This window comes from Candidatus Anaeroferrophillus wilburensis (genome assembly GCA_016934315.1).
GTDB classification, from domain to species: Bacteria; Desulfobacterota; Anaeroferrophillalia; order Anaeroferrophillales; family Anaeroferrophillaceae; genus Anaeroferrophillus; species Anaeroferrophillus wilburensis.
The window spans coordinates 1-49,028 of record JAFGSY010000033.1 but is presented as its reverse complement, the minus strand read 5'-3'; the positions used below and the strand labels follow the sequence as shown (position 1 = coordinate 49,028).

Annotated in this window: 41 protein-coding genes, 1 tRNA gene and 1 rRNA gene; 26 read left to right on the top strand and 17 right to left on the bottom strand. The window is 55.4% G+C overall.

Annotated features, from left to right (window positions below; genetic code table 11):
* Positions 1-1,288: AMP-binding protein (locus tag JXO50_08775; protein ID MBN2333184.1), on the bottom strand; the 1,288-nt coding region annotated here is incomplete at its 3' end.
* 228 nt (positions 1,289-1,516) lie between these two features.
* On the opposite strand from JXO50_08775, the gene JXO50_08770 reads away from it, so the two are divergent.
* The 10 genes from JXO50_08770 (at position 1,517) to JXO50_08725 (ending at position 18,502) form a co-directional block, all read left to right on the top strand.
* Complete coding sequence (locus JXO50_08770; GenBank protein MBN2333183.1) at positions 1,517-2,347, top strand: DUF2797 domain-containing protein; 831 nt, start codon at positions 1,517-1,519, stop codon at positions 2,345-2,347.
* Positions 2,348-2,433: 86 nt separating this feature from the next.
* Entirely contained in the window at positions 2,434-3,582 is a 1,149-nt protein-coding gene (locus tag JXO50_08765) for an MFS transporter (protein ID MBN2333182.1), read from the top strand.
* Between the two features lie 39 nt (positions 3,583-3,621).
* On the top strand, positions 3,622-6,270 hold the full coding sequence (pepN, locus tag JXO50_08760; protein ID MBN2333181.1) for an aminopeptidase N: 2,649 nt from the start codon (positions 3,622-3,624) through the stop codon (positions 6,268-6,270).
* Between the two features lie 273 nt (positions 6,271-6,543).
* Positions 6,544-9,162: an ATP-grasp domain-containing protein gene (locus JXO50_08755; GenBank protein MBN2333180.1), complete on the top strand. Its 2,619-nt coding sequence runs from the start codon at positions 6,544-6,546 to the stop codon at positions 9,160-9,162.
* A gap of 162 nt (positions 9,163-9,324) precedes the next feature.
* Positions 9,325-10,245, top strand: a complete 921-nt coding sequence (locus tag JXO50_08750; protein ID MBN2333179.1) for a glycosyltransferase — start codon at positions 9,325-9,327, stop codon at positions 10,243-10,245.
* Positions 10,246-10,383: 138 nt separating this feature from the next.
* Complete coding sequence (locus JXO50_08745; GenBank protein MBN2333178.1) at positions 10,384-11,700, top strand: phenylacetate--CoA ligase family protein; 1,317 nt, start codon at positions 10,384-10,386, stop codon at positions 11,698-11,700.
* Between the two features lie 408 nt (positions 11,701-12,108).
* Positions 12,109-12,756 (top strand): CerR family C-terminal domain-containing protein, encoded by a 648-nt coding sequence (locus JXO50_08740; protein ID MBN2333177.1) that lies wholly within the window; start codon positions 12,109-12,111, stop codon positions 12,754-12,756.
* A complete protein-coding gene (locus JXO50_08735) occupies positions 12,753-14,135 on the top strand; it encodes an efflux transporter outer membrane subunit (GenBank protein MBN2333176.1) in 1,383 nt (460 codons plus the stop codon). The genes JXO50_08740 and JXO50_08735 overlap by 4 nt, the downstream gene beginning before the upstream one ends.
* 9 nt (positions 14,136-14,144) lie before the next feature.
* Complete coding sequence (locus tag JXO50_08730; GenBank protein MBN2333175.1) at positions 14,145-15,413, top strand: efflux RND transporter periplasmic adaptor subunit; 1,269 nt, start codon at positions 14,145-14,147, stop codon at positions 15,411-15,413.
* Positions 15,410-18,502, top strand: a complete 3,093-nt coding sequence (locus tag JXO50_08725; protein MBN2333174.1) for an efflux RND transporter permease subunit — start codon at positions 15,410-15,412, stop codon at positions 18,500-18,502. The genes JXO50_08730 and JXO50_08725 overlap by 4 nt, the downstream gene beginning before the upstream one ends.
* A gap of 133 nt (positions 18,503-18,635) precedes the next feature.
* Here the strand turns inward: JXO50_08725 and JXO50_08720 are convergent, their stop codons facing one another.
* From JXO50_08720 to JXO50_08705, 4 genes are all read right to left on the bottom strand, one after another.
* A complete protein-coding gene (locus tag JXO50_08720) occupies positions 18,636-21,071 on the bottom strand; it encodes a bifunctional acetate--CoA ligase family protein/GNAT family N-acetyltransferase (protein ID MBN2333173.1) in 2,436 nt (811 codons plus the stop codon).
* A 64-nt stretch (positions 21,072-21,135) separates the two neighbouring features.
* Entirely contained in the window at positions 21,136-22,896 is a 1,761-nt protein-coding gene (locus JXO50_08715; protein ID MBN2333172.1) for a TIGR04190 family B12-binding domain/radical SAM domain protein, read from the bottom strand.
* 141 nt (positions 22,897-23,037) lie between these two features.
* Positions 23,038-24,228 carry a threonine ammonia-lyase gene (locus JXO50_08710; GenBank protein ID MBN2333171.1) on the bottom strand — a complete coding sequence of 397 codons (1,191 nt, stop codon included), beginning with the start codon at positions 24,226-24,228 and terminating at the stop codon, positions 23,038-23,040.
* Positions 24,229-24,564: 336 nt separating this feature from the next.
* The gene (locus JXO50_08705; protein MBN2333170.1) at positions 24,565-25,011 is read right to left on the bottom strand and encodes a hypothetical protein; all 447 of its coding nucleotides are present in this window, start codon (positions 25,009-25,011) and stop codon (positions 24,565-24,567) included.
* Positions 25,012-25,290: 279 nt separating this feature from the next.
* Between JXO50_08705 and JXO50_08700 the strand changes: the two genes are divergently transcribed.
* The 4 genes from JXO50_08700 to JXO50_08685 are packed head-to-tail and all read left to right on the top strand — an operon-like array spanning position 25,291 to position 29,248.
* Positions 25,291-26,265: an ATP-binding cassette domain-containing protein gene (locus JXO50_08700; GenBank protein MBN2333169.1), complete on the top strand. Its 975-nt coding sequence runs from the start codon at positions 25,291-25,293 to the stop codon at positions 26,263-26,265.
* Positions 26,262-26,975, top strand: coding sequence for an ABC transporter permease (locus tag JXO50_08695; GenBank protein MBN2333168.1), 714 nt, complete (start codon positions 26,262-26,264; stop codon positions 26,973-26,975). Before JXO50_08700 ends, JXO50_08695 begins: the two co-directional genes overlap by 4 nt.
* Before the next feature lie 2 nt (positions 26,976-26,977).
* Entirely contained in the window at positions 26,978-28,636 is a 1,659-nt protein-coding gene (locus JXO50_08690; protein ID MBN2333167.1) for a GldG family protein, read from the top strand.
* Between the two features lie 36 nt (positions 28,637-28,672).
* Positions 28,673-29,248 carry a DUF4340 domain-containing protein gene (locus JXO50_08685; protein ID MBN2333166.1) on the top strand — a complete coding sequence of 192 codons (576 nt, stop codon included), beginning with the start codon at positions 28,673-28,675 and terminating at the stop codon, positions 29,246-29,248.
* 49 nt (positions 29,249-29,297) lie between these two features.
* Here the strand turns inward: JXO50_08685 and JXO50_08680 are convergent, their stop codons facing one another.
* The 5 genes from JXO50_08680 to JXO50_08660 all read right to left on the bottom strand — a co-directional run bounded on the left by JXO50_08680 (position 29,298) and on the right by JXO50_08660 (position 32,481).
* Positions 29,298-29,996: a sulfite exporter TauE/SafE family protein gene (locus JXO50_08680; protein ID MBN2333165.1), complete on the bottom strand. Its 699-nt coding sequence runs from the start codon at positions 29,994-29,996 to the stop codon at positions 29,298-29,300.
* Positions 29,993-30,478 carry a hypothetical protein gene (locus tag JXO50_08675; protein ID MBN2333164.1) on the bottom strand — a complete coding sequence of 162 codons (486 nt, stop codon included), beginning with the start codon at positions 30,476-30,478 and terminating at the stop codon, positions 29,993-29,995. The genes JXO50_08680 and JXO50_08675 overlap by 4 nt, the downstream gene beginning before the upstream one ends.
* Positions 30,479-30,536: 58 nt before the next feature.
* On the bottom strand, positions 30,537-30,770 hold the full coding sequence (locus tag JXO50_08670; GenBank protein ID MBN2333163.1) for a TM0996/MTH895 family glutaredoxin-like protein: 234 nt from the start codon (positions 30,768-30,770) through the stop codon (positions 30,537-30,539).
* 13 nt (positions 30,771-30,783) lie between these two features.
* Positions 30,784-32,082 carry a permease gene (locus JXO50_08665; GenBank protein ID MBN2333162.1) on the bottom strand — a complete coding sequence of 433 codons (1,299 nt, stop codon included), beginning with the start codon at positions 32,080-32,082 and terminating at the stop codon, positions 30,784-30,786.
* 84 nt (positions 32,083-32,166) lie between these two features.
* Positions 32,167-32,481, bottom strand: a complete 315-nt coding sequence (locus JXO50_08660) for a helix-turn-helix transcriptional regulator (GenBank protein ID MBN2333161.1) — start codon at positions 32,479-32,481, stop codon at positions 32,167-32,169.
* A gap of 237 nt (positions 32,482-32,718) precedes the next feature.
* On the opposite strand from JXO50_08660, the gene arfB reads away from it, so the two are divergent.
* The 3 genes from arfB to JXO50_08645 all read left to right on the top strand — a co-directional run bounded on the left by arfB (position 32,719) and on the right by JXO50_08645 (position 34,089).
* The gene (gene arfB / locus JXO50_08655) at positions 32,719-33,132 is read left to right on the top strand and encodes an aminoacyl-tRNA hydrolase (protein MBN2333160.1); all 414 of its coding nucleotides are present in this window, start codon (positions 32,719-32,721) and stop codon (positions 33,130-33,132) included.
* Positions 33,133-33,532: 400 nt separating this feature from the next.
* On the top strand, positions 33,533-33,868 hold the full coding sequence (locus JXO50_08650; protein ID MBN2333159.1) for a hypothetical protein: 336 nt from the start codon (positions 33,533-33,535) through the stop codon (positions 33,866-33,868).
* A gap of 77 nt (positions 33,869-33,945) precedes the next feature.
* Positions 33,946-34,089 carry a hypothetical protein gene (locus JXO50_08645; GenBank protein ID MBN2333158.1) on the top strand — a complete coding sequence of 48 codons (144 nt, stop codon included), beginning with the start codon at positions 33,946-33,948 and terminating at the stop codon, positions 34,087-34,089.
* A 105-nt stretch (positions 34,090-34,194) separates the two neighbouring features.
* Here the strand turns inward: JXO50_08645 and JXO50_08640 are convergent, their stop codons facing one another.
* The 5 genes from JXO50_08640 to JXO50_08620 all read right to left on the bottom strand — a co-directional run bounded on the left by JXO50_08640 (position 34,195) and on the right by JXO50_08620 (position 36,826).
* Positions 34,195-34,404 (bottom strand): TOBE domain-containing protein, encoded by a 210-nt coding sequence (locus JXO50_08640; protein MBN2333157.1) that lies wholly within the window; start codon positions 34,402-34,404, stop codon positions 34,195-34,197.
* Positions 34,405-35,013: 609 nt separating this feature from the next.
* The gene (locus JXO50_08635) at positions 35,014-35,319 is read right to left on the bottom strand and encodes an antibiotic biosynthesis monooxygenase (protein ID MBN2333156.1); all 306 of its coding nucleotides are present in this window, start codon (positions 35,317-35,319) and stop codon (positions 35,014-35,016) included.
* Positions 35,320-35,699: 380 nt separating this feature from the next.
* A tRNA-Leu gene (locus JXO50_08630) sits at positions 35,700-35,786 on the bottom strand.
* 103 nt (positions 35,787-35,889) lie between these two features.
* The gene (locus JXO50_08625) at positions 35,890-36,300 is read right to left on the bottom strand and encodes a hypothetical protein (protein ID MBN2333155.1); all 411 of its coding nucleotides are present in this window, start codon (positions 36,298-36,300) and stop codon (positions 35,890-35,892) included.
* On the bottom strand, positions 36,293-36,826 hold the full coding sequence (locus tag JXO50_08620; GenBank protein MBN2333154.1) for a nitroreductase family protein: 534 nt from the start codon (positions 36,824-36,826) through the stop codon (positions 36,293-36,295). Before JXO50_08620 ends, JXO50_08625 begins: the two co-directional genes overlap by 8 nt.
* A 210-nt stretch (positions 36,827-37,036) precedes the next feature.
* On the opposite strand from JXO50_08620, the gene JXO50_08615 reads away from it, so the two are divergent.
* From JXO50_08615 to rfbD, 3 genes are all read left to right on the top strand, one after another.
* The gene (locus tag JXO50_08615; protein ID MBN2333153.1) at positions 37,037-38,347 is read left to right on the top strand and encodes a replication-associated recombination protein A; all 1,311 of its coding nucleotides are present in this window, start codon (positions 37,037-37,039) and stop codon (positions 38,345-38,347) included.
* A gap of 1 nt (position 38,348) precedes the next feature.
* Positions 38,349-40,166, top strand: coding sequence for an excinuclease ABC subunit UvrC (gene uvrC / locus JXO50_08610; GenBank protein ID MBN2333152.1), 1,818 nt, complete (start codon positions 38,349-38,351; stop codon positions 40,164-40,166).
* Between the two features lie 103 nt (positions 40,167-40,269).
* On the top strand, positions 40,270-41,133 hold the full coding sequence (rfbD, locus tag JXO50_08605; GenBank protein ID MBN2333151.1) for a dTDP-4-dehydrorhamnose reductase: 864 nt from the start codon (positions 40,270-40,272) through the stop codon (positions 41,131-41,133).
* 193 nt (positions 41,134-41,326) lie between these two features.
* Here rfbD and JXO50_08600 read toward each other — a convergent pair whose 3' ends face one another.
* Positions 41,327-42,154, bottom strand: coding sequence for a carbon-nitrogen family hydrolase (locus JXO50_08600; protein MBN2333150.1), 828 nt, complete (start codon positions 42,152-42,154; stop codon positions 41,327-41,329).
* Complete coding sequence (locus tag JXO50_08595) at positions 42,142-42,444, bottom strand: MTH1187 family thiamine-binding protein (protein ID MBN2333149.1); 303 nt, start codon at positions 42,442-42,444, stop codon at positions 42,142-42,144. Before JXO50_08595 ends, JXO50_08600 begins: the two co-directional genes overlap by 13 nt.
* A 202-nt stretch (positions 42,445-42,646) precedes the next feature.
* On the opposite strand from JXO50_08595, the gene JXO50_08590 reads away from it, so the two are divergent.
* The 6 genes from JXO50_08590 to JXO50_08565 form a co-directional block, all read left to right on the top strand.
* Positions 42,647-43,207 carry a GNAT family N-acetyltransferase gene (locus JXO50_08590; GenBank protein ID MBN2333148.1) on the top strand — a complete coding sequence of 187 codons (561 nt, stop codon included), beginning with the start codon at positions 42,647-42,649 and terminating at the stop codon, positions 43,205-43,207.
* A 94-nt stretch (positions 43,208-43,301) separates the two neighbouring features.
* Positions 43,302-44,861, top strand: coding sequence for a PAS domain S-box protein (locus tag JXO50_08585; protein MBN2333147.1), 1,560 nt, complete (start codon positions 43,302-43,304; stop codon positions 44,859-44,861).
* A gap of 272 nt (positions 44,862-45,133) precedes the next feature.
* Positions 45,134-47,239: an anaerobic ribonucleoside-triphosphate reductase gene (gene nrdD, locus JXO50_08580; protein ID MBN2333146.1), complete on the top strand. Its 2,106-nt coding sequence runs from the start codon at positions 45,134-45,136 to the stop codon at positions 47,237-47,239.
* Positions 47,240-47,272: 33 nt separating this feature from the next.
* Positions 47,273-47,527, top strand: coding sequence for a thioredoxin family protein (locus JXO50_08575; protein ID MBN2333145.1), 255 nt, complete (start codon positions 47,273-47,275; stop codon positions 47,525-47,527).
* A gap of 34 nt (positions 47,528-47,561) precedes the next feature.
* Positions 47,562-48,269 carry an anaerobic ribonucleoside-triphosphate reductase activating protein gene (locus JXO50_08570; protein ID MBN2333144.1) on the top strand — a complete coding sequence of 236 codons (708 nt, stop codon included), beginning with the start codon at positions 47,562-47,564 and terminating at the stop codon, positions 48,267-48,269.
* A gap of 367 nt (positions 48,270-48,636) precedes the next feature.
* Positions 48,637-49,028 (top strand): 16S ribosomal RNA (locus JXO50_08565); the annotation flags it as partial.

Here is a 49,028-nt window from a genome sequence, read left to right as displayed (position 1 = left end):
TATTGAAGCCGCCACGGATAATCATATCCTTGACCCGGTCGACAATGTAAAAAAAGCCGTCCTCATCCATGGTTCCCAGGTCGCCGGTATGCAGCCAGGAAGTTCCTTTAAAGGCGGCTTCGGTGGCTTCCGGTTTATTGTAATAGCCCTTCATGACGTTGTGGCCCCGAATGACAATCTCTCCCACCTCGCCAACCGGCACCTCCTGATTCTGTTCGTTGAATACCTTGACCTCAACTCCCCAGAGCGGAAAGCCCACCGACCCGGGTTTGCAGGGTTTATGCATCTGGTTGAACGTTGCCACCGGTGACGACTCTGACAGACCGTAGCCTTCAAGGATGGGAATATCATACTTCTTTTGAATTCCCTGGAGGATTTCCAGAGGCAGGGAGGCGCCGCCGGAAACCCCGATCCGCAGGTTCTTGCTGATCTGGTCGAAATCAAACTGGTTGTCTTTGTCATCATAATGGAGGAGGGCCCAGTACATGGTGGGTACACCGGCGAAAACGGTGGCTTTATCATGTTGGATGGCACTGAAGACCGCTTCGGGGGTAAAGCGGGGGATGAGGACCATGGTGTTGCCCATGGTGAAGCCGCCGTTCATGAGAACCGTCTGGCCGAAGGAATGGAAGAGGGGCAGCACCAGAACATGGGTGTCATCATGGTTGAGTTTCAGGATGTCCCGGCAGCAAAGGGCGTTCATGGTTACGTTGGAATGGGAGAGCTCCGCCCCTTTGGGGAAGCCGGTGGTCCCGGAGGTGTAGAGGATTACCGCCGTGTCGTCAGGGTCGGTGGCCACCGTGTCGAATTCAGCTCCCTGGGATCCCATCATCATACCCATGGTTTCGGCGCCGGCAATCGGCGAGGGTGCCGCCGGATCGGCGGTCATCAGCCAGAAATGCTCACAGCTGTCGGTGATCTGAAAGGCTTTGAAGCCTTCTTCGCCCATGGGAAGTTCGGGCGATCCCTGGAAGCAGAAAAAGGCCTTGGCATCACTGTCTTCAAGATGGTAGGCGATTTCCCGGCTTTTCAGCAGGACGTTCAGGGGGACGACGGCGGCACCGGTCTTAAGAATGGCATAGTAGACCATGGGGAAGTAGGGCAGGTTTGGGCAGCTGAGGGCGACCTTGTCACCCCTGCCAACGCCGGCTTTGATCAAGCCGTTGGCAATCTTGTTGCAGAATGCATTGAGCTGGCTGAAAGAAAGCTTCTGCTTACCGAAGATAACGGCAGTTTTGTCCGGATATTCCTGCACACTGTAGTCAAAGATGGTGGCCAGATTGAGCATGGTTTCCTCCTTTAAAGATATCTGGATTGCGAGCCTTTTTCGAAAGTCAACGAAATTGAGACAGTGTTTTAATCCATACGATGATCAAGGTTGATTGTCAAGTGGGAAATGAATTCCTAATGCTCTTCGTAATTTATTCATAATGTACTTGGATGCTTGACTTTCAGAGGGAAAAGGCAGAAAGTAGCCGCTGGTGTCCAGCGAATCATGATAGAAAGAGAGGGAGCGATGGCGGTTGTTGCCGGAAATTTGCGCAAAATGTCGGCTCGCCTGGAGCGGCCGGTGGTTTACCAACTGCCGGTGGGGGCGGCGATGGTGGAACTTAATCCGCATATCGGCCGGGAACTTGCCATCCGCCATACTGGCCGGATCAACTGTATTGCCTGCGGCCGGGAGATCAAAAAAACATTTCAGCAAGGCTACTGTTTTCCCTGCGTGCGAAGCCTGGCCGCCTGTGATTCCTGCCAGGTCAAACCGGAGCTTTGCCATTATGCTGCCGGTACCTGCAGAGAACCGGAATGGGGGCTGGCCCACTGTATGCAGGACCACTATGTCTATCTGGCCAACACTTCCGGACTCAAAGTGGGGATCACCCGCTTTTCCCAGGTGCCGACCCGCTGGATTGACCAGGGGGCCCGCCAGGCATTGCCGATGTATAGCGTTAAGAGCAGACTACAGTCGGGGTTGGTTGAGGTGGTGCTCAAGGAGCAGGTGAGCGACCGGACTGATTGGCGGCGGATGCTGCAGGGTGACCCGGAGCCGGTTGATCTGCCGGCTGCGGCCCTGCGGCTGCATGAGCAGTGTGCCGGTGAAATCAAAATCCTCCAGGAGCAACTGGGAGGGTCGGCAATCACGTTGCTGACCGACCGGCAGCCGGTGGATATTATCTATCCGGTGGAACGTTATCCGGAAAAGGTTAGAACCTATAATCTGGATAAGAAACCGAATATCAGTGATCTGCTGCTGGGTATCAAGGGTCAGTATCTGATTTTTGCCGGCGGGGTGCTGAATGTGCGCAAGTACGCCGGCTATTTCGTCGAAGTGGGCCCGGCTGACTGAGCGGCAACGTCCATCCATGGTAATTTCAGTCAGCTACAGCCAATCAACATGAGGGTGAGAGCGTTGGGTAAGGAAATGGAATCCTGATGAAAACCATTGCGGCTAATCCCATGTACCGCTATCTGATAGTCCTGACCATTGCTTCAACCGTTGGACTGCAGGCGTGGCGGACGCTGTTTAACAATTTTGCCGTTGAAGTGGCCGGCCTCAACGGAGCCCAGGTGGGTGTCATCCAGTCGGTCAGGGAAATTCCCGGTTTTCTGGCCCTGCTGACGGTGTATTTCATTCTCCTGATCAAGGAACACCATTTGTCGGCCCTGTCGGTGTTATGCCTGGGGCTGGGGGTGGCGGCGACCGGCTGTCTGCCCACTTATGGCGGACTGGTTTTTACCACCCTGATCATGAGTTCCGGTTTTCACTATTATGAAACGACCAACCAGTCGCTGACCCTGCAGTATTTCGATCGCTACAAATCTCCGCTGGTTTTCGGCAGCCAGCGGCGCTGTGCCGCAGCGTCCAATATTGCCGTCGGCATTTTTATCTACTTCAGCCAGCCGTTTTTCAGCTACCGGCAGCTGTATCTGCTGATCGGCGGTCTCATCGGCCTGCTGGCGCTCTGGGGGTTTTTCCAGCAGCCGGTGGATGAAACCCTGCCACCCCAGCGGAAGAAAATGGTGTTCAGGAAGCGCTACTGGCTTTTCTACTTTTTAACCTTCATGGCTGGCGCCCGGCGGCAGATTTTCATCGCTTTTGCTGTGTTCCTGATGGTGAATAATTTTCACTTTTCGGTGCGGGAAGTGGCCGTACTCTTTCTGGTCAACAACCTGATCAATTTTTATCTGAGTCCGATGATCGGCAGAGCCATTGTCCGTTTTGGCGAACGAAAAGTCCTGTCACTGGAATATGGCAGCCTGATCCTGATTTTTATAGGCTACGCCCTGCTGCAGAACCGGATGGCCATTGCCGTCCTTTATATCCTCGATCATATTTTCTTCAACTTTGCCATCGCTATCCGGACCTATTTCCAGAAAATCGGTGCCCCCAGGGATATCGCCCCGACCATGGCCGTCGGCTTTACCATCAATCATATCTCCGCCGTGGTCCTGCCGGCGGTCGGCGGCTTGATCTGGATGATCGACTATCGGCTGGTTTTTCTCGCCGGGGCTCTCATGAGCCTGGTATCCCTGCTGGCCAGTCAGATGATCCGTACCGCCGCGCCCGAGTCGACGCCATAATCCGTAACCACACAAACATCCAGGACGTACAAGCCAATGATGAACAGCAACGAGCCGAAAACCATCCATCGCCATGACTACCAGCCGCCGCCCTTCCTTATCGACCAGGTGGAGCTGCTTTTTGACCTCAATGAGGAGAGGACCGTGGTCACCTCCCGGCTGGCAATCCGCCGCAATCACACCGTTGGTTCGCCGGCCACCAAACCGTTGGTGCTGGCCGGCCGCCAGTTGATTCTGCGCTCCCTTTCACTGGATGGCCGCCAGTTGTTTGAAACAGACTACCAGGTGGATGGTGAATCGCTGACCATCACTGAGGTGCCTGCGGCCTTCCGGTTGGAGATTATTACCGAGATCAATCCCAAGGCCAATACGGCGTTGGAGGGCCTCTACCTTTCCAGCGGCAATTTCTGCACCCAGTGCGAAGCCCAGGGATTTCGCAAAATCACCTACTTCCTTGACCGGCCCGACGTTCTGGCTCGCTACCGGACTACCATTATTGCCGACCGGCAGCGCTATCCGGTGCTGCTGGCCAACGGTAATCTGGTAGCGCAGGACAACCGGCCCAATGACCGGCACGAGGCAACCTGGGAGGACCCATTTCCCAAGCCGTGCTATCTCTTCGCCCTGGTGGCTGGCAATCTGGTGCAGATCGCCGACCGTTTTACCACCGCTTCCGGCCGTCAGGTTGCCCTCCATATCTATGTGGAGCAACAGAACCGCGACAAGTGCGACCATGCCATGAGTGCCCTCAAAAAAGCCATGCGCTGGGACGAGGAAACCTATGGCCTCGAATATGATCTCGACTGCTACATGATCGTCGCCGTCGATGATTTCAACATGGGGGCGATGGAGAACAAAGGGTTGAATATTTTCAATTCCCGCTATGTTCTCGCCCGGCCGGATACCGCCACTGACGCAGATTTCCAGGGAGTGGAGGGGGTCATTGCCCATGAGTATTTTCACAACTGGACTGGCAACCGGGTCACCTGCCGCGACTGGTTTCAGCTGAGTCTCAAGGAGGGGCTGACCGTTTTTCGCGACCAGGAGTTCTCGGCTGCCACGATGGGGCGGGCGGTCAAAAGGATCGAGGATGTGCGGCTGCTGCGCAGCAGCCAGTTTCCCGAGGATCGCGGCCCCCTGGCTCATCCGGTGCGTCCCGATTCCTATGTGGAGATCAACAATTTTTATACCACCACCGTCTACAACAAAGGGGCTGAAGTGATCCGCATGCTGCAGACCCTGATCGGTGCCGGCGCTTTTCGCCGGGGACTGAACCTCTACTTGGAACGGCATGACGGCCAGGCGGCAACCATCGAAGACTTTATCGAGGCCATGGCGGAGGTGAGCGGCCGGGATTTTTCCCAATTCTGCCGTTGGTATAGCCAGGCGGGGACGCCGCTGCTGGCCGTGGAAACATGCCATGACCCCCGGCAGCAAACCTTTACTTTGACCCTGCGGCAGTCCTGTCCTTCCACCCCTGGTCAGGAGCAGAAACTGCCTTTTCATCTGCCGGTGGTTGTTGGTTTGCTGGATGCCGAAGGACGAGAAATTTCCCTGCAGCTGGCCGGGGAAGCGATGCCGGCCGGCGGTTCCCGGGTTCTGGAGCTGCGGGAGGCGGAAGAAACCTTCCAGTTTATGGGCGTGGCCGAGCTGCCGGTTCTCTCCTGCCTGCGGGGGTTTTCGGCGCCGGTCATCCTGAAGATCGACTATGCCGATGAGAATCTGGCCTTTCTTCTGGCCCATGACGGTGATGATTTCAACCGCTGGGAGGCGGGCCAGCAGCTGGCGGTTCGCATCATGCTGGGCCTGCTGGCCGAGCGCCGTGCCGGTCATCAGTTGAGCATCCCTTCGGTGTTCAGCGAAGCGCTGCGGCAGGTGCTGGTGCAGCGCGAGATTGATCCGGCCCTGCGGGCCCTGGCTTTGACGCTCCCCACCGAAACGTATGTGGGCGAGCAACTTGAGGTTATCGATCCGCTGGCCATCCATGAGGTGCGGGAGTTCATGGCCCATTCCTTAGCAACGGTGCTGCGCGATGATCTGCTGGTAGTGTATGAGCACAACACCGACCCGGGCCCCTACAGCCCGGAACCGGAGGCCATCGGCCGACGCAGCCTGAAAAATGTCTGCCTCGGCTACCTGATGAAGCTGGCCGATCCCACAAGCCAAGATCTGGGGCTGCGGCAGTTTCACCTAGGGGCCAATATGACCGATGTGCTGGCAGCCCTCAACGGGCTGGCCAACAGCGACCATCCCCAGCGGCAGGCGACCCTTGATGCTTTTTACCGTCAATGGTCGGCGGAGCCTCTGGTGCTGGATAAATGGTTTGCCGTGCAGGCGGCCGCCGGTCGGCCCGATACCCTGACTACTGTTGAACAGCTGCTGGAGCATCCCGCTTTTACTTGGCAGAACCCCAACCGGGTGCGGGCGCTGATCGGCACTTTCTGTCATGGCAACCCGGCGTCCTTCCACGAAGCCGGTGGCGCCGGCTATGGTTTTCTCGCCGATCAGGTGTTGATGCTCAACGGCAGCAACCCCCAGATTGCCGCCCGCCTGCTGACCGCCATGACCCGGTGGCGCCGCTACGACGAGGCCCGGCAGGAATTGATGTGCGGCCAGCTGGAGAGGATTGCAGCTGCTGACGGTCTTTCCCGGGATGTCTATGAAATTGCGGCCAAAAGCCTGGCCTAGGCATAGTCATTACGGGTGATGCCATATTCCATCCTTTGTTAGATTTTCTCGGTGGCACTATTGCCCTTGTGCGGGATGATCTCAACACTTGGGGAAAGGTGTTTCTAGTGGGGGGCAGCATTGCTTCCTTGAAAAACAATTTTCTGTCAGCCCTTGGTGAAATATGTGTAGAGACACGCTGTGCCCATAAAGCTTGTCCTTAGACGATCTTACCGCGGAGGTAACTGCTTTACCGACTGGCCTGCCGTCCATTGTCGGATTCAGCTTGAGCCTGTGAAAACCGCGTCGAGCGGCTTTCACAGGCGGTTGGCGGAGCTGGTTGCGGAGATGTTGCCCCCTGGTTTCCGTGATGCCGATGCAATCAATTGTTGGTTTCGTGCCGTTTCCGAGGTGCGAGAACAGGACGAGTTCGCCGCGATGCGCCTCCTGCCGGCGCTGGCGCTCACCCTGCAGAATGTCGCAGGAGCCCGGTTGGAGCCAACATGCTGCCATGCTGCCAGCGCCGGTCCTTACTGGGATCTGTTGTGCACCTACGAGACATCGTCGGTCGCAGAAGCTGCCATGAACCTGAGTTTGCGCATGGCGGACGCGGTGCTATCGGGAGCCGGTGTGGGGCAGGGTGCGAAACGGCAATTTCAAGGTGCGTTCGACAGATTTATCGGGATTGCCCGGAGCCTGTCCATGGACCTTTCTACCATGGCTGTTGTCCGTGCGGCCCGCGCCCGAGGGATTCCCGCCCACCGAATCAGCGACAATGCCCGCTTCGTCCGCCTGGGCCAGGGGCGCCACCAGCGCAAGGTCTTCGAGACCCTGTCCAGCAGCACCACCGCCGTGGGTTCCAAGCTTTCCAACAATAAGGCCGTCACCGCCGAGCTGCTTGCCTCTGTCGGGATCCCCGTGCCCAGACAATATGGGCTCCTGAATGATCAACAGCTGATGGCCGCAGTGGAGGTGATAGGCTTTCCTCTGGTGGTCAAGCCCGTATTCGGGGCAAAGGGCAAAGGCGTGGCTGTCGGGGTCGCTACCAAGGATGAGTTGAGGAGGACGGCGGCAGATGCTTTACGCGTTTTCCCGGGCGGCATCCTCGTGCAGCAGTTCGTTCCCGGAGCTGAACATCGCCTGCTGGTGGTGAACGGCACCCTGGTGGCCGCCGCCCAGCGTATCCCCGCGAGTGTGATCGGCGATGGCAGGCATACTGTCCGGGAGCTTGTGGATGTCGAGAATCAGAACCCCTTGCGTGATATTGACTTCCGCTCGGTGCTCGAAAAACTTTTTTTGGACGAGGAAGCGGACAGAGTGCTTGCCGGCCAAGGGGTTACCCGTGATTCGGTACCTCAGGTGGGGGTGCGTGTCTTTCTCAGGAGGACAGCTAACATTTCCACCGGTGGAACCGGTGTCGACGTCACGGAGCGGGTCCACCCGGCGGTGGCGAACATGGCGACCTTGGCCGTCGAGGTTCTGGGGCTGGATATTGCCGGAGTTGACTACATTACGCCCGACATCTCTCTGTCTCCCCATGCCAGCGGCGGTGCCGTCATCGAGGTGAATCCCTGCCCCGGCTTGCGTCCCCACTGGTCTGTTAAGGGCAGCGGGCGAGATGTGGTCTCGCCGATAATTGATGGTCTGTTTCCTCCGGGATGCTCATCACGGGTGCCGACAGTGGCCGTCACCGGCAGCCTTGGCAAGACCACCACCTGCCGGATGCTCAAGGAGATGCTGGGGGAGCAAGGCTATAAGGTCGGCATGGTGTCCACCGACGGTGTCTATGTGGATGAAGAACGCCTCCGACCTGGTGACTGGTCGGGCGGCGAGGCCTGCCAGTGGATCTTCAATCATCCCGGCGTGGGAGCGGCAGTGTTGGAGACGGCCCGTGGCGGAATCCTGAAGGGCGGACTTGGTTTTGACTGTTGCGATGTGGCCGTCGTTCTGAACGTGGCGGACGAACACCTGGGACAGGATGGCGTGGAAACCCTGGAGGAGATGGCGAGGGTGAAAGCTACTGTCGCCAGGGCCGCCACCCGGGCGGTAGTTCTGAACGCAGATGATCCCTTGTGCATGGCGATGCGCAAGGATGTTCCGCCAGGCTGTGATATCGTCCTGTTCGGCATGTTTCCGGAAGCGGAACCCATGGCCGGCCATGCACGTGCTGGGGGTCATAGCATCTTTTTTTGGTCGGCGGACGGCTCACTGGAGATGATGATCGGTCGTGGTTCTTCGAGGAAGCGGGTGATGGCGGCTGCCGAGATTCGCGCCTATCGCGGCGGGTTGATTCCCCACAACCTGCAAAATGTCCTTGCGGCCGCTGCAACCGCCCACGCCATGGGCGTGGAGGGGACGGTCATTCGACGTGTCCTTTCCCGTTTCGAGGCGAATGTCGGGGACAACCCCGGGCGACTCAGTGAATATGAAGGTCTGCCGTTTCGGTTGATTATCGACCGTCCGGTGAACGCTGCTAATCTGACAAGCCTCTGCCATCTGGTGCAGCAGATGCCCTGTACGGGCAAAAGGATCCTGGCCATGACGGCCGCGGGCAACCGCCGCGACAGCCAGCTTGAGGCCATGGCCGCCGCGGTGGCCGCCTGCTTCGATCATTACATCCTGTTCGACTGGGATTCCCTGCGGGGGCGAAAGCGGGGAGAGGTGTCGTGGATCCTGGCCCGAAGACTCGGTGCGGCCGGTGTCAGCTCGGAGGCCATCGAAATAGTCGTTGACCAGGCCGAGGCATATCACCGGGCATTGACCATGGCGCACCAGGAAGACATCGTGGCCCTGCATTGCATTGACACGGGGCTCAGGAGGGATGCGTTGTTTCATCTGCTGAAGACGGGGCCACCTTTTAGTCCGCAGACCTACCGCGATCATATGCGACAGGGCAGGAAGCGAGCCCGTTAAGCGGATGCCGGGGGTGGACGTGGCCGGCGATCGTCCCCGCCTCCTGTGCCGGCAGCGAGGCCCACGGTCATCGAAATCAACCAACGACGGGAAAGCGGAAATGGCCGCTTCTTGTTATGCGGCCATATGTTAGGGAATAAGTTTTTTCGGGAGTGTTGTTATATGAAACTCGGGTTATGCATGGTTGTCAAGGATGAAGCAAACACCATAGGTTCTTGCCTTGGGGGGATTGTCGACCAGCTTGATGATATCGTTGTGGTAGATACGGGCTCCACGGATCAAACACGGGAGATTCTTGTTGAGCGGTTCGGTATCCAGCCTGTTCAATTTACCCTTGACCACAATCGGGGGATATTTATATCCCATGCCCGCAACTATGCCTATTCCCTCGTTAAAACACCATGGATCCTTTCACTTGATGCCGATGAAAGGATAGCTGCAGATGGTGTTGAATCGATCAAAGGATTGCCCCTTTCTGAACAAACGGCTGGTTACTTCTGCTCTTGGAATACCCCAAAAGGCGGAATATTGATCGAGGATTACAAGCTGTTTGTCTTTCGAAATGGACTGCGTAGTACCGGTAGTCGACATGAAAATATGCAGTATGACATCCGACATAAGGGTATGAGAGCGGAGTGGGTTTCCGAGGTGAAGGTTTTGCACCAGCCCGAAGCACGAAAGGCCGCTGTCAAGGCTAGGATCTATAAGGAGTCGTTGCTTGCGGTCGTGAAAGATGAGCCGGACTGGTTCAGACATTATTGGTTCCTGGGATATGGCTATTTTCTAAGTGGAGACTGGGACGAGGCAATGTACTATCTGGGGATTGCCGCCAGGTCTTTTTCGAGGGAATTCCCGGTCGAGTGTTTGAACTCTGCAATGGTTTTGGCTCATATGTACGCGCGAACAGGTGCAGTGGACAAGTTGGAAGAAACCCTGTCGGCCGGTTTGGAGTTCCATGATTATGTCAAGGATGATTTTGAAGTACGGATTAATTTTCGCATGAAGCCATGGCTTGACTGCGCGATGGATAACTGCATGGCCGGCAAACTGGACGCAATTGTTATCTATCAATTTTCTTCATGACCCGAAGCGGAAGGTCGCAATAAGACGCCACATTCAATCGGCACAACTTTCCCGAACAGGATTGTAGACGTGTCAGAATTTGTATCCTCAATTCCTCTCCACTCCAGGTCAGTCATTCCGACTGCCGCAGGAGATCAAATGCTGGCACTCCTTCGTCAACTTGACAAAAGTCAATGGTTTTCGGCCGGGGAGATTGCCGCAATGCAGTTCCGTCAGCTCGCCGAAGTGTGTTCCCATGCCAGAAGAACCGTGCCCTATTATCGTACAATGTTCAGCGGCATGCCTTTGGGTATGGGGCCGGATAAACTTCGTGAGATTTGGGGGGAAATACCGGTTCTGACCAGGCAGGATGTCCAGACGCATGAGAAAGAACTGGTTAGTAATCTGCCGCCGGTGAAGCATGGCAGAATCATGCAGAAAAAGACATCCGGCTCAACAGGCAGGCCGATCACCATGCTGTCCACCGAGTTGGAGCAGCTCTTCTGGAAGGTTATTACTGTTCGTGAGCACCTCTGGCACAAAAGAGATTTTTCCGGGAAATTGTCTGCCATCCGCAGGTCGAAGTGGGATCCTGGTGATCAGCGAGATGGTTCCTGTGTGGCAGGCTGGGGGCCTGCAACAGATATCATCTTTCGAACGGGTCAATCCTCATTGCTGAATATTCAGAATGATATTTGTCGGCAGGCCGAATGGCTTTGCGCCGAGAACCCTGAATATCTGATATCTTTTCCGTCCAACTTGCATGCTTTGGCCGACCTGTTTATTGAACAAGGCTTGCGGCTGACGAATGTGCGTGAAATTCGTACGGTTGGCGAAGTTGTATCATCCAGGCTCAGAGACCTTTGCCGGCAGGCGTGGGATGCCCCGGTGGTGGATATCTATTCCGCCCAGGAGGTCGGCTATATCGCTTTGCAGTGTCCTGAAAATGATCATTATCACGTGCAGTCGGAAACTATGTTGGTTGAAGTGCTTGATGACCATGATCAACCGACTGCCGCGGGTCAGGTTGGCAGGTTGGTCTTGACGCCGTTCTACAATTTTGCCATGCCCTTTATCCGCTATGAGATAGGTGATTATGCCGAGGTTGGTGAGCCTTGTTCGTGCGGTCGCGGACTTCCCGTTTTACGTCGTATCCTCGGCCGGGTCAGGAATATGGTGACCTATCCTACCGGAGAAAAAAAATGGCCCTACCTTGGTGAAAACAAATATGCCGAGATCGCTCCTGTGCTGCAGTACCAGTTGGTTCAGACCCATCTGGATAAAATTGAAGCCAGGCTTGTTGTTGGTCGACCGCTGACCGTGGATGAGGAAAGCGCTTTGGCCCGTCACATCCAGTCCGAGCTTGGCTATCGATTCAGGATCGATTTTGCCTACCTTGAAACCATTAACAGAAGTGCAAATTTCAAATTTGAGGATTTCATTTCTCTGCTTACAGAGACAACGGGCAGCGAATAGAGCACAGATTTACCCCCTCTCCAACGTGTTAAAAGTCATCATCTCGGCGAAGGCCGGGGTCCAACCTGATTGCAACTGGCTGAAAACAGAAAAATGGGACACCCATAAAAGGCTCCTGGTCAAGGAGCTTGTTTTTCCGTCCAAAGGAAATACCCCTCTTCCCTTGCGAAGGCTCATTACCCCGGGTTCGAGTCATCAGCCCCATCAGAGACTTTTATTCCCTGTTGATTTGTCCAAAATCGGTGCTAGCCGCCACAGAAGTAAAAAGGAGAATCCAATAAGAAAAAGGCAGGTGTTGGCAAGGCAAGATGGACGCTTTTTACCCTTGACTTGTCAAAATAAATGTTTTAAATGGTTATTTGAAAATAGTGATTTTCTTGAAAGTATTGACTATCTCAGCAGGTTTTTATGGCTGCTAAAGCGGAACGAAAAAAGAGTACCAAGGAGAGGCTGTTGGAAAGCGCGGCCCTGGTTTTTACCGAAAAAGGTTTTGCCAACGCCTCGGTGGCCGAAATCTGTGAGCTGGCCGGGGCCAACATCGCGGCGGTCAACTACCATTTTCGCTCCAAGGATGCACTCTACCGGCAGGTGCTGGAGTTTACCTTTTCCCAGGCGGAAAAGCGCTATCCTATGGCGCACGATACTGGGATGATTGCCGAAGAACGTCTTTACCGGATGATCCTGGCCTTGCTGCAAAGGATTTTGTGTGCTGAAATAAAGGGCAATTTTTACAAGCTGGTATCCAAGGAGATGGCCGAACCGACCGCTGCCAGCGGCGACCTGATCGGTGAGATCATTTTTCGCCAGTGCAGCAGGATGCAGCAGGTGATCCAGGATATCTACGGCAACCCGGCAGACGACGAGCTGCTCATGCGCATGACTCACAGCATCATCAGCCAGTGTCTTTTCCTGGGTCAGCATAAAGAGGGTCGCAGCCACCACCTGAAGCGCCGGCCCCTCGAGCTGGCCGATGCGGAATCATTCGCCAGGCATATTGCCGATTTTTCCATTGCCGGGATTAAATATTATCGCAGCCTGCCGAGAGGAAACCCATGATCCACCCCCTGTCTGTTCTCCTGCTGAGTGTACTGCTGTCAGCCTGCAGTTTTTCCCGGCCGGCTGTGATCACTGAACCTCCCCAGGGATTGCCTACCCGTTTTTCCCTGCCTTCCGAGAGCCGGGACCAGGAATTTCCCTGGTGGCAGGCGCTTAATAGTATTGAGCTGAACCATTTGATGGAGCAGGGGGTGCAGGGGAACTTCACCATTCGGGACGCATGGGCCAGGCTGGATCAGACACGCTTTGAGGCAGTGAAAGCCGGGGCAGCCCGATTTCCCCAGGTGGATCTGGGAGTATCGGGTTCGCGATTTGAGATAAAGAACCGGGGCCGGCAGCAAGGGGAGACGGAGTGGTCTCTGGGGGTGGCGGCTAGTTATGAGCTTGACTTGTGGGGGCGGATAGCAGCGGGCAGGGAGAGTGCGATTCTGCGGGCGGAAGCTTCACATGAAGACCTGCAGGCTGCCGTGGTGACGGTGACCGGCGAGATTGCCCGGCAATGGGTGCAGCTGATTGCCGCTAAAAGGCAGCAGGAGGTGTTGGAGCAGCAGCTGGTTCTACAGCAGGAACTGCTAAAACTGATAAAATGGCGATTCGTCCAGGGTCGCTCATCGGCGCTGGACATTTATCAACAGCAGCAAGCCATCGAAAAAATTGATGCGGCCCTGATTCCGGTGGTTAGCGACTGGCAACTGGGGAAACGCCGCTTAGCACTGCTTCTGGGGCAGGCGGATCTGGATGAAACGCTGGTCCGGCAGCAGGAATTTCCTGCAATCAGTACTATTCCTGCACTTGGTTTGCCCATCGATCTGCTGTCATCACGTCCCGATGTTCGGGCTGCCAGCCTGCGGCTGCGCGACGCTGAATGGACTGAGATTGAGGCGCGGGCCGACCGTCTGCCGGCAGTAAAACTGACGGCTTCCCATACGTATAGCAGTGAAAATCCAGGGTCACTCTTTGACAACTGGCTACTGAACCTAGTTGGCAATCTTGCTACTCCCCTGATCGATGGCCGGCGCCGGCAGGCGGAGGTGGGTCGAACCGGGGCGGTGGTTGATCAGCGACTGGTTCTCTATGGCGAAACCGTTATTAATGCCGTCAAGGAGGTTGAGGATTCCCTGGTTCAGGAAGATCATTATCGCCTCCTGGAAGCCTCCTTGCAGAAACAGCTGCGTCTTTCGCAGCAGACGTTGCGGGAAGCGAGGAACCGTTATTTGAGTGGTACCAGCGATTTCCTTAATGTGTTGCAGGAGGAGCTCAATACCTTGCAGCTGCGGCAGAACCTGATTGCCGCCCGGGAAAATATGATTATTGCCAGGATCACTCTTCATAAAGCACTGGGTGGTTCCTGGGTGGCAAACTATCTGCAGGAGCAATAGGACGTCCTTATGTCTGAACAGTACAAGACGAATAGCAAGCTCACCAGTGATACACCGGTTCCCAGGCGATCATGGCAACAGCGGCTGCTGGCCGTCGGTCTCATTGTAATCCTGCTGGTTGCTGGCACGTTTCTTACCAGGTATCTGCTGCGGAACAAGCCCCAGGTGGGGAAAAGACCGCCGGCAAAAATGCAGACCCTGGTCAAGGTCATGGCGGTCATGCCAGAGAACAGCCATGTAGTTGTCAAGGCCCAGGGCAGGGTCGTGCCGGCCCAGGAGGTCAGTCTGGAGGCCAGGGTTGCCGGCCGGGTGGTCGCCCTCCATCCCCGGCTTAAACCAGGCGGTATGATTGCCCGGGGCGAGGTGCTGGTGGCCCTTGACGACACCGACTACCGTTTGGCTCTGCGGGCCCAGCAGGATGCTCTGGCTAGGGCTCAGGCTGATTTGCGGATTGAGGAGGGCAACCAGATGATTGCCCTCCAGGAGTGGGAAACCATCAGTCGGTTGACCGGCGAGATGGAGAGCGCAAATGTTGATCTGGCTTTGCGGAAACCTCAGCTGGCCAAAGCCCAGGCCAATCTTGAATCAGCCCTGACCGCTGTGGAGAAAGCCCGGGTTGATCTCCAGCGGACGGTCATCAAAGCACCTTTTAACCTGATTGTCAGCAGTAAAAATGTTGACTTGGGTTCCCAGGTTTCTCTCAAGTCAGTGATTGCCACCCTGGTGGGGTTGGATACGTTCTGGGCGGAGATCTCTCTGCCGGTGGAAAAGCTTGACTGGCTGGATCTGCCGGCCGCCGGCCGCCCCGGATCTTCGGCAACTCTCTATGTAAACGGTGATATTTCCTCCTATGAGGGCCGGATTATCAGCCTGCAGCCGGAACTTGATCCCGATGGCTTGATGGCCCGTCTGCTGATTGCTGTTGATGATCCCATGGGTCTCAAGGGCCAGCGTAAACCCCTGTTTCTGGGCAGTTTTGTCCGGGCGGAAATGGTCGGCCGCACGGTTGCCGGGGTATATCGGATCCCCCGGTCGGCTCTGAAGGAGAATAGTCGGGTCTTGACGGCGGACAGTGATGGCCGGCTTCGTAGTCGGACGGTTGCCGTCCTGTGGAAGGATACCGATTTTGTGCTCATCAGTCAGGGGCTGGATGCGGGGGACCGGGTTATCATCTCCAATGTCCCCGCCCCCATCGAGGGGATGCTGCTGGAGATCATTGCCGATGGGTCTGGCGAAGCTGCTGCTAACAATGCATCGGGCCGTGAGACCAGCAAATGACTGCCAACAACCCCCTCTATAAAGGACCTATTGCCTGGATGGCGGAAAATCATGTAGCGGCCAACCTGCTGATGATTTTTCTCCTGGTGGGCGGTTTCTTTTGGGGAACCCAGATCAAGCAGGAGGTCTTTCCCGAGTTTACCCTCGACACGGTGGTTGTCTCGGTAGTCTATCCCGGCGCCAGCCCCGAGGAGGTTGCCGAAGGGATTGTGCTGCCGGTTGAGGAGGCGATTCAGGAGCTGGACGGCATTGAGGAGATCACCTCCACCGCCAATGAAGGGGTCGGCACGGTCACTGTTGAAGCCCATATCGACGCTGATCTTCAGCAGCTGGCGGTGGATATCAAAAATGAGGTGGACCGGATTACCGCCTTTCCCGAAGAGGCTGAAGAGCCGCTGGTCACCATCCCGTCGCGCAAGCGGCAGGTGGTCACCCTGGTGGTCTACGGGGATCAGAGTCCGCAGGTGCTGCGGGAAGTTACCGAAATGATCCGTGACCAGCTGGTTCAGGATGAGGAGATAACTCAGGCGGAACTGCTGGGGGAAAGCCCGCTGGAAATGAGCATCGAGGTTTCCCAGGAGAGTCTGCGGGCCTACAACCTCAAGTTGGAGCAGATAGCCCAAAAGGTGAAAAACGCTTCGCTTGATCTGCCAGGCGGCAGCATCAAGACCCGAGGAGGGGAGATCCTGGTGCGCATGAAGGAGCGCCGGGATCTGGCGGCGGAATTCGCCCGCATCCCCATCATCAGTGGCCTCGGTGGCACGGTGGTTACTCTGGGGGAGATTGCCGAGATTAACGACGGCTTCGAGGAAACCGATCAGTTTCTTGTCTACAACGGCAAGCCGGCCCTCGGGATCGATGTCTTTCGCATCGGCAAGCAAACCCCGATTACGGTTTCCGGCGCCGTCCATCGGCAGGTGGAGAGGCTGCGGGAAGCCTTGCCGACAGGGATCCTGGTCGATACGGTCAATGACCGCTCGGACATTTTTAAGCAGCGCATTCAGCTGCTGATTAAAAACGGTTGTTTTGGTCTTGTCCTGGTCTTTATCCTGTTGGGGGTGTTTCTTGAGCTGCGGCTGGCGTTCTGGGTGACCATGGGGATTCCCATTTCTTTTCTCGGATCGCTGCTGGTGATTCCCCAGTTTGACGTCAGCATCAACATGGTGTCCCTCTTTGCCTTTATCATCTCCCTGGGAATTGTTGTCGACGACGCCATTGTGGTCGGCGAGAACGTCTACAGCTATAAGCAGGAAGGCTGCAGCTCCTTTGAGGCGGCGGTAAGGGGCGCCAAAGAGATCGCAGTGCCGGTTACCTTCAGTGTGCTGACCAACATCGTCACCTTTCTGCCGCTCTATTTCGTTCCCGGCGTCATGGGGAAGATTTTTCGCAACATCCCGGTGGTCGTGGCTTCGGTTTTCTTCATCTCCCTGGTGGAATCGCTGATTATCCTGCCGGCTCATCTGGGGCATCAGAAGAAAGTCAAAAACTCAGTCATGATTTTCATCTCCCGGCAGCAGCAGAAATTTTCCCATGGCTTTGCCACTTTTGTCCGCAGCATCTATGGCCCTTTTTTGAAAATTTCCCTGCGCTTCCGCTATGTGAGCATTACTTTGGGCATCGTTATTCTGATGGTAACGATTGCCTATGTCAAAAGCGGCCGCATGGGGATGACCCTGTTCCCGCGGGTGGAATCGGATCTTGCCTATGTGCAGGCGGTGCTGCCGGTGGGCGTCCCGGTTGCCGATACTATGGTTGTCCATGATCAGCTGCTCGCTGCCGGTGAAAAGCTGATTGCTGAGATCGGTCGGGAGAAACAGGTGAAGGGAATTTTATCCTACATCGACAACAACTCCACCTGGATCCAGATTCATATGATCCCCCCTGAAGAACGGCTGGTGAACACCTCTGAATTCACCCGCCGCTGGCGGCAGGCGGTGGGCAGTATTGCCGGCCTGGAAACCATCAAGTTTCGTGCCGATCACGGCGGCCCTGGTTCAGGTGCTGCCCTGACCATCGAGCTGCAGCATCGGGATACGGCGGTCCTTGAGCAGGCCAGTGCCGAACTGGCCGCCGCTCTGAGTTTTTTCCCGCTGGTTTCCGATATTGATGACGGTTTTACTCCCGGCAAGGAGCAGCTTGATTTCAAGTTGAAGCCGGCCGGTTACCGGCTGGGTCTTGACCCCCGGGAAGTGGCCCGCCAGGTCCGCAGTGCGTATTACGGCTACGAGGTGCTGACCCAGCTGCGGGGGCGCAACGAGCTGACCATTATGGTGAGGAACCCCGATCAGGAAAGGAAAGCGGAGTATTATCTGGATGAGATGCTGGTTTCAACGCCTAAGGGTGTCAAGGTGCCGCTCCAGGAGGTGGTGGAGATCATCAGGGGCAATGCCTATACCACCATCAACAGGCGCAATGGCCGGCGGGTAGTGACGGTTTCCGCTGATGTGACCCCCCAGAGCAAGGCGGAGATGGTCAGTGAGGCGCTGAAAAAGGAAACTCTGCCGCAGCTGAAGGAAAAATATCACGGTCTTGACTACAGTTTTGCCGGCAAGCAGTCGGACCGTATGGAAAGCATGGCAGCCCTGGGGAAAGGAATGATCATTGCTATGCTGGTGGTCTACCTGCTGCTGGCTGTTCCTTTTAAAAGTTACATCCAGCCGGCGATTATCATGGTCAGTATCCCCTTCGGCATTGTCGGGGCGATTGTCGGCCACCTGATCATGGGCTACAGCCTCAGTCTTTTGAGTATGTTCGGCATTGTTGCCCTCTCCGGGGTGGTGGTTAATGATGCCCTGGTGCTGATCGATTTTGCCAACCGTAAAGTGCGTGATGGCTCTACCCATTATGCGGCTATTGTCAATGCCGGCATTCAGCGTTTCCGACCCATCATACTCACCACCCTGACCACCTTCTTCGGTCTCATGCCGATGATTTTCGAAACCTCAATGCAGGCCAGGTTCTTGATTCCCATGGCTATTTCTTTGGGCTTTGGCATCCTTTTCTCCACCTTGATTACTTTGATCATGGTGCCGGCTTTGTATGTCATTGTTGAGGATGTCAAGAACGGTATGCGGAAGCTGCTTGGATAGCTTGCCTGGCTGTTCGGGAAGCCTGGCGAGAAAGATTTGTGGGTATGCCCGACAGCGGGTTGGCAGTCGGACCTTGTTTGCTGCAGGCATCGTCGCCCAGGATTCTTCCGGAGCCCGGCAGGAAAAAGGTGCCTTACTCCTTGGCGTCCGGACCACCGTCAAGCTCAAGCTTGACCAGAATTACGTTCCCTTCGCTCTCATACTCGCTGAAGCCAAAGCGCCGGCAGAAACCGATCATTGTCTGGTTTTCAGCGAGAACCTTGCCGTAAATGGTTCTGATCTGCCGGTCTTTGGCGATTTCCAGCAGTCTTTCCATCAGTACCTTCCCTACGCCTTTTCCCTGCCAGGCGTCGGTTATCACTAGGGCAAACTCGTGTCGGTCGTCCTGGGGATAGTAGGCCAGCCGGTTGACGCCGATGGTTGTGTCAACGCCGTTTTCTTCCACCAGGGCAATGATGGCCATCTCCCGATCGTAATCAATCTGGGTAAAGCGGGATATCTGTTCGTGGCTCAATTTTTTCCGGTAGCTGAAAAAACGGTAGTAGTTGGTCTGGCGGGAAAGGGAATGAAAAAAGGCGAAATGTTTTTCCTCGTCTTCCGGCTTGATAGGCCGGATCAGCAGCCGGGTGCCGTCGGCAAGGGTTGCAAAAAACTGATACTGGTGGGGATAAGGCATGATCACCAGGTGGTGGGGGGCGATGGTAGCGGTGTAGCTGGCCATGATGCTGGCATTGGTCGTGGCTACGTCGCCGGTTTCCCTGACCGTCAGCACCAGCTTTGCCTGCCTGATCTCGGCAAAATCGCAGATCAGGGCTGAGAAGCGTAGCAGTAGATCTTCCAGTCTGGTGAGCGGATAGGATGCCAGAATATCGGCAGCTGGTGAACGTTCAATCAGCCGTTGCGCCTGCAGAGAATTCAGGGGTGGGAGCATGATGGCTGTCCGGCTGTTGAAACGGCTGCAGAAACCGCTGATGCCAAGGGAGAAGTAAGGTCCAAATTCGGGATCCCAGCGACAGCTGAGTGCCAGTTCTACGCCGGCCACCGGCAGGGTTTGGCTGGTGACCGTAATGCCGTAGGTTTGCAGCAGTTCTCTGACAACAGTTTCCGGCAGGGGGGCTGGCTCTGGTGCCAGGTGCGGGGCTACTATCTGCCGAACCCGGGCCTGATGGGTGGGCGAGGCGTCGTCGAATTGGGGCGGGATGGCCATCAGTTTGGCCAGTTTATAGCGGTAGCGCTCACTGTAGTAATAGGCGCTCAGGGCTTCTTCAAGAGTGAAATAGATGGGGATGTCAGCCTGCATGAAATTCCGGGCCTTGTAGCGGTGAAAGGGGCTGCCCCCCAGCCAGGCATAAAAAATTTTTCCGGGAAACCGCTCTCCGTTTTTTTGTACCTGGTCAACAATGGTATGGGGTTCCATGAAGCCGTTGATAACCATAAGCACAATAAGGGCGTCAACGTTTCCCGATTCCAGACAGGCGGCAATGGTGGCACTGAAACAGTCATTGTCTGCGGTTGCCCCCACATCGATGGGATTTTCGTCTGACTTTTCTGGAAGGAGCTCTGTCAGCTTTTGTTGCAAGGGTGGCTGGATCGCCGCAGGTGCCAGTTGCCGTGAAAGGAGCTGGTCAAGGGCAAACAACCCCAGGGCTCCGGAGTTGGTGATCAGGGCAAAACGATTACCAAAAGGGATATGGCTGGTGGACAGGGTGATGCCGGCGGTGAGCAACTCATTGATGGTGTCCACCATGATAACACCCGCTCGGCGGAAAGCACTGTCGTAGACTGCATCGCTCCCCAGGTGGTCGGCGTTGCGCCGTTCAATAAGCGACTGAATCATGGGGTGGCGGCCGCTTTTGAGAACGATGATCGGTTTTACCCGAGCAGTGGAGCGGCAGGCGCTGAGAAATTTTTTGACGCTGCCGATATTTTCCATGTACAGAGCGATGCTGCCGACCTGGTCGTCACCACCCAGGTAGTCGATGAGATCACCGAAATCGATATCTGCCAAGCTGCCGATGCTGACCACGTGGCTGAAACCGATATTTCGTTCCCGGGCAATGTCGAGAATTGAGGTGATCAGGGCGCCGCTCTGGGAAACCAGGGCAATGCGTCCCTGGTGGGGCATCGTCGAGTGATAGGAGGCGTTGAGGTTAAGCCGCGGGATAAGGAGACCGATGGAGTTGGCACCCAGGATTCTGATTTGATGTCTGCCGGCCTGTGATAAAATATCATCGAGCAGTGCCGTCTGGATTTTCTCGGCGAATCCCAGGAGGATGATCGATGCAACCGTACTGATGTTTTGAGCGCGAAAGATTTCCGGCACAGTGGTTAGCGGCAGGGCGACGATGAGAATGTCGATGGGCTGGTTGATCTGCTCCAGGCTGTCCGCCGTGATGCCCTTGACGTCGGTGGGCAGGCAGGGGGCCCCGACGAAATAGACGGACCGGCCGCCATTCAGCCGTGACAGATTGGCAGTCAGCAGCTGTTCTTTATAGCTGCCCGGACAGAAATCGGCGATCACCGCAATGCAGCGGGGGTCGAAAAGCTGACTGAGTTTTCTGGTACTCATCTTTTTCCCAACCGCCTCATGCTCCGCTCGCCTGCCAGGTTCGTTCCGGCCCGAAGGTGCGGGGTCAGCGTCGGCGACGTTTAAGGATGTTGCTGCAGATATCTGCAGTCCCCATCTTGATCAATTGCGGCAGATTGAACGAGGTGATGCCATAGGGCAGATCAAGCTCGGTTTTTTCGCATACCGTGGAAGCGTTGGCCCGGTCAATCTGCGGTTTGAGGGCCAGCAACTCCTGTTTCAGCTCTTCGGGTGAACATTCATTGAGCAGGCGGTCTATCCGGGCCATGAGGGCGACGGCGCGGTTGATGCGATCGTCGGTTTCGGCGGCGACCGCCGGACTGATGAGGCCGAACTTGGCCTTGAGGGCATTGAGCCGGCGGCCGGCTTCATACGTTACGTCGCCCATTTCATCGCGGCTCATCCAGTGGGTTTCGTAGTTGAGAATATGTTTCCAGGTGGGTGCCAGCAGGATCTGCCGGTGTTCCTCCAGCGTTCGGCAGAGAATATGGTAACCATATTTTTCCGGCTGTTCAAAAAGCAGGCTTCCCGGATCCACAAAGGGTGCCAGAGGACCGATAAAGGGCATGAAACGGCCGTCGCCATAACGTTCCAGCAGCCGTTCGAAATAGTCGATGCTCTCCAGGACGGATTGGGCGGTCTGCTCCGGCAGGCCGATCATGAAAAACAGGTCAAAGCGGCGGCAGCCGACCGCCAGACAGTTGGCGATGGTGTCCTCAATCTCTTCATTAGTGTAGCTCATATTGAGCGCCCGGCGGACAGCAGGATCATGGGATTCGGGGGAAAATTCAACGACAAAGTTGGGCAGGGCATCGGCGAGTTCATCGGCAAATGGCCGATCGATGGGACCGAAAATCTCCAGCATGCCCTGTCCTGGATATCCTTTAATGGCTTTCAGAAAACGGTGGGCATAGTCCATCCCCGCATGGCGGATATCGCCGAGGATGAAGCCCGGTCCGCGGCTGATGTTGTACATGTCCCGCATATCCTGGGCCAATTTTTCCGGTGAGCGGAAAGCTGGAGCCTTGCGGTCGGAGATCAGGCGCGAGGCCGAGGCGGAGCCGCCGCAGTATGAACAGTTGTGCTTGCAACCGCGTACGGTAATGACCGCCATGGCCGGATAGTCAATCCAATGGCTGAAGGGGATGTAGTTGAGAAAGTCAAAATCGCGGACCACCGAACGGACCATCTGGCGGTAGTTCATCTCCAGGTGGTCCAGATCGGCGGGTAGGTAGGTCTGCGGGTTGTGGTGAATCTCCCCCTGGCGGTCTTTCCAGCTCAGATTGGGAATGGCGGCCAGGGCCTCTTCGTCGATATGGTCGCGGTGATCAGCGGCGGTAATGCAGGCGGTCAGCTGGTGCAGGGGTTCTTCGGTTGAATCGCCGCGCAGAACATAATCCACCTGTGGGTAGCCAATCAGTTCCTGATAAAAATAGGAGGCGGAAAAGCCGCCGAAAAAAACCGGTGTTTCAGGGTGATATTTTTTAACCAGCTCAGCGATTGCCAGGGAACCATGGGCGTGGGGCAGCCAGTGGAGGTCGATACCGAAGGCTCTGCCCTGCAACCGGGCAAGATGTTGTTCGACATTGAAGGTTTTGGAACGCACCATGCGGGCGGCCAGGTTGACAATCCGGGTGCGGAAGCCGGCCTCTTCAAGGTAGGCGCACATGGTGGAAAAGCCCACCGGGTACATGTCGAAAATCGGTTCTGAAGGCACCAGATCGCTGGTGGGCCCCCACAGGGTGGCCCGCCTGCGAAAATCGTAGACGGTGGGGGCATGGAGAAAGATGACGTCAGCAACGGCCATGATATGGAAACTCCCATTGTCGGCGGAGAAGGTTAGCAGGTCCTGAAAAAGAGGGAAAACTATAACATGTCCGGGTGCGCAGCACAAGCTGGATGGACATCTTTCGTTTCCCTGCCAACCGTGTGATGTGAGGGGCGGTGATCACGGTGATGATTGGTGGCTGAGAACCGTGTAGCCCTCGTTCTCCAACTGGGCGGCAATCGTCCGGCCATGGCCCGGCCCTCTGGTTTCAATGGTGATTGCCGCCCGCAGGAAGCCGAAAGGCAGATCGGCCACCAGCCGTTCATGGTGGACATTAAGAATGTTGCCCCGTTGGTCGGCAATAATGCCGGTAACCTTATGGAGGCTGCCAGGAACATCCTGGATTTCCAAGGTGATGATGGTGATTCTGCCATTGGCTGCCAGGCCACGGTGAATAATGTGGTCAACGACGGTGAAATCAATATTGCCGCCGCTGATCAGCAGAATTACCCGGCGTCCCTGAAAGTGACGCGGATACTGCAGCAGCGCCGCCAGGGGGACGGCGCCGGCACCCTCGACAACCAACTTCTTTCGTTCCATCAGCAGCAGAATGGCTTCGGCAATCCGGTTTTCGTCGACGAGCATCATCTCATCAACATACTGGTTCATGATTGCCAGGGTTTGGCGGCCCACCTGGCCCACCGCAATGCCGTCAGCCAGGGTTGGCGCCGGTTGCTGCGCGGTCAAAGTGCCTGAAGTAAAACTGCGGCTGGCGGATGGCGCGGCCTCTGTCTGGATGCCGATAATTCTGGTAGCCGGTGAGAGTTCCTTAACCGCGCAGGCAATGCCGGCGATCAGGCCGCCGCCGCCCACCGGGACCAGGATGGTATCAATATTCTCCAACTGCCGGCATAATTCCAAGCCGATGGTTCCCTGGCCAGCAATGATCTGCGGATCATCGAAAGGATGGATGAATGCGGTCTGCTGCTCTCTGGCATACTGCAGCGATTCGGTCAACGTGGTGCCGTGGAGGACGACCCGGGCGCCGTAGCTGCGGGTGGCCTCCTCCTTGTTCAGCGCTACAGTTTCCGGCATGACGATGGTTGCCTCTTTGCCCAGTCGGCTGGCGGCAAACGCCACCGCCTGGGCATGGTTGCCCATGGAGGCTGCAATGACCTGCGATTCCCGCAGCTGGATAAGCTTGTTGAATGCCCCCCTGACCTTAAAGGAACCGGTCTTCTGCAGGTTTTCCGCTTTGAGAAAAATCTCGGCACCGCTCATCTGACTGAAAGAAAGGGAATGGATGAGCGGGGTCAGGTGGATGTGGGGATGGATGCGGCCGGCCGCATCGCGGATGTCGACAACGTTCATTGAAGCACCATGGCAGAGAAGGTGGTTTCCTGATGAGCTAGCATGTTTATCGCCCCTTTGCAACCTTTCGTCAATATCGATGGCTTCGTAGCGGCTCCACCTTTTCCGCTACGCTGCAACCTTTATCATTGGGTTGTCTTGGATGTACAACCCAATGATGAAGGTTTTGCTTGCCTCGAATCTGGAGCCGTTGCTGCGCCTCCGGTTTTCAAGGTGTTTTCCAGTTGTTACGAGTTCATCAATGTTCATGGTTCATGGAGTAAAAAAAACCGGTGAGCATAGATACGCTCACCGGTCCAACGAAAAAGGAGGGGAGGGGGTTATGAAAAGAAGTGTTTATCCGGCCGTTGGCTGGGCCTTGCGCCAGCCGGCTTCCATGAAGTTTTTCATCCGGGTGATGCTCCATTCTTTCAAGGTTTCCGCATATCTGCGCTTGTCAACCTTGGCAATTTCAAGCATTTTTTCCCGTTCCCTGATGCTCTGTTCCATGTCGGTCGGTGTGACTCCCTGCCAAGTGGAATAGCGTTCGTCAAAGACAAATTCCGGTGTAATCTGGCTTTCCGGGATGCCAACCTTGGCCAGCAGATATTGTATCTGCGGCATGTCATATTCGATGATCCAGCCGTTGTCCACCAGCATGGTTTCCGAATTGACCGCTACCTTGCTGCTGCAGGAAGGGCAGTAGACGTTCTCAATAACCGAAGGGGGCAGGATGTTATTCATGTTGTTGAATTGAGCCTTTTCGCTGCTGCACTGACAGGTGAATTCAATTTTCATGCACATGGTCTTACTCCTCCTATGGTATGGTGGGTAGTCTTAAATGAGACTAAATTTATTTAATTAATCATGATTAACATGGAAATGTGATGCTGTCAAGAGGGAAATTGGTAAAAAATAATTTCTCGCTTTTTTTGCTTCCCGTATCCTCTTGACAAAGAACGGCTAAAACCTATATTTTCCTTGGTTCCTGATTTGATGGATGTGTGGTAAGGCGTGCAGGAAGTTGGTGCGAGGTTGCCCGCAAGAGCTTTGCCATGGTATTTTCTACTGAGGAATGTCTCTATGATTACTGTAACATCGTTGAGCAAACAGTTTGACCGGGTGCCGGCGGTCAACGATATTTCCTTTACGGTACCGAAGGGCCAGATTCTCGGCCTCCTGGGTCCCAACGGGGCCGGCAAGAGCACCACCATGAAGATGTTGACCGGCTACCTGTCGCCCTCTGCCGGTACCGTTGCCATCGCTGGCCATGATGTGCTGACTGATTCCCTTGCCGTCCGTCGCTCCCTCGGCTATCTGCCGGAAAGCAATCCCCTCTATGATGAGATGAATGTCCTTGATCAGCTCCTCTTCGCAGTACGTATGCGCGAGGTTCCGGCCTCCAGGGTGCGTGACCGGATGCGGACGGTGATCCGGGTCTGCGGTCTGGAAAAGGTGCTGGAAAAAAAAACCGGAACCCTTTCCAAGGGTTACCGTCAACGCCTGGGGCTGGCCCAGGCCATTGTCCACGATCCGCCGGTACTGATCCTGGATGAGCCGACCTCCGGTCTTGACCCCAACCAGATCGGTGAAATCCGCTCCCTGATCAAAACCCTGGGGGCGGAAAAAACCCTGATCCTCAGCACCCACATTCTGCCGGAGGTACAGAGTACCTGTGACCGGATTCTGATTATGAACCGGGGCCGCCTGGTGGCTGACGGATCGCCGGACGAACTGGCGTCCCGGGCCGGCGGCGAAGAGCTTATCCGGGTGGAGCTGAAAGGTGAGCCCGAGGGCTGCCGGGAAAAACTGGCTGCCATTCCCACGGTGGCCGCCGTCAGCCACCAGGCGGCCGGTGAGCCGGGGACCACCAGCCTGCTCGTCAAAGGCCGGAAGGGAGGCGAAGGAGATCTGCGGGAGCTGGTCTATGGGGTTGTCCGGCAGGAAAACTGGCCCCTGCTGGAGCTCTACCGGCACCAGCTGAGCCTTGAAGATGTTTTTAAACAATTGACCCTGGGTGAACCTGCAGCCAAGGCGGAGAGCAGGAGGGTGGCATGAGAAAGATATGGACTATTGGTGCCCGTGAATTAGCCGCTTTCTTTAATTCGCCGGTTGCCTACATCGTTATCGTTGTCTATTTGTTGATCTGTGGCTGGTTCTTTTCCGCCAACCTCTTTTTTGACCAGCAGGCATCGCTGCGCGGTTTTTTCAGTATGGCGCCGCTGATGTTTATCTTTTTTGCGCCGTCAATCAGCATGGGACTGGTGGCCGAGGAGCAGAAAAGCGGCACGGCGGAACTGCTGTTCACCTATCCAGTGACCTCTTTTGCGGTGCTGGCCGGCAAGTATGCCGCCGCCTGTCTGCTGATGTCGCTGGCGGTGCTGCTGACCTTTCCCTATGCTCTGACCATCCTCGCCCTGGGCCAGCCCGACCTGGGGGCACTGGCCACCGGTTATCTCGGTTTGCTCCTCATGGGGGCTCTCTACCTGGCAATCGGCCTCTGGGCCAGTACCATGGTCAACAGCCAGCTGTCGGCCTTTATCCTCAGCTTTCTGGTTTCCTTCTGCTTCTTTATCCTCGATAAATTTATTGTCTGGATGCCGCCCGCCATTGCCCGGATGGCCGGTTTTCTCAGTGTCGACAACCATTTCAAAGCCCTGTCCCGGGGAGTTATCGACAGCCGTGATCTGATCTATTACCTGAGTGTGGTCATGTTCTTTTTTGCCTGGTCCCTCTACCTGGTTCAACGTCGGAAGTGGAGGGGATAGTCATGGATATGAAAAGAAGATATGGCGTCAATGCCTTCATTGCCCTGCTGGCCCTGGCGGGGATTCTGGTGTTTGTCAACCTGATCTCTCAGCGGTATTATCAGCGCTACGATCTCAGTGACGGGCAGATCTACACGGTGCCCTCCTATACCCGGGAACTGCTGGCAAGCCTCGAAGATCCGCTCCAAGTCAAAGTCTATTTTTCCACCGAGCTGCCCTTTCCCTACAGCGACTACCGCCGCTATATTGCCGAAAAGCTGGAGGAATACCAGGTGTTCACCGGCAGTCGCCTGCGTTATGAGTTTGTCGACCCTGACCTGGACCCCGAACTGAAGAAGCAGATGCAGATGATCGGCATCCCGCAGATTCAGCTGACCGATGTATCCAGCAATAAACTGGAGGTGAAAAACTGCTACCTGGGGATGGCGTTCTACTACCAGGACAAAAACGAGGTGATTCCCTACGTCCAGAAGACCGAGGACCTGGATTATAAGTTTACCAGCCTGATGAAAAAACTGACAGCCGAACGGCAGCCGCGGGTGGCCATTGCCAGCGGCAATATTCCGCGGGCCAGAAGAGAACTGAGCCAGCTTATCCAGGCCCTGGAACAGCAGCATACGGTGGAATTTCTTGATCTTGCCGAGGAGAAAACCCTGGGCGAGCCGGCCGATGCCCTGGTGGTGCTGGCGCCGGAAAAGAAGCTGACGCCCTGGCAACTGCTGCTCATTGATCGCTATGTTATGGCCGGCAAAGGGGTGGCCTTTTTCGCCAGTCCTCTGGAGACCAATCTGCAGGTGATGGCCGCCTGGCGCAACCAGGAAAATAATCTCAACGACCTGCTGCAGGCTTATGGCGTGCGGATCAACACCGACCTGCTGATGGATGCCCGCAATGAGCGGATTACTGTCCAGAGCCGCCAGGGGCAGTTCATGGTTTCAAACCTGGTCAACTATCCCCTCTTCCCCAGCCTCGTCGATGTGAACCATGATCAGGTGATGGTTTCCGACTTTCAGAATCTTCATTTCCCCTTTGTCAGCACGGTGGAGCAAGTGGATGGCGCTGCCGGAGAGTTTACCTGGCTGGTCCGTTCATCGGCGCAGAGTAAACTGCAGACCAAGGAGTTTTCCATTGACCCCTATACCCAGCCTGATGTCTCCGGCTTTCATGAAGGCCCCTATGTGGTGGCCGCGGCGGTAACCGGTGAGCTGAAGAGTTACTTTGCCGACCGGCCGCTGCCTGTGGCGCCGCCGGCGGGGAAAGAGGAATCTGCGGTAGCGGAAGAGGACCTGAAAACTGTCGAAACAGCCAAAGCGAAAACGGCCCCCGAAGAGCTGCAAAAAAACCTGGTCGCCGCCACCGGTCAAGGCCGCATCCTGGTGGTCGGTTGCAGCAGCTTCATGAAAGATGATTATCTCGACGGGCTGATGGCCTCTTTCTTCTTCAATGCTGTCGACTGGCTGCTGCAGGATCAGGGACTGATCGGCATCCGCTCCCGAGGGCTCGGAAGTCGGCCCTTGACCGAGATTGATCCCCTCTGGCAGCAGATGGTGGCCTATGCCAATATTCTCCTGGTGCCGCTGCTGCTGATTATCATCGGCCTGATCCGCTGGCGCTGGCGGTGGCAGCGGATCAAACGCCGGGTGGAACGCCTCCTCCAGTGAGGCTGCCGGATTGCGAAACAGGAGAAGGTGGAGATCATGAAAAGTAAAAATATGCTGCTGGTGGTGGTCCTTTTGCTGGCTGCTGGCGCGGTTTACTGGTTTGCATTCCATGGCGGCAGCCGTGGCGGCGACCGCGGCAGACAGCCGTATGCCGCTTTTGGCCAGGAAGACTGGCAAAAACTTGAGGTGGCGGCACCGGAGAAGGAGCTGGTAGTGCTGGTCCGGCAGGATGGCCGCTGGCAGCTGGCCGGTCAGCCTGACTGTCAGGTGAAAGAGGAGCTGGTGACCGGTATGATTGTCGCCCTGCAGGGGCTGGAGTTGAGTGACCTGGTTACTGACGACCGCGAAAAAGCACCCCTCTATCATGTTGACGAGGAAAAGGGAACGGTCATCCGCGGCGAAACGACAGCGGGACCGGTGGGCCTGGTGGTGGGTAAGGTGGCGGCGGATTTTCTCCATACCTACGTCCGCCGGCTGGATGGCCCGCAAGTCTATCGGATCAACGGTCTGTTCGGTCACCTGTTTGCCCGCCAACCGGAAGACTACTGCCAAGCTGCCGAAGAGAAGCAGGAACAGCCGCCGGCGGCAGAGAGTGAACTGGAGACCAAGTAAGGAGGCCGCCCTGTTTATGTGCGCCTGATCGGCCAGTTGTTGCAACTGTTCAGGTGGAGGCGAAAGCCGCGAAATTGTAGATGAGGCAGTAGTAGATTCCCACCGCCAGGAAGATGAGGCCGGTAAGCCGCCGGGCCCAGCGCTCGAAGACGGTCAGCCGGTTGAAAAACCTGCCCACCGAATGGGTGCTCCCTGCGATCAGGATTGCAAAGATCAACACCGGCAGGCCGGTCCCCAGCCCGTAGAGGGAAGGGATCATGATGCTGGACTCGAACCGCAGGGCCAGGGGCAGCAAACTGCCGAAAAAAAGCGCCGCCGACACCGGACAGAAGGAGAGGGCAAAGACGATGCCCAGCAGTCCGGCTCCTCCCAGGCCCCAGTGCTCTCCCACCCGCTGCAGCCGGCTGCCGATTCCCAGGCCGGGGAGGGCAGATAGGACAGCGCCCAGCAGCACCAGGCCGGTGATCAGCAGGACGGGGCCGAGCAGCTGATTCATGTATTTCTGCAGAAAATGGGAAACCCCGGGAGCCGACAGCAGGCTGGCAACCAGCAGCGCCCCCAGCAGCACATAGGCCGCTACCCGGCCGGCCGCATAGACAATGCCGCTCATCCAGACCCTGGCAGGACTGCCGACGTGCCTGGCGATGAACGATATGGCGGCAACATTGGTGGCCAGGGGGCAGGGACTGATGGAGGTGATGATTCCCAGCCAGAGCGCAGTCACCATGCCGGTGAGCAGTTCAGTCATGGCTGTTTTTCGTCCATGAAGTTCCTGGTTCGCAGCTGAACATACTCCTTGAACGCTGCTTGGTTGCGGACCATGGTCCAGATCCGGTCAAGATTCTGCCACCGCGTCTGCCGGCCGTCAACCATGTTTACCAGGACAACGGCGCGATTGGTGAGCTTGAACTCCTTGACGAAATGTTCGTGTTCCCGCTGGTCGGTATTCACCGGCCGCCACACCAGCAGGCCGCTTGACAACTCCTTGGCAAAATGCTCCTGCAGGGCTTCAAGGGTATAGGACTCGATCTTGCGGCAGGTGGAGCAGCGCCGGTTGCCGTGGAAATAATAGGCGATAATCGTGTTGGTTGTCCGGCTTGCAGAAGGCGATTTGACCGTCAAGGGATTGTCGGTTTCAGCGGCGGCAGTTTTTGCCAAGTGTATTACACCTGCTCCCGCCAGAAAGATTACCAATGCCGCAACTGTCAGGATAATGCTGGTCTTTCTCATCTGTATTTCTCCAGATTGAACATGGTATCATTATCTCCTCTGTGTTACCGACAGGCCATTAAGCAAGCAGCTTGGTGATTGCCTCGGGTGACAGAACCTTGCCGGACGATTTTACTTCCCCATTTACCGCCAGCGCCGGGGTCATCATGACGCCGAAGCTGACGATTTCGCCGATGTCCGTCACCTTCACCAGCTCATAGTCAAGCCCGAGAGTGTTGGCGGCAGTCTGGGCGTTTTCAGCCAGCTGCTGGCACTTTTTGCAGCCGGTGCCGAGAATCTGAATTTTTTTCATTGTCTCCTCCAGGTTAAAAAAAAGTTCCATAGATCATGCCGGAAATGGTCGCCATGACCACCACCAGCGTTACAAAGACCACTGTTTTTTGCGTCCCCATGGCGCTGCGGATGACCAGCATGTTGGGCAGCGACAGCGCCGGCCCGGCCAGCAGCAAAGCCAGGGCTGGCCCTTTGCCCATGCCGTTGCCGATCAGCCCCTGCAGGATCGGGACTTCGGTCAGGGTGGCAAAATACATGAATGCGCCGGCAAAGGAGGCGAAGAAATTGGCCGACAATGAATTGCCGCCCACCGCCGAACTGACCCAGGCTGCGGGAACCAGGCCTTCATGATTGGGACGGCCAAGGAGGGCGCCGGCGATCAGGACGCCGAACAACAACAGCGGCAGGATCTGTTTAGCAAACCCCCATGCCTGGCTGAACCATTCACCGGTCTCATCCTCGCGTCTGCTGATGATTGCTGAAAGACCGAGGACGCCGGCGACGAAGGGAATCATGGGCTGAGCCGGAAACATCACCAGGGCGGCAATCGCCGGGCTGGCGCCAATGAACATCTGCCAGGGTTTGATGCCGAACCAGGTCACCAGGATGATCGCCAGGGCCAGGGAGCAGCCACCCGTCAGCAGCCATTTGTAGGTAAAGAGCAGATACCACAGGCCGCCGGCGGCCGTCGACCGGCCCCAGTTGGCGAACACCAGAATGCCCACCATGGCGGCGAAGAACAGGCCGTTCTGCCACAATGGCCGGCTGACCTCCGGTTCCGGCATCGCCATCTGCAGTGTTGCTTTTTCCAGCTCTTCCCGGCGGAAGATGAGGTGCATCGCCAGGCCGATGATAATACTGAAGAGGATCGCCCCCACTGCCCGGGCAATGCCCATCTGGTAGCCCAGGACCCGGGCCGTCAGGACAATGGAAAGAATATTGACTGCCGGTCCGGCGTAGAGAAAGGCGGTTGCCGGCCCGAGGCCGGCGCCCATGCGGTAGATGCCGACAAACAGGGGTAGGACGGTGCATGAGCAGACTGCCAGGACGGTTCCCGATACTGACGCGACGCCATAGGCGAGTACCTTGTTGGCCCGGGCCCCCAGGTATTTCATCACCGACGCCTGGCTGAGAAAAACGGCAATCGCCCCAGCGATGAAAAAGGCCGGCACCAAGCACAGGATAACGTGTTCCCGAGCATACCATTTGACCAGGTGCAGCGCTTCCATCATTGCTTGGTCAAAGCGCGGCGTGCCAAGGGGCAGGTAGAAACAAGCCAGAAAAACGGCAACAATTGCTGCCAGCGACTTCAATTCCTGTTTCCAGTCCATGTTTTAGTTCCCTATAGAGAAATAGACCAATTTCGATGACTAATTGGCCTATTAGCCAATTAGGTGAGGAAAAAAAGAGTTTGTTTACCTTTTTAGCTGGTCACTACCGGCCGACAGGCCGGCGGCTGTCTGCACGCAGGTGAAAAATTCTATGATGCAGGGGGTTTTCAACGAATAGAACACCTGCAGACCCCGTTTTTCATCATCAACAATGCCGGCGTTTTTGAGAACCGATAAATGGCGGGAGACGGTGGAGGTGTCGGCGCCGATCATTTCAGTCAGCTTGCAGACGCACTGCTCCGTTTTGGCTAGCTCATCGATGATAAACAGCCGGGTAGGGTGGGCCAGGGCTTTGAAAACCGCTGCCCTTTGCTTAAGATCTGGATTGTTAACAATCATCGTTAGAACGTCCGTTTTGGTTCATGTTGCATTCTGATTCTAGTGCCGACAGTCTGTTTTAAGGATATGTATTACTATTTGGCAATATAGACAAATAGTTTCCCGATGTCAAGGACAATGTGGCAGAAAAATTCATGTTTGATGGGCTGCTGGTTCTGCCTATGCCTTGACAATTGCCCGCCGCTGCTCCATACATGATGGTAAACAGGCAGGGACTGAAAGGTGGAGACACACGTCATGGTGCAGCTTGCCAACGGTATAACCATCCCCGAGGACGAGATCGAGATCCGGGCAATCCGCGCCCAGGGAGCCGGCGGGCAGAATGTCAACAAGGTTTCGTCGGCCGTCCACCTTCGGTTTGCCATTGTCCCTTCCTCGCTGCCGGAGTTCTACAAAGAGCGGTTGCTGCAGCTGAAGGACAGCCGGATTACCAAAGACGGCGTTATTGTCGTCAAGGCCCAGCGGTTTCGCTCCCAGGAGAAAAACCGGGAAGACGCCCTGCTGCGCTTCCAGGCTCTTCTGGAAAAGGCGGCAGTGGTGCCCAAGCGGCGCCGGCCAACGAAACCCACCCGCAGCTCCCGGGAAAAACGGCTGGCTGGCAAAAGCATCCGCTCCCGGGTAAAGGAGTTGCGGGGCAAGGTCGAAGAGTAGACCAGCCACTACCTTGCATCAGTTCCCTTTACAAAAACTGCCAATGTCCGCTTTCATTCTCTTCTGCCATTTTTTTCCTCCATCACCCTGGTAAAGCAGTCATTATTTCCTTTCCGGTGCAACCAGCGTTTATTGCCTGGTCGGGCAAGTCATTGGTGTGATCTTCACGGCGCCGGCTTCATTACAGATATGTATTATTCGTCTGGATTGTTAGTGGATTGGTTACATGGTGAATGGGTGGATCATTCTTGGAAGGAGACGGCTGTCATTCCTAACCCTTGATAACTATTGTATTTCTCAGTTAAAAGCTCGGAAATCATGATGGTGGCATGGAACTTGATAGACTATACAGCAGAGCAGAGGCAAAGGGTGCCCTAAAAGACAGTGGGAGGTGAAAGGCATGAACAGGACGATATCATGGTTGACGGTTGCATGGATTGCCGCATTCGTGTGCCTGTTTGCCTGGCCGGCAGCTGCCGATCAGGACCCCGGTCAGCTGGTGCTGAACACTGCCGTTGCCGCCGAGGCAGGTGATCAGGAAGGCTGCGCAGCTGAGGAAAACAATGGCCGGCAGCGACTGGCGCTTGATGCTGAAAAGCTGCAAGCTGTATGTTTCTATGGGCTTGGTCCGCTCAACAGTCGGCCGGAATGTGAGGTTCCCATGGTTTCATGCCGGGAAGACCTGCTAGTCGATGGCTTGGAAGTGAGTTTGGTTTCCATTGTGGTGCGCTGGTAGGGGGACTTATGTCAATCCATTATCTTTCTGCTGTTCTTGGTATTGTTCATACTTAAACGTAAAACAGGAGGTGCAACGTGAAAAAAGTTATTATCATGATGTGTATCATTGGCTTTGCAGCATTAATAACGGTTCCTGCTTTTGCCGGCGGCGACAAAAATCATGGCAGCAAGGGAAAAGGATCAGTGGTTCGGAATCAGAAGTGGGTTAATAAGCAATAGCTTGCATGATTGCTACAGACTATGGCAGTAAATGACAAGAGGCTGAAACCTTTGTGGATTTCAGCCTCTTGTCATCTTTTCCCTCTATGATTATCGGTAATGTGGTTATTCCGTGCCGATCATCACATTTGACGCTTTGACAACCAGATATGCTTCCTTGCCGACCGCAAGGCCAAGATTCTCACACGATTTTTTCGTTATTATCGAGGTCATTTCCAGTCCTGGAGCAACTTCGACGTCCACTTCCACATTAACCGCACCAATTTCAATTGCCTTAATGGTTCCCTTGATAACATTCCGTGCGCTCAATTTCATCGTATCCCCCCCCTTTGTCTAGTCCTGTGCAGGCTGCAGAATGATTCAGCAGCCTATAGGCTCGTCTTTCCCATTGAGTTCCAAAACCTTCTGAAAGATAATTACACCTGTAATATACACAATCTAACACAGCTTTATTTCTCTGTCAAAATCATGAGGTTCGACAAAAGGGCAATCCCTGCTGGCAATGGTTGAAATATTGCGAAGGTTTTTGGCTATTTCAGGCTTGGTTGATAAACGTCAGAATGGTCGTGGAAGGATAAGTTGTCTGGAAACATGTGTGTTGCTGAAAAAAAGAAAGTTTGAAACCCCAAGGTTTTAGAGTTTTATCGTTAGATGGTGTGGATGAGGGGGCAGGTAGTTGCTGTAAGCAGTTAAAATAGAAATATTTTGTAAGGTAAGACACCGATTTTCTGCCGATGTTTGCACCCTCTATGCATCCAACCATTGAATCGGTAAAGAAGTTCTAGCCCTGTGAATGCAAATAATTGCAGAACATTTTAACCCTGAGAGGTGGATAAAAATAAGATATTGTACTATCAATCTCAACCACAAGGCCAGACCACAAATTTAACCTTCATCGTACATTTGCCAACCAGAAATAACTGATTACACTTCCTTCAGCACTTTAATTGACGTTTTATCAACGATGTTCCTAACTGCTTCTTTATACGCAATCATGTGCGGGGCTGTCAGGTGGGTCTGCAAAGCCTCTAAACTTTCCCATTTCTCGATGATCGTGACAATATTTTTGTTCATCTCCTGGACAGGTAAACCTGTAGGCAGATCAATGGTTGGAGCATAGGCCAAACATCCCTTCTCTTGCAAAACCTTGGGAACATTAGCTTTGAAGATTTTCAGGAATTCGGACAATCTACCCTCTTTAATCTGGATCGACGCAATTACATCTATCATTGTTGGGATTCCTTTCCTTGTTTTAATAAGAAGATGCCTTCTGCCCACCTCAAACTTCCAGTCAGGCAGTGAAACTAAAGATCGATCGTTAACCAGTGGATGGTTTGGTGGTTTTTGGGCAAAGAACTTGACTAATGAAGATGCAAGCCGCTTGTTCTTTGTTCGGAGTGATTTCTTTAGTTCTGCCTTGGGGAAGTATTGAGCTACATCAGAAGGGATGCGAAGACAGAAATAGCAGTATCCATTACTTCTGACCTGCAAGTGTTTGCCCCTGGGCATAAAAAAAGCCTCCTCAATCTGTGTACCAAATTGGTACACAAATCATTGAGAAAGGCTTGATTTAAGGAAAAAACTCTTTTTATCAAGAGGTTATCGTTCGATGGTGCCGAAGGGGGGACTCGAACCCCCACGAGCGTTAGCCCACCACCCCCTCAAGATGGCGTGTCTACCAGTTCCACCACTTCGGCATGTAGGGCCGTTCATAAACTATCCGGTTGATCTTTGTCAATATTTTTCTCCGGTCGGCAAGCCAGGGTTTGTGGGTTGTTTTTAGCTGTGACAAAAAAGGCTTTAGATGCTGGCGTCGAATAAGGTTCCCATGCCGCTGATTGCCTCCAGTACCAGTTTCTGCAGCCGCTCGGGGGAGTGCAGGAAGCGTTCGCTCATCAGCTGGCAGAGCTGCTGGTTGGTGCTGCAGTCATAGGCCCGCAGCTGATAACCGCCGGGGACTTCCAAGAAGGTGAAGTTAATCTCTCTGCCCTGTTCTCTCAGGTGATGGCTGAGCTGGTCCAGCAGGCGAATGATCTCTTGGTAGAGTTCGCGCCGGGAGAGAATGGATGATGATTTTCCCCGGGAACCGCGGGAGTTGAGGCGCCGGCTGACGATTTTGCTGCGCCCTCGCTCAGCCAAGGTGGTGGCCGGCGAAGCGGAAGCCGGAGTGACCTGGAAATAGCCTGATTTGAGCAGCGAGTCTTCAGCCATCGCAGGGATCCCGGTAGAGGATCAAATCAGCCAATGGTTTGCGAACAGCCGGCTTTGGCTGATAGTCAGGGGCCGGGTGGCCGACGGCCACTACCGCCATCAGTTCATACTGAGCCGGCAATTGGAGCAGCTCGACCACCTGCGGTCCGTTTTTGAGGATCTCCCCCAGCCAGACCGCCCCCAGCTGGAGACTGTGGGCTGCCAGAAGGATATTCTGCAGGCAGGCGCCCACCGACTGAATATCTTTTTCCCGGTGGTAGAGGGAGGTGGTGTCCAGCAGGACGACCACCAGGACCGGCGCACTGGTGATAATCGCCTGGTAGTTGGTCAGCTGAGCGAATTTGGTTTTCAATTCCTGCTGCCTGACCACGGCAAACCGCCAGGGCTGGTTGTTGAGACCTGAGGGTGACAACCGTCCGGCTTCCAGCAGAATGTCGATCTGCTGGTCGGAAACCGTTTGCTGAGCGAATCTGCGGACGCTGCGCCGCTGGGCGATTGTCTGAAGTACCTGGTTGTTTTCCGCCATGCCGGCCTCCGAAAAGCTGAGGTTGTTAAAGGTACTGATCATGGTTGACTTTCGATCATCAGATTAGCGGCTCAAGAGCGGCAAGTCAAGGGTAAAGCGGCAGTTGTCAGGGTGCCATTAGCGGTTGCCTTCCCGACAGCTTTGTGGAATAATCGTTGTAAAAGTGCTCCGTTGTTAGCTTTTGCAAACGTCAATCCACAGGTTTCTTCCATGGCTGATAGTATTACACAGCAGCATGAATCGCTGGCACCCCTGGCCCATCGGGCCCGGCCCCGGACCTTTGATGAGTTGGTGGGACAGCGTCACCTCCTTGGTCCGGGGGGGATTATCCGCCGCTTCTTTGAGGCCGGGCAATTGCCCTCGATGATCTTCTGGGGCGGCCCCGGCTGCGGCAAGACAACTCTGGCCATGGTATTGGCCCGCAGCGTCGGGGCTGATTTCTACCATCTGTCGGCGGTGACTGCCGGGGTCGGCGACATCAAGAAAATCAGCGCCCAGGCTCGGGAAAACCTCCAGGAAGGCCGTAAGACCGTCCTCTTTCTCGATGAAATTCACCGTTTCAACCGGGCGCAGCAGGATATTCTTCTGGGGCCGGTTGAGGAGGGGGTGCTGATCCTCTTGGGGGCGACCACCGAAAACCCCTCATTTTCCGTTATCACCCCCCTGCTGTCACGATCCCGGGTTATTGTCCTCAAACCACTCACTGATGACGACCTCGAAACTGTTCTGCAGCGCGGCCTGGCGCTGCTGGCGACGGAAGCGGACTATTCGCTGGTGGTGGCCGATGATGTACTGCCCACCCTGGCTGCCTACGCCCAGGGGGATGCCAGGCGGGCTTTGAATTTGTTGGAAACCGTGGTGCTCCATCGAGAAAGCCGTGACCAGGCCATAACCTGGGACGAGGTGCAGCCGTTTCTGGCGGACCGCTACCTGACCTATGATAAAAGCGGTGAGGAGCACTACAACCATATCTCCGCTTTCATCAAGAGCATGCGGGCCGGCGACCCTGATGCGGTGTTGTACTGGCTTGGCCGAATGCTTGAAGCTGGCGAGGATCCCCTCTACTGCGCCCGCCGGATGATCCGCTTTGCCAGCGAGGATATCGGCAACGCCGCTCCCCAGGCATTGCAGATGGCCATCAATGCCCGGCAGGCTTACGAGGTGCTGGGGTCGCCGGAGGGTGAGTTGTCGCTGATGCAGGCGGCGGTCTACCTGGCAGTCTCACCTAAAAGTGATGCCATCTATCTGGCGGTGAAACGGGTGCGGCGGGAGATTGAGCAGACTGGTTCGCTGCCGGTTCCCCTTCAGGTTCGCAATGCGCCCACCAAGCTGATGAAAAAGCTTGACTACGGCAAGGGTTATGTCAATCCTCATCGGGCTGCCGAGAGCGGCGGGCCGCTGCTGGAATGTCTGCCGGAGGGGCTGCGGGAGCGGCATTTTTACCGGCCGGGCCGGCAGGGATTTGAGGAAACGATCACCGCCCGTTTGCAGGAGCGGCTGGCAAGGAAAAAAGCTCGCTGAGATGAATTCCCTGCAGGAAACAATCACCGCTTTGCCCTTGTCCCCCGGCGTCTACCTGATGAAGGGTGCGGGCGGTGAGGTGATATATGTCGGCAAGGCGGTGGCGCTGAAGAAAAGGGTGCAGTCCTATTTTTCCGGGTCGCGGAAGCCGGCCAAGGTCAGAGCCCTGGTGCAGCGGGTCCATGATCTGGAGGTGATCGTCACTGCCAGCGAACTAGATGCCCTGATCCTCGAAAACAACCTGATCAAGAAATACCGGCCCACTTACAACGTTGATCTCAAGGATGACAAGAACTATCCCTACGTGCGTCTTGATGTGGGGCATTCCTATCCCCGGCTGGAAATAGTCCGCCGGCGGCGGCGGGACGGGGCCCTGTATTTTGGTCCCTACCCGTCGGCCGGTGCCTTGCGCCAGACGCTGGCTGTGCTGCAAAAACACTTTCGCCTGCGCCGCTGTGCCAACCGTCAGTTCGGCAACCGCTCACGGCCCTGTCTCAATCACCAGATGAACCTCTGCCAAGCACCTTGCTGCCGACAGGTTGACCAGCAGCAGTACCGTCGGCAGGTTGACCAAGCTGTGTTGTTCCTCAAGGGCAAGGGACCGCAGGTGGTTGCCGGGCTGGAAAAAGAGATGTCCGCATTGGCCGCCGGCCAGCGTTTTGAAGAGGCTGCCCGGGTGCGGGATACCATTCTGGCCCTGCGACAGGTCATGATGAGCCAGAAAATCGACAGCGGTGCCGGCGAGGATTTGGATGTTATCGGCATTGCCGGTGACGAGGAACAGGGGTTTGCCGTCTACCTGCTTCGTATCCGCCAGGGAAATGTGGTTGGCGGCCGGCCCTTTGCCTTTTTTCGCTTTGCCGGCTACCGCAGGGAGCTGATCGCCGCCTTTGTCCAGCGCTACTACCATGAAGATCGGGTGCCACCGCCGACAATTCTGGTGCCCCAGGGTGCTGATCGGCAGGAACTGCTGGAACAGTGGCTTTCCACCTTGCGGGGCCGCGGCGTCAGGCTCCAGGTGCCGGTGCGCGGCCGCAAAGCCGGACTGCTGGCCATGGCGTCTGAAAACGCCCAAACATTTTTCCGTCAGCAGCATCAAACATCAACGGACATGCAGCAGGTGTTGGCAGGACTGGGCCGCAAAGTGGGACTGCAGAAAGAGCTGGAGATCATTGAGTGTATTGATATCTCCAATTTCCAGGATCGTTTTCCGGTAGCCAGCCTGGTGACCTTTGTCAACGGCCGGCCCTGCAAGGACGCCTATCGCCGCTACCGGCTTGACCATATCCCCGGCCCCGATGACTATGCCATGATGCGGGCGGTCATCGACCGGCGCTTTGCGCCGTCGGCGGAGACGGCAAAACCAGATCTGCTGTTGATTGACGGTGGCAAAGGTCAGTTGTCGGTGGTTTCCCAGGCCCTTGACCGGCTGGGGGTCACCATGCCGGTGGTGGCGATTGCCAAAGGACGCGACGACCTGGGGCGAAAATCACGGTCGGCGGCGGACAGCTTTTTTTTGCCGGGCCGCAAAAATCCCCTGGTTCTGCATCCCCATTCGGGAGCCTACCTGCTGCTGCAGCAAATTCGCGATGAAGCCCACCGGTTTGCCATCAGCTACCATCGGCAGTGCAGTCGAAAGCAGCTTACTGACACTGCCCTGCTGGAGATTCCCGGCATCGGTGCCGTAAGGGCCCGCCGACTGCTGGAAACCTTTGGCAGCTTTAAGGGAGTCGCTGCGGCGGAGCGTGATGCCCTGGAGGCCTGCAGTTTTCTCGACCGGTCCACCGCCGACCGGGTTTTTCAGTATTTCAGGGGGTAGTTTGTAAGGTTGTTTTGCGTTGGCCAATGGTGTAACGTAGGGACGTGTCCTTTTCAGACTTTGTGTGGGTCTTCAAAAACATCTTTTCAGGAAGGAATCAATTATGTCGGATACCATTGTAGTTACCGGCGCCAACGGTATGCTGGGCCGGGCGATTGTCGGACTGCTGTCCATGACCCCGGGTGAACATGAGGTTGTTGCCCTCGGTCATGCAGAGCTTGATATTACCGATGATCAGCGGGTGCTGGCGGAGATCGGTCGGCTTAAGCCAGCGGCGATCATCAACTGTGCTGCTTATACGAAGGTTGATGAGGCCGAACAGGAACATCATCTGGCCTTGGCGGTCAACTCCCGTGGGGTCAGAAACTTGGCGCTGGCAGCCCAGCAGAATCATTCCTTTATTTGTCATTTCAGCTCTGATTATATTTTCGATGGCAAAAAGGGGGAGCCCTATCGGGAGTGGGATGAACATTGGCCGCTGAATTATTACGGTATGTCAAAACAGGGCGGCGAAGAGATGCTGGCCAGTATCTGGGATGGTCATCTGATTATCCGAACCAGCTGGCTTTATGGTCCGGGCGGTAAAAATTTTGTTGATACGGTGCGGCAGAAGCTGGCAGCAGGGGAAAGCCTGTCGGTGGTTAATGACCAGTTTGGTGCCCCCACCTATGTCGGTGACCTGGCCGCTGCTGCCGTCTATCTTGTTGATCTTCGGGCGCGAGGCAAATACCATTACAGTAATGATGCCGGCGCCGCGGGTGTCAGCTGGTATGAGGTGGCCCGCGAGATTGCTGGGATTCTGGGTTATGATGCAGCCCTGATCAAGCCGGTGACCACCGCCCAGATCGAGCAGGCGGCTTTGCGGCCGGTCCGTTCGGTGCTCGGGCTCAACAAGGTCAAGGAGCTAATTCCCTCCTTGGTGCGTCCGTGGCAGGAGGCTCTGCGGGATTATCTTACCCTGAGGTAAGAAGCTTATCAGGGCTGGTTGTAAACTATTTTGGGCTCCTGGTGAATGCCTGGGCGGTGATTCGCGGCGGATGCCTCAGAGCCGGCCGGGAATGGCCGGCAAGAATGAGCGGGAGCCAGGTCCGGATGGCGTCAGAGAGGGTCTCTCTTTTTCGCATTTGGATTTTAGGTGTGGTCCGGGAAGGGCCGATTTTTCAGATTTTCCCAGTAGAGAATTCCTGTTGGTAGGCGTCCGGGCAGCGGTCGGCGTAGATGTTGATCAGTTTGCGTACCGCGGCCAGGCGGCTGAAATTGAGGGTGCAGGTGAAGACACCCTGTTTCCTGGGGGCTTGCAGCAGCCGTTCTCCCCACGGGTCATGGATTGACGAGAGCCCGGGAAATTGGTGCTCCGCTCCCTTGCCGATCCGGTTGCAGGCGGCGACAAAAAACTGGTTTTCAATGGCGCGGGCTCGGAGCAGCGCCTGCCAGTGGCGGGCGCGGTTGGTGGGCCACTGGGCGCAGACCAGGAGCAGCTGGCTGCCGGCCAGGGCCAGGGTGCGGCTCAGTTCAGGAAACCTAAGATCGTAGCAGGTGATCAGCCCTACCGGGATATCCTTGATGCGGGTCATGACCGGCGTGTCGCCGGGAGTAAAATAGTCCGGTTCATCCATCAGTGAAAAGAGATGAATTTTCCGGTAGCGGGCGGCAATATTTCCGTTTTGGTTGATCAGGAGGAAGGTATTGTAAAAATGGTTGCCGTCCTGTTCGAGCATGGTGCCGCCGATGGCGGCCTGACGTTGGCTGGCGATTTCCTGCAGGCGGGCCAGCAGAGGCTCCGAAGAGGCGGCCAGCCGAGGAAAGTGGGGAAAATCGTAGCCGGTGCTCCACATCTCCGGCAGCAGGATGAGATCGGTGGGCTCCCGGAGGTCGCGACCGATGAGCTTGACCGCTTGGCTGAGATTGCGGTACGGCTTCCCCAGTGAAACGTTCATCTGGACCAGAGAAACCGTCAGCCGTTGTGGTCTGCCGGCTAGGGTTGACATTGTTTTTCTACCGCCGCAATTTTGCCGCCGATGCTCAACGGCTTGTCCAGCCGTTCATCCAGCTTGATGGTGGTGGCCACCCGCTTGGCGCCCATGGCCAGCGGCAGGTGATGGAGTCTGCCGGCCAGGTCAAGGAGTTCGCTGACCGAACCAACGACGATGGTGCCCATGGCCGTCAACTGGTGTTCCAGTCCTGATTGCCTGATTTCCTGCAGGCAGGCAGCCACATAAGTGCTGACTCCCGGGGTTGAGGTTCCCAGAGGAACGACACTGATTTCCATCATGGCCATGGCCGTACTCCGTTGCTTTGGAATTATTGTTCTTGTATCGCTATAGCGGAATTTTTGCTGGTTGTAAACTTTTGTTGACAATGGTAGGTCTCTTTTATTATGGAATAAGATCATCGATATTGCTGGTTGAAGAGGTGAGGCTCTGCTCTTTGGCTGGGGAGTTGATGGTCTGTTGATTATCGCTGAGCAGGTGGAGGAATAAATGAATCTGAAAGTATACCGCAAATTTGTAAATACCAGCAATCGGCGACGGATTCTCATCCGGCCCATGGTTGCTGATGACCGTAACGCGGTGGTTGACATGTTCAAGCAGGCCAGCGACGATGATCTCCGTTTCCTTTATGAAGATGTGAGAGATGAAACTCTCGTTGCTTCATGGTTTGAAAGCCTAGATTATGATCGAGTTTTACCCCTGTTAGCCCTGCACAATAATACGCTGATCGGCGATGCCACCTTGCACCGGCATACGGGGGGGGGGCGCCATACCGGCGAATTGCGCATTTTCCTGACCCGTGATTTTCGAGGTGTCGGCTTGGGCTCACTGCTGCTTAAGGAGCTGATCCAGATTGCCGGCGCACTGGGATTGCGCTACCTTCTCGCCCGGGTGGTTTCGGAGCAGGTTTCCGTAGTCAAGGCGTTCCGGAAACTGGGATTTAAACGCCAGGCTGAACTGGATGATTTTTTTATGGAAAGCGACGGTACACTCCATGATGTTTCCATGATGATCTATTCGTTGGCCGGCGAACAGGAATATACCTTTTAGACTATTTCATCCGGCAACCAAAAATTTTCTGCAGTAATACAGCCGGCTTCCGGATGAGCACCATCGCACCTCCCCAATAATGGTAAGAGGCTGTATGCTGTTGCCCGACCAGCCCACTTCCCCCGAGATCGCGGCCAGGTTGCATGACATTCTCAGCAGGCACCGTGACGATCTTATTGGCCATTCGCTGCAGGCCGTCTGCACACGAATTCCGGCGTATCGCCAGCGTGACCAGGAGGATGTCAGGGACAGTTTTGCCCAATGCTACCATGCCTTCCTTGACGTACTCTCCACAGGATCCTTTGTTTCCCTCGAAGCCTATATCTCCCGGATGGTACAGCAACGCAGTGCCGAGGATGTCAGGCTTGCGGTTATCCAGGGAGCGTTCCTGGTTTTTTGTGAAGTGGCATTTCCCGTGCTGGTGGAGGAACTGGCCGGTGACTACCGCTTGGTGGTTGCCTGTCTAAACCATATTTTGACGGCTGAAAGCCAAGCGCTGCAGCTCTTTGCCACCAAGTACCAGGATGCTTTGACCGGCCTACTGCAGGAGACGAATACCTCGTTGTCACAGCGCAATGAAGAGCTGCGGCAGCTTTCCGTTTCCCTCGATCGGCGGGTCGCCGAAACTACCCGGGAACTGCAGCATAGCCGGGATTTTCTTTCCGAAATCATTGACAACCTTAATGCCGGCCTGGTTGTTGTTGATCGGCAGCTGCAGATTAAAGTGTTTAATCAGGTGATGGCAAAGATCACCGGTATTCCCGGTGATGAAGCATTGGGCCAGCGGGTGGATAAACTGCTGTTTTCTGAGGCCGGGGTGTCGTTCGCCTACTGTAAGGAGCAGCTACAAGCTTATGGGATGATTGAAAGCCTGAAGGTTCAGGACCGGGAATCTCCCGACGGTCCGCCGCGCTATTTCAGAATCAAGATGGGAAAATGGCTCGGCAAGCAAGATGATCTCCAGGGCTATATCATCCTGGTGAATGATATTACTGATCGTGAGGTGCTGCTCCATTCGCTCTCCTGTTATGTCAGTCCGAAAGTGGCCGAGGGTGTGCTGGCAGCTAAAGATCCCATCAGGCTGGCCGGGTCACGCCAGCTGCTCACCGTCCTGTTTGCTGATCTGCGCAGCTTTTCATTCCAGACCAAACTGGTTGATCCTGAACAGATGGTCGAGCTCCTCAATGCCTATTTCAGCATCATGGTGGAGGTGGTGTCCCGCTACGAAGGGACGCTGGATAAATTCATCGGCGACTGCGTCATGGCCCTGTTCGGGGCACCGGTCACCATCGCCGATGATGCCATGAAAGCCGTTCAGTGTGCCGTCGATATGCAGGCGGAGGTCAACCGCTACAGTCGCCAGCAGCGGGATGCCGGCAATCCCTACCTGTACCTGGGGATTGGCATTAATCGCGGAGAGGCGTTGGTGGGCAATATCGGTTCTCCTCTGAGGATGGATTATACCGCCATCGGCGATACGGTCAATCTGGCTTCCCGGCTGCAGGAATTTGCCCGGGGTGGTGAAATCCTGGTGAGCGATGCCGTCTACCAGTGCGTGAAGGAGACATTCCAGGTCAAATCGCTGGCTCCCGGAGTGATCAAGGGGGTGAACTCCCGAGTGCCGATCTATGGGATTGAGGGCTATCGTTTCTGAATTTTCGGTGTACCATTTTCTTCGCTGCTGGCCAGCTTCCAAGCCTCTTTCCGCGGTTTTTCATGCCCCCTCTTTTTTACTGTCAGCCTTTTTTCTATGGGTTAGCCAGGATTTTTCTCGAGAGAATGCTTTCCCGGCTGGTGGTGTAAAAACAGCTTGACAGCCACTATATGGCATAGTACCTACTGTGGTATTATACAAGATATAGTGTTCTTGTCATGTTGTTTAACTCTTTATTTTGTTTGGTTTTTTTGTTTTTTGAAAGGAACGTGATGGCGCGGAAAGCCCAATTGAATCTGGTGCATGATGGAGAGGACAGGCTGCGGGAAACCACTGATATGGCACTATTCCATGTCCGGACTTCATCGGAAGATATTACCGCCTGGGACCGGCGGCGGATTACCGAGGCGCTCATGCGGGAAACCGGTCTTGAGCAGCAAGTGGCCGACAAGGTCAGCAAGGCGGTCGAGGAAACGGTTTTTGCCGCCAAGCTAAAATTCATCTCCGCTCCCCTTATCCGTGAGCTGGTGGATGCCAAGTTGATTGAAATGGGGCTTGAAGAGGCCCGCGTCAAGCATACCCGGCTGGGGATGCCACTCTACGATGTGGAGCAGCTGATTGTCAGTCCCAATAAGGAAAATGCCAATATGCCTCATGGGCCGGAGGCAACCAACCTGACCCTGGCGGAAAATATTAAAAAGGAGTACGCCCTGTTGCAGGTGTTCGATCCGGAGGTAGGTGACGCCCACATGCGGGGTGATCTTCATTTGCATGATCTGGGTTTTATCGATCGGCCCTACTGCAGCGGGCAGTCGCTGGAGTACATCAAGAAGTTTGGTCTGAATCTGCCCAATGCTCTGGCCATTGCCAGGCCCGCCAGGCATCCAGAGGTGTTGCTGGCCCATATGCTGAAGTTTTCCGCCGCCCTGCAGGGAAATTTTGCCGGGGCGATCGGCTGGGACGCAGTCAATCTGTTTTTTGCCCCTTATCTGGTGGACCTCAGTGACCAGGAAGTCTACCAATTGGCCCAGATGATGATTTTTGAGTTTTCCCAGCAGGCAGTGGCCCGAGGCGGCCAGGCGATTTTCAGTGATCTGAACCTCTACTGGGAGGTTCCCAAGCATTTTGTCAATGTGCCGGCCATCGGTCCGGGCGGCGAGTTCACCGGTAAAACCTACGGGGACTATGCCACGGAAGCGCAGCGTTTTATCTGGGCTCTGTTCGAGGTGTATCGCCAAGGCGATGGGTCGGGTCGGCCGTTCTTCTTTCCCAAGCCGCTGGTTCATATTACCGAAAAGTTTTTTGCCACCGAGGGTCATGAGCGGTTTTTAGCGCATATCTGTGATGTGGCGGCGGTTATGGGGAATACGTACTTTGTTTTCGACCGGGGCGAGACGGCGAAGATTTCCGAATGCTGCCGGTTGAGTTTCAAACTTGATGAGAACGATCTAGAGGATGCCAAACAGCCGTGGAAGATGCGCTATTCGGCATTGCAGAACGTGACGTTGAATCTGCCCCGTCTGGGTTATAAAGCTGGTGGTGATGATACCCGCCTATTGACCTTGTTGAGCGGGGTGATGGGGTTGGCCGTTAAAGCCCACCAGCAGAAACGGGCCTTTATTGAACGGTTGCTCTCCTTTGGTGAGCAGGGGCCGCTGGGCCTGTTGACCATGAACCGGGATGGGACGGCCTACCTGCGCATGCACCGGGTTTCCTATCTGATCGGTATGGTGGGCCTCAATGAACTGGTGCAGATTCATCTCGGTCAACAGATGCATGAGTCCAAAAAAGCCTTTAAGTTTGGCTTAAAAATTATTTCCCACATGAAAATCATGACTGAAAAGCTGAGCCGTCAGCATGGCATGCACTTTGTGCTGGAGCAGACGCCGGCGGAAAGCACTGCCTATCGCTTTGCCCGGCTTGATCTGAAGTACCATGCGCCCCATTCAGGGGTGGTCGTTAAGGGGGATGTTTCAACTGGAGAGGTGTATTATACCAACTCAACCTATGTGAATGTCGCCAGCCAGATGAACCCTTTGGAGCGGGTTGAGCTTGAGGGGCGTTTTCACCCCTTGGTGGAGGCCGGCGCCCTGACCCATATCTGGCTGGGAGAGTCTCGTCCGGACAGCGGCTCCCTGGCCAACCTGGTTGAAAAGATTTTCCGTCGGACGATGAATGACCAGGTGGCCTTTTCGCCTGAATTTACGGCGTGCAATGCCTGTAGCAAAACCGCCCGGGGGCTGGCGGCTGCCTGTCCTTACTGCGGCTCGGAGGACGTGGATGGTATTACCCGGATAACCGGTTATTTTACCAGAATCTCCAGCTGGAACAAGGGTAAGCTGGGTGAATTGCATGATCGTCATCGAAGCTTGTGCTGATGGCTTGGTGGTTTGTTGTCGTGGGCTGATAGGGTGAAAACTATACGGATCTTTCTGAAAAGTGATTGTCCCCGATGTCCGGCGGCAAAGGTGCTGGGCAATGTTTTGTCCGGACAGGGGTACGAGGTTAATCTGTATGATGTTGATACTGTTGATGGCCTGGCCGAGGCCGCCTATTATGGGGTGCTGGCGACGCCGACTGTTCTGCTCACCGACGGCGACGATGACCAGTTGGCCGCTTGGCGGGGTATGGTGCCCCCCGAGGATGAGGTGAAGACATTTCTCTAGCGGCTTCTCCCTGATGAACTGCGCAGGATCGGGCATGCAGATCAAGGGTTTTATTGAAAGTTCGTGTTCAGACTGGCCGGGACAGGTTGTCGCGGTTCTTTTTTTGCCAGGCTGCAACTTCCGCTGTCCCTATTGCCACAACCAGCAGCTGGTTCTCAGCCCCGGACAGTGTGAGACCTTTGATCAGGATCAGGTTTTTGCGCAGCTGGCAGCCATGAGGTGCTGGCTTGACGGTGTCTGCATATCAGGAGGTGAGCCGACGCTCCACTATGGTCTGGCAGACCTGTGCGGCCGGATCAAGCAAGCCGGCTTCCGTTGTAAGGTGGATACCAATGGTTCGCAGCCGGCGGTACTTGCATCGTTGCTGGCGGCAAACCTGCTGGATTTTGTTGCTATGGATATCAAAGCGCCGCTGTTGTCTGACATCTACCGGCGGTGTGCCGGGGTCGAGGAGGTGGATCTGGCGGCAATCAAGCAAAGCATGACTCTCCTGCGGGCGTCGGGCATCGACTACCAGTTTCGTACCACGTATCATCCGTTCCTGCTCAGTGATGATGCGCTGATGGATATCTGCAGATTAATTCACCCTGGTGAAGAATTTGTCCTGCAGCAGGCCCGCACGCAAGGGGCTCTCGATCCTGGTTTTTCCCGGCAATCAGAGATGACAGATGAACAATTTCAACAGGTTAATGCAGCTGTGCGACAGATGTTGGAAAAAAAAGCCAGTCATAAAAAAAAGTAGGGAAAAAGGTGTTGACAAAGCCATTCAATCGAGATATAAGTCGCATCCTTTGCAGCACAGGACAGTCTTTAGCACTCCTTGCTGCCGTTCTTCATCGGTCGAAAATAATTTAAAAAAAGTGCTTGACAAAAGAGAGGAAGCGATATAAAACCGCCTCTCTTCTGTTGCAGGTTTCGGCAGAAAGAAGTTGACAAGCGGTTGCAGATTGGTTAATATGATTGTTACCGTTTTTGCTCTTTGCAAAAGTCTTGATCTTTGAAAACTGAATAGGATCGCTATTACGTTTGTTTTCGGGTTAGTACAATATTTATTGTATGAAAACTTTTCGGGAAACCGGAAAGTCCGTTAAATTAAAAGAGTTTTGATTAAACTGAAGAGTTTGATCCTGGCTCAGAACGAACGCTGGCGGCGTGCTTAACACATGCAAGTCATACGGGAAAGCTTACTTCGGTGAGCGAGTACAGTGGCGCACGGGTGAGTAACACGTGGGTAACCTACCCTCCGAACCGGGATAACATTTCGAAAGAGGTGCTAAGACCGGATACGTCCTTCGCTTCTTCGGCGGCGAAGGGGAAAAATGGCCTCTGCTTGCAAGCTATTATCGGTGGATGGGCCCGCGGGCCATTAGTTTGTTGGTAGGGTAACGGCCTACCAAGACGACGATGGCTAGCTGGTCTGAGAGGATGATCAGCCACACTGGAACTGGAACACGGTCCAGACTCCTACGGGAGGCAGCAGTGGGGAATATTGCGCAATGGG

What these genes read in the sequence shown, in the direction of transcription:
- uvrC (MBN2333152.1), top strand. Translation starts at nt 38,349, where the DNA reads ATGAATTCCCTGCAGGAAACAATCACCGCTTTGCCCTTGTCCCCCGGC.
- JXO50_08730 (MBN2333175.1), top strand. Translation starts at nt 14,145, where the DNA reads ATGTCTGAACAGTACAAGACGAATAGCAAGCTCACCAGTGATACACCG.
- JXO50_08695 (MBN2333168.1), top strand. Translation starts at nt 26,262, where the DNA reads ATGAGAAAGATATGGACTATTGGTGCCCGTGAATTAGCCGCTTTCTTT.
- JXO50_08715 (MBN2333172.1), bottom strand. Translation starts at nt 22,896, where the DNA reads ATGGCCGTTGCTGACGTCATCTTTCTCCATGCCCCCACCGTCTACGAT.
- JXO50_08615 (MBN2333153.1), top strand. Translation starts at nt 37,037, where the DNA reads ATGGCTGATAGTATTACACAGCAGCATGAATCGCTGGCACCCCTGGCC.
- arfB (MBN2333160.1), top strand. Translation starts at nt 32,719, where the DNA reads ATGGTGCAGCTTGCCAACGGTATAACCATCCCCGAGGACGAGATCGAG.
- JXO50_08745 (MBN2333178.1), top strand. Translation starts at nt 10,384, where the DNA reads ATGCTGGCACTCCTTCGTCAACTTGACAAAAGTCAATGGTTTTCGGCC.
- JXO50_08750 (MBN2333179.1), top strand. Translation starts at nt 9,325, where the DNA reads ATGAAACTCGGGTTATGCATGGTTGTCAAGGATGAAGCAAACACCATA.
- JXO50_08595 (MBN2333149.1), bottom strand. Translation starts at nt 42,444, where the DNA reads ATGGCCATGATGGAAATCAGTGTCGTTCCTCTGGGAACCTCAACCCCG.
- JXO50_08710 (MBN2333171.1), bottom strand. Translation starts at nt 24,228, where the DNA reads ATGAACGTTGTCGACATCCGCGATGCGGCCGGCCGCATCCATCCCCAC.
- JXO50_08650 (MBN2333159.1), top strand. Translation starts at nt 33,533, where the DNA reads ATGAACAGGACGATATCATGGTTGACGGTTGCATGGATTGCCGCATTC.
- JXO50_08600 (MBN2333150.1), bottom strand. Translation starts at nt 42,154, where the DNA reads ATGTCAACCCTAGCCGGCAGACCACAACGGCTGACGGTTTCTCTGGTC.
- JXO50_08675 (MBN2333164.1), bottom strand. Translation starts at nt 30,478, where the DNA reads ATGAGAAAGACCAGCATTATCCTGACAGTTGCGGCATTGGTAATCTTT.
- JXO50_08665 (MBN2333162.1), bottom strand. Translation starts at nt 32,082, where the DNA reads ATGGACTGGAAACAGGAATTGAAGTCGCTGGCAGCAATTGTTGCCGTT.
- JXO50_08635 (MBN2333156.1), bottom strand. Translation starts at nt 35,319, where the DNA reads ATGATAGATGTAATTGCGTCGATCCAGATTAAAGAGGGTAGATTGTCC.
- JXO50_08705 (MBN2333170.1), bottom strand. Translation starts at nt 25,011, where the DNA reads ATGTGCATGAAAATTGAATTCACCTGTCAGTGCAGCAGCGAAAAGGCT.
- pepN (MBN2333181.1), top strand. Translation starts at nt 3,622, where the DNA reads ATGAACAGCAACGAGCCGAAAACCATCCATCGCCATGACTACCAGCCG.
- JXO50_08625 (MBN2333155.1), bottom strand. Translation starts at nt 36,300, where the DNA reads ATGGCTGAAGACTCGCTGCTCAAATCAGGCTATTTCCAGGTCACTCCG.
- JXO50_08670 (MBN2333163.1), bottom strand. Translation starts at nt 30,770, where the DNA reads ATGAAAAAAATTCAGATTCTCGGCACCGGCTGCAAAAAGTGCCAGCAG.
- JXO50_08660 (MBN2333161.1), bottom strand. Translation starts at nt 32,481, where the DNA reads ATGATTGTTAACAATCCAGATCTTAAGCAAAGGGCAGCGGTTTTCAAA.
- JXO50_08620 (MBN2333154.1), bottom strand. Translation starts at nt 36,826, where the DNA reads ATGGCGGAAAACAACCAGGTACTTCAGACAATCGCCCAGCGGCGCAGC.
- JXO50_08740 (MBN2333177.1), top strand. Translation starts at nt 12,109, where the DNA reads ATGGCTGCTAAAGCGGAACGAAAAAAGAGTACCAAGGAGAGGCTGTTG.
- JXO50_08585 (MBN2333147.1), top strand. Translation starts at nt 43,302, where the DNA reads ATGCTGTTGCCCGACCAGCCCACTTCCCCCGAGATCGCGGCCAGGTTG.
- JXO50_08590 (MBN2333148.1), top strand. Translation starts at nt 42,647, where the DNA reads ATGAATCTGAAAGTATACCGCAAATTTGTAAATACCAGCAATCGGCGA.
- JXO50_08725 (MBN2333174.1), top strand. Translation starts at nt 15,410, where the DNA reads ATGACTGCCAACAACCCCCTCTATAAAGGACCTATTGCCTGGATGGCG.
- rfbD (MBN2333151.1), top strand. Translation starts at nt 40,270, where the DNA reads ATGTCGGATACCATTGTAGTTACCGGCGCCAACGGTATGCTGGGCCGG.
- JXO50_08700 (MBN2333169.1), top strand. Translation starts at nt 25,291, where the DNA reads ATGATTACTGTAACATCGTTGAGCAAACAGTTTGACCGGGTGCCGGCG.
- JXO50_08690 (MBN2333167.1), top strand. Translation starts at nt 26,978, where the DNA reads ATGGATATGAAAAGAAGATATGGCGTCAATGCCTTCATTGCCCTGCTG.
- JXO50_08570 (MBN2333144.1), top strand. Translation starts at nt 47,562, where the DNA reads ATGCAGATCAAGGGTTTTATTGAAAGTTCGTGTTCAGACTGGCCGGGA.
- JXO50_08770 (MBN2333183.1), top strand. Translation starts at nt 1,517, where the DNA reads ATGGCGGTTGTTGCCGGAAATTTGCGCAAAATGTCGGCTCGCCTGGAG.
- JXO50_08735 (MBN2333176.1), top strand. Translation starts at nt 12,753, where the DNA reads ATGATCCACCCCCTGTCTGTTCTCCTGCTGAGTGTACTGCTGTCAGCC.
- JXO50_08685 (MBN2333166.1), top strand. Translation starts at nt 28,673, where the DNA reads ATGAAAAGTAAAAATATGCTGCTGGTGGTGGTCCTTTTGCTGGCTGCT.
- JXO50_08765 (MBN2333182.1), top strand. Translation starts at nt 2,434, where the DNA reads ATGAAAACCATTGCGGCTAATCCCATGTACCGCTATCTGATAGTCCTG.
- JXO50_08720 (MBN2333173.1), bottom strand. Translation starts at nt 21,071, where the DNA reads ATGAGTACCAGAAAACTCAGTCAGCTTTTCGACCCCCGCTGCATTGCG.
- JXO50_08640 (MBN2333157.1), bottom strand. Translation starts at nt 34,404, where the DNA reads ATGAAATTGAGCGCACGGAATGTTATCAAGGGAACCATTAAGGCAATT.
- nrdD (MBN2333146.1), top strand. Translation starts at nt 45,134, where the DNA reads ATGGCGCGGAAAGCCCAATTGAATCTGGTGCATGATGGAGAGGACAGG.
- JXO50_08680 (MBN2333165.1), bottom strand. Translation starts at nt 29,996, where the DNA reads ATGACTGAACTGCTCACCGGCATGGTGACTGCGCTCTGGCTGGGAATC.